Below are 49,124 nucleotides of genomic sequence, written 5' to 3'. Positions count from 1 at the left end.
GTGGCGGGGGCTGGGGCGGTTGCCTGGGTGTCGGTGGTCTCGTCGTCCTTGCTCGCTGCGCTCGCGTCCGGCTCGACCGCCTCCGTCTTCGGCTCGGCCTCGTCCTCGGCCTCGTCGGTCTCGGTGGAGGTGTCGGCGTCGTCCTCGGTGCGGTCGACGTTCTCGTCGGTGGTGGAGTCGCCGGCGGTGTCCTCCGGCTTGTCCGCGGCCGGCTCGGGCTCGGTCGAGTCGTCGCCGCCGAGGTCGAACAGCGAGCCGCTGCCGAAAGAGTCGCCGGCGTCGGCAGGTGCGCTGTCGGTGGTCTCGTCGTCCTCGCTCGCTGCGCTCGCGTCGGGCTCGACCACCTCCTCGGCCTTCTCCTCGGGCGCGGGCTCCGCCTTCTGCGGCTCGGCCTCGGCGCTGGAGTCGCCGCCGAGGTCGAACAGCGAGCCGCCGCCGGACTTCTCCTCCGCCGGCTTCTGCTCGGTCTTCTCCTCCGTCTTCGCCTCGGGCTCCTCGTCGCCCTCGTCGAACAGGGAGCCGCCGGACTTCTGCCCGGCCGGCTTCTCGTCGGCGTCGGGCCCGGCCTCGTCGTCGGCAGGGGCGTCGTCGAAGAGCGACGTGCCGCCCGAGGCCTTGGCCAGGGGGCCGACGTCTTCGGTGTCGGTGACGGTGTCCTCGGTCTGGGTCGTGTCTCCGGCCTCGGGCTCGTCCTTGGTGTCCTCGGCGGTCGGAGCCGCCTTCGCCTCCGCCTTCTTGTCCGCCTTCTTCGCGGCCGGCTTCTCGGGCGCCTTCTTCGGCGCCTCGCCCTTGATCGAGGCGAGCAGCATCTGCGCGACGTCGAGGACCTCGACCTCCTCGCGGGCGTCGCCCTTGGACTGCTCCATGGTGAGTCCGTCGGAGAGCATCACGCGGCAGAAGGGGCAGCCCACGGCGATCTGGTCGGCGCCGGTGTCGACGGCCTCCTTCGTACGGTTGATGTTGATCCGCTCGCCGATGTTCTCCTCCATCCACATGCGCGCGCCGCCGGCGCCGCAGCAGAAGGACTTCTCGGAGTTGCGGGGCATCTCGACGAAGTTCGCGTCGGGGATGACGTCGAGCAGCTCGCGCGGGGGCGAGTACACCTGGTTGTGCCGCCCCAGGTAGCAGGGGTCGTGGTACGTCACCGACCGCGTCCCGCCCTGGGCGGCGACCGGGGTCAGCTTCTTCTCCCGCACCAGCCGGTTGAGCAGCTGGGTGTGGTGGACGACCTCGAGCTCGACGCCGAACTCGGAGTACTCGTTCTTCAGCGTGTTGAAGCAGTGGGCGCAGGTCGAGACGACCTTCTTGACCTTGTACTCCTTGAACGTCTCAGCGTTCTGCGTGGCCAGGCCCTGGAAGACGAACTCGTTGCCGGCACGTCGCGCCGGGTCACCGGTGCAGGTCTCGCCGTTGCCGAGCACGCCGAAGGAGACGCCGGCCATGTCGAGCAGCTCGGCGACGGCACGGGTGGTCTTCTTCGCGCGGTCCTCGTACGCCCCGGCGCAGCCGACCCAGAACAGCCAGTCGACCTCGTCGAGACTCTCGACGTCCTCGCCGACGACCTTGACGTCGAAGGGCAGATCCTTGGCCCAGTCCATCCGTGCGGAGGCGGACATGTTCCACGGGTTGCCCTTGTTCTCCAGGCCCTTGAACAGGCCGTTGAGCTCGGCGGGGAAGTTGGACTCCACCAGCACCTGGTAGCGCCGCATGTCGACGATGTGGTCGACGTGCTCGATGTCCACGGGGCACTGCTGCACGCAGGCACCGCACGACGTGCAGTTCCACAGCACATCGGAGTCGATGACCGCGGCACCCGACTCGGGCATGTAGAACCACTCGTCGCCGGTGTCGCCGACCAGCGGGCGCTCGGCCTCGGTGGCCAGGGCGGTGTTGCCGGTCAGCAGCTCCTCGCGCTCGCCCTCGGGCGTCTGGAGGTACGGCGCCTTGGCGTGGGCGTGGTCGCGCATCGCCGTGATCAGCAGCTTGGGCGAGAGCGGCTTGTCGGTGTTCCACGCGGGGCACTGGCTCTGGCAGCGACCGCACTCGGTGCAGGTCGTGAAGTCGAGGATGCCCTTCCAGGAGAAGTCCTCGACCGAGCCGACGCCGAGGACGGTGTCCTCGTCCATCTCCTCGAGGTCCTCGAAGTTGATCGCCTCGCCGTTCGAGGTCATCGGCTGCAGCGCGCCCAGCGCCGTACGCCCGTCGGCGTCGCGCTTGAGGAAGATGTTGAAGAAGGCGAGGAAGCGGTGCCACGCCGTGCCCATCGTCGGGGTCAGCGAGATGGTGATCATCCAGACGAACGACACGAGGATCTTCACCGTCGCGGTGACGAAGATGATGTTCGCGACGGTCGTCTCCGAGAGCCCGTCGAGCGCCTGGCCGATCGGGTACGACAGCGGGAAGTGGATGTACGACGCGTGGTCGGGGTGGTCGCCGAACTTCGCGATCGCGTACTCCGCGCCGCGCAGCAGCACGATGCACAGCCCGACCAGCAGGATCACGGCCTCGACGAAGTAGCCCCACCACATCGTCGAGCCGAAGAACCGCCCGCGGGGGCCACGTACCCGCTCCTTGGGTCGGGTGGCGCGGTAGCCGATGAAGGCGACGATCGCGACCAGCATGACCGCGGTGACCGCCTCGGTCAGCCACTCCCAGATGAACCAGCGGCCGATGACCGGCAGCGCGAAGTCCGGGCTGAACAGCTGGCCGAACGCCGTGACGAGGGTGAAGAACAGCAGGCCGAAGCCGACCATGATGAACCAGTGGCCGGCGCCGACCCAGGTCCACTGCAGCATCCGGGTGTGGCCCAAGGACTCCTTGAGCAGCGTGACGCCGCGCCGGACCGGCCGGTTCGTGCGGTGGGCGCTCTGGCCGATGCCGAAGACGCCGATCATCTTCCGGATCGCGAGGACGAACATCGTCGTCCCCACGACGGCGATGCCGATCGAGATGATCTGGGCGAGTAGCTGCACCATCAAACTGCTCCTGTCGGACTGCCGGCACCGTCCCCGACGCGGGGGGCATGCGAGGGGCAGCCTAGGTGGCCGGACACCGAGCCGTCGGCCGGGGAGAAGGGTCGAGCCGAATACTACCGGCGAGTAACCCGTGCTCCGGGGCACCCCCAGGGGCCGATCAGGCGCCGGTGACCATCCAGCGAGTGCCGCGCGCCCGTGCCAGCAGGACGACCAGCCGTGCTCCCATGAACACGGCCGCGAAGGCCACCCAGACCAGCACCAGGTCGCCGAGCCCGAGAGCCGCGAGCGCCAGCACCACCGGTGCGTAGACGACCAGCACCACGGTCCCCGCCACCGCGAGGTACTTCCCGTCGCCGGCGCCGATCAGGACCCCGTCGAGCACGAACACCACCCCGGCGACCGGCTGGCCGAGCGCCGCGACCAGCAGCACGGGGACGAGCAGCGAGCGCACCTCGGGGTCCGGGGTGAACAGCGCACCCAGGAACGGGCTCACGGCGGCCAGCAGCACGCCGGTGCCGATGCCGGACACCCAGCCCCAGCGCACCATCCGGTCGGTGAGCCGTCGTACGGACGCCACGTCGCCCTCGCCCAGCGCCTTGCCGGTCAGCGCCTGCGCGGCGATCGCGACCGCGTCGAGGACGAAGACGAGGAAGCCCCACACCGTCGTCGCCAGCTGGTGGGTGGCGAGATCGACCTCGGAGGCCCGACCGGTCGCGGCGGTGGCGACCGCGTACGTCGTGACGAGCAGCGCGGCACGCAGCGTCAGCGTGCGGACGACCAGCGGCACCCCGGCGCCGGCCGAGGCGCGGACGCCGAGCCACCGCGGCCGCAGGGACGCGCCCTCGCGACGGGCGACCCTGACGACGACTGCCAGCAGGGCCGCGGCCGAGAGCACCTGCGCCACGACCGACCCGATCGCGGAGCCCGCGATCCCGAGGTCCAGGCCATAGACGAGCGCCACGTTGAGCACGACGTTGAGCAGGTTGCCCGCGACCGCGACCACGAGGGGCGTACGGGTGTTCTGGACGCCGCGCAGGATCCCGGTCGTCGCCAGCATCACCAGCAGCGGGACGGCGCCGAACGCGGCGATCCGCAGGTAGGTCGTCGCCTGCTCCGCCACGTCCCCGTGAGCGCCGAGCAGTGCGACCAGCGGCTCGGCGAGCCCCGCGCCGACCGCCGTCACGACGATCCCGATCGTCACCGCGAGCCAGGTCCCGTCCAGCCCCTGCGCGAGCGCGCCGCGCAGGTCGCCGGCCCCCAGGCGTCGCGCGACCGCCGCGGTCGTGCCGTACGCGAGGAACACGCACAGGTTGACCAGCGTCTGCAGCACGGCGCCGGCGATGCCGAGGCCGGCGAGGGGTGCCGTGCCGAGGTGGCCGACCACGGCCGAGTCGGCCAGCAGGAACAGCGGCTCGGCCACGAGAGCGAGCAGGGCGGGGAATCCGAGCCGCAGGATCTCCCGGTCGGTCTCCCTGTTCGTGGAGCGGGGGACCTGTCGGGGCACCCGGGCATGATGCCTGCATGTCGCTGTCCGCCGACGCGTCGGCCTGGGTGAACCAGAAGCTCGCGCCGCTGTTCGTCCGCTACGGCCGCGGCCTGACGCTGGCCGGGGCCGACCTGCCGCGCCGCCGGGTGCGACTGGGGACCCGCCACGGCCGGATCCCCGCCTGGGTCTACGAGGCGCCCGCAGCCCGCGGCACCCACGTCCACCTGCACGGTGGCGCGTTCATGATGCGCTACCCGAGCATGGACGACTTCCTCGCCCGCTTCGTCGCCGCCGAGGCCGGGTGCCGGGTCGTCCTGCCCGACTACCGCGTGGCACCGCAGGTCCGCTACCCGGTCGCGCACGAGCAGGTGCACGACGCCGTGCTCTGGGCAGCGGGCGAGTGGGACGAACCGGTGTCGGTCGGCGGGTTCTCGTCCGGTGGCAACCTCGCCGCGTCCGCCGCCCTGCAGGCCCGTGACGCGGGCAGCGTCACCCCGGTGCTGCAGGTCCTCGGCGTCCCCTCGACCGACGTCGCCGACGACGCCAAGCGCACCGTCACCGGCGCGCGGTCGATGATCACGCCGGGTCTGATCGCGAGCGTGCGGCAGACCTACTTCACCGACGCTTCGCGCCGCGCCGAGGCGTACGCCTCCCCGCTGCTCGCCGGCCGGCTCGAGGGTCTGCCTCCCGCCCTCGTCCTGACCGCCGAGCACGACCTGCTGCGCGCCGAGGGCGACGCCTACGCCGCCCGGCTGGCCGAGGCCGGCGTCGCGACCGAGCACCACGTGGTGCCGCACGCCGACCACTACTTCCTGTCCTCGCCCGAGCAGGCCCGGCCCTGGCTGGACCTCGTGGCGGGCCGGATCCGGGAGGCGCTGCGCGGATGAGCACGTACGTCGCCCTCGGGGACTCCTACGCCGCCGGCGTCGGTGGCGGCGATCGCGTCGACACCTGCTGGCGCGCAGAGCGCGGCTACCCCGTACGCGTGGCGCGCGCGGCCGGTGCCGACCTGTCGTACGCCGCCTGCATCGGGGCGACGGTCGCCGACGTGCGCGAGACCCAGCTCGCCGCACTGAGCGCCGAGACCGGATGGGTCACCCTCACCATCGGCGGCAACGACATCGGGTTCACCCCCGTCCTGGTCGCCGCCGCGTCACCGGCCTGGCTCAACGACTCGACCGACGACATCGACCGTGCGCTGCGGGTGCTGCGCGAGGAGCTGCCCGACCGGCTGCGCCTGCTCTACGGCGAGGTCCGCGACCGGGCGCCGGAGGCGACGGTCGTCGTGACCGGGTACCCGCGCCTGTTCGCCGCCGAGGACTGCCAGCTCGTCACGTTCTTCACCCGCTCGGAGATCGAGCGGCTCAACGCCGTCGCCGACGAGATCGACGCGCTGGTGCGCAGCCTGAGCGACGCGGCCGGCTTCGGGTTCGCGCCGGTGCGGGACTCGTTCAGCGGCCACGCGGTCTGCGACGACGAGCCCTGGATCCACGGCGTCTCCCTGCCGCTGGAGGAGTCCTTCCACCCGACCGCCCCGGGTCACGACGCGTACGCCGCCTCCGTGCTGCGGGCGCTCGAGCTCGAGGCCGGCGCCGAGGGCAAGGAGCCCGTGGTCACCCGGGTGCCGTCGCGCGGCTCCGCCCCGGTCTTCCGGCTGCCCGACCTGACGGGCCGGCGCAGCCGGCAGGGCGCCGCCGAGTGGGGTCTGGACCCGGACCGCATGGCCGACCTCGCGCAGCACCTCGACCCGGTGGCGGCCCGCTCCTCGGCGCGGACCGAGGACGCCGCAGCAGAGCTGCACGCGATGCACCGGCAGGTCCTCGACCGGCGCGGGTTGCCCCACTAGACGAGGTCCGTCAGGCGAGTGGGCTGATCCCGCCGTCGACGCGGAGCTCGGTGCCGTTGACGTAGTCGGCGACGGGGCTGCACACGAACGTCACCGCCGCGGCGACGTCCTCGGGCGTGCCGAGGCGCCCCGCCGGGTTGGGGGCGTACGACGCCTCTCGCGAGGGGTCGTCGGCGAACATCTCCCGCAGGCCCGGCGTGGCGATGACGCCCGGGCTCACGACGTTGGCCGTCACGCCGGTCCCCGCCAGGTGCTGGGCGAGGCTGCTGGTGAGGTTGACGACGGCGGCCTTGGCGGCGGAGTACTCCACCATCGTCGGCAGCGGCGTCGTCGCCGCTCGGCTGCCGATGGTCACCACCCGGCCCCAGCCGCGGGCGGACAGGGAGGGCAGCAGCGGCTGCAGCAGCCGCACCAGGCTGACGACGTTGCCGTCGTAGGACGCCCTCCAGTCCGCGGCGGTCGCGTCGTCCCAGGTGTGCTCGGCGAACGGGCCGAGGTTGTGCACGAGGACGTCGACGCCGCGCTCGGCGGCCCGACGCCCCACGTCTTCGGCGGCTCCGGGCGAGGTCAGGTCGCCGGGGAGTGCCTCGCCGCCGATCTCGGCAGCCAGGCGGCCGGCCGCCTCCGCGGAGCGACCCTGGACGAGGACGCGCACTCCCTCCGCGGCCAACGAGCGGGCGATCGCGGCGCCGATGCCTCCGGTGGAGGCGGTGACGAGGGCGCGGTGTCCGGCGAGGTGCAGATCCATGGCCGTGACGCTAGGCGCGAGCGCCGACAGGGCCGTCCGGGTCGGGTCAGCTCGGCGGCGCCTCGTCGCGCACCGGCACCAGCGCGATCGCCAGCAGCGGGAAGACGGCGGCGGCGGCGAAGGCGGCCGGGTAGCCCCAGCCGGCGACGGCCAGGCCGGTGACCGGCGGGACGGCGGAGGCGACGAGGAACTGGCCCGTGTTCTGCAGCCCGAGCGCCCGGCCCGACCAGAAGGGACCGGCTCGCTCGGCGACGGCGGTGAAGGCCAGGCCGTTGTCGGCGACGGTCACCGCGGTCGCGACCACCATCAGTGCGACGGCGACGGCCCAGTCGAGCCCGGCCGTGAGGCCGAGCAGGAGCATGCTCGCGGCGGCTCCCACGGCGACCAGGCGCAGCGGCCCCATCCGCCCACCCGCCCGGTCGGACCAGGCGCCGACGGCGATCCGCCCGAGCGCACCGACGACCTGCGCCACCGCGACGACAGCGCCGGCGGCGCCGGCGGACCAGCCCCGGTCGTCGACCAGCCAGGCCAGCGAGAACGTCCACACCAGGAACTGCGGGACGACCAGGAGCATCGAGACGCCGTGCACGCGGGCGAGGTAGGCGTCCTCGCGGTACGGGTTCGCGACCCGCGTCGTACGCCGGTCCGGCCTGGGCGGGTCGATGACGGTCAGGAGCACGGCGACCACACCGAGCGCCGTGATCGCGGCCGGCAGCCAGAGCGCGGACGCGACGCCGTACGACTCGGCGATCACCGCGATCCCCACGGCGCCGATCCCGACGCCCATCGGCTGGGCCATCTGCCGGATGCCCATCGCCAGGCCGCGCCTCTCGGGCGGGAACCAGCCCACGACGACCCGCCCGCTCGCGGCGTTGCTGCTCGCCGCGAACGCGCCGGCCAGCCCGATCGCGACGACGAGCAGCCCGATCCGGTCGCGGGTGAGCACGGCGAGGACGGAGCAGGCGGCCGTGCCCGCGAGTCCGAGGCCCAGCGCGAGCCGCTCGCCGTAGCGGTCGACGAAGAGTCCCCAGGCGACCAGGGTGACCATCACACCGACCGTCGGTGCGGCGGCGACCGCGCCGGCGGCGGCCAGGCTGTACCCGAGCTCGCGGTGCAGCGTCGGGATGAGGAACGCCGGCCCGTGGATCGCGACCGCGGAGCCGGCCTGGGCGAAGGTGCCGGCGGCGAGCATCCCCCATCGCCGGGCGTCGGAGACGGACGCCGGCCCGGGGCGGTCCACGGTGCTGGTCACAGGATCACCAGACACCTCCGTCCCAGATCCCGGGACGGAGGTCTCACTCTCCGGACTGTGAAACGGGGCACCGACAGGGGATGATGGAAGCCATGTCATCGTCCGCTCCCCGCCACGCAGCCCCCGGGCCGTGGCGGCGGACGCTCTGGCTGCTGGTGGAGGTCCGTGACCGGTTCCGGGTCTCCGACCCGGGTCTCGGCCGCCTGCGGGGCGCGCTCGCCGCCGTCGTCAGCGTCGGGACGGCGATCCCGGTGCAGCTCGGCATCGGTGCGCTCCTCGGGTACGAGGGCCAAGCGGGCTTCGTCGCCGCGATGTTCGGGGCCGTGGTCGCGATGCTGGGCGCCAACGCGCTCAACGGCACCGACACCTGGGGCAAGGTCAAGACGGCCGTCTTCTTCCCGGTCGCCGTGGCCGTGGGGGTGATCCCCGCGACGTTCACCGCCGGCCGCGAGCTCTACCAGGTGATCGGCTTCGCCGTGACGCTCTTCCTGGCGGTCTACGTCCGCCGCTTCGGGCTGTCCTGGTTCTTCTACGGCTTCATGGGCTGGATGGGGTTCTTCTTCGCGACCTTTCTCCGCGCGACGCTGGACCTCGTACCCGAGCTGCTGGTCGCGGCGGTGGCCTCGACGGCGTGGGTGCTGCTGCTGAGCACCACCGTCTTCCGCACCAACCCCCGTGCGGTGCTCAAGACGACGCTCGCGGCCTTCTTCACCACCGGCCGCAGCGTCGCCCGGCGGGCCGCCGACCTGCTCGAGACCACCGAGGGCACCGATCGGCGGGGCAGGGCGATGCGTCGGCTCCAGGACGCCCAGGCGGCGATGGCGAGCACCTCGTTGCTGGCCGAGGCCTGGTCGGCCGAGCGTGGGGCCGTGCCCGAGGGCTGGTCGGCGAGCGCGCTGCGGCGGCGCCTGCTGGAGACCCAGCAGGCGGTCGACCGGTTCGCGGGGGCCGCGGTCACGCTCCGCGGCGCCGACCCGCGCCTGGTCGAGGGGGGCTGGACCGTGCTGGACCACCTCGCCGCGCGGCGGGACCTGGCGGCCGTGGCCGCCGCGTGCCGTCTGCAGGACGACGGCGAGGCGGTACGCGACCGGCTCGTCGGCCGACACGCCGACGACGACAGCGGCTGGTGGCCGGCGCTGCACCTCGCGCACGCCGTCCGCGAGTTCCTCGAGTTCGACGTCGCCTCGGCCAGCCCGCCCGAGGTCGACCCCGGCGAGGAGGAGTTCGAGGCGGCCACCGGACTCGTCTTCGGCGGCCTCGCGGGGTCGCCGGCGGTCGCCCGGGACGTACGACCCAGGGGTGGCAGGTTCAACCCGCTGCTCGGCCTGTCGATGAGCACTCGCCAGGCCGTCCAGGTCACCATCGCCGGCGTCATCGCGATCGCTGCCGGCACGCTGCTCTCGCCGCAGCGCTACTACTGGGCGGTGATCGCCGCCTTCGTGACGTTCACCGGCACCGGCACCCGCTCGGAGACGTTCCTCAAGGGCGCGGCGCGCGTCGGCGGGACGCTGGTCGGGATCGCTGCCGCGATCGGCCTGGCGCACGTGACCATCGGGCACACCCCCGCGATCTTCGCCGCCATCCTGGTCTCGATCTTCCTGGCCTTCTACCTGCAGAAGGTGTCGTACGCCGCGATGACCTTCTTCATCACGGTGCTGCTGGGGCAGCTCTACACCGTGCTCGGGACCTTCAGCGACTCGCTGCTCGCGCTGCGGCTCGGGGAGACCGCGGTCGGTGCGATCGCCGGCGTCGCGGTCGCGCTGCTGTTCACCCCGCTGTCCACCCGGGACACGGTGCGCGCGGCGCGTGACGAGCTGCTCACGGCGATGAGCGAGATGCTGCAGGGCGCGGCGGCGTACGCCGACGGCGCGCGCGTCGACCTCGACGCGCTCACCCGGACGCTCGACGACCACGCCCGGCGGCTGACGCTCGTCTACCGGCCACTGGTGCGGCCGCTGATCCCCGGCAACTCCAGCACGTCCTCGCGCCGCCGGCTGCAGCTCTACGTCGCGGCGGTCTCGCAGTGCCGGGCGCTCAGCCTCGCGCTGCAGCGCCGCCCCGTCCCCGACGTCGAGGTGGCCCCGGCGGCCCGCGCCCTGGCGCACGCCGCGGAGGAGCTCACCAGCGTCGGCGTGGGGGCGGCGGCACCGGAAGCGGGGCAGGAGGTGCGCGCGGGGGACCGTGCCCTGTTCGAGCGCTCCACCGGGCGCGACGAGGAGCCGGTCGTACGCCACCTGCACCACCTGGCCGGCACTCTCACCCAGATCGCCGGTCCGACGCCGCGGCCCACGCTCGAGCCGGCACAGCCGGCCGGGGCCGACGCGGCCTGAGCTGGCGGGCTAGACAGGGCGCCATTCGCCCTCGCTCCTCGCCGAGCGACCCTAGTCTGCGCGAGTCCTCCCCCCTCGGCGCGACCTGCGCCCGTACCAGCCGGAGATCGATGATGACCGCCGCTCCACGTACCTCCCGCCGCACCCGCCGCAGGGTCCTCGCCGCGGCCTCGACGCTGGGCGTGCTGGTCCTCGTCGGCGCTCCCTCGGCCGCCCTGGCCGACGACGCGGACGGGTCGGGCGTCGAGAGCACCACGGGTCCCGTGACCGACGAGGTGACCCCGGCCCCCGGTGCCGAGCAGACGTCGCCGGCGAGCCCGAGCCCGGGCCCGAGTCCGACCGGCGACGCCGACCCGACGGCGGACCCGTCCGCCGAGGTCACGCAGCCGGGGGACGACCAGGACCCGCGCGAGAACGACGCCGCCGACGACGCGCCGTCGGCCACGCCCACCCCCGCAGCCACCCCGTCGGACGATTCCGGGGCCGCCGACGACGAGGGCGACGTGCGCGCGCTGGCCGCCCCGGCACCCGACTTCGGCACCGGCAAGTACCGCGTCGGCGTCCAGATCGCCAGTGGTGCCTACGTGCCGGAGGGCACGACGACGGCCGGCACGGAGCTCACCGTGACGTTCACCAACGGCGGCGACCCGCAGACCTGCACCACCGGGACCGCCGGCGCCGACGGCTCGAGCTTCTGCGACGGCTACGTCACCGGCCCGCAGGGCGGCACGGTCACCGCAACGCAGCAGGGCGCCAACGCCGGCCTCGTCGCGGGCCCCGCCGTGTCGGTCGAGAGCTGCACCGGCGGGGGGACCATCCCCGGGCTCGACATCGACATCCCGTGCCAGGGCAGCGACCTGGTGGTCACCGACAACGGCACGCCACCGCGCGCGTCCGGCGACGAGGCCACGACGGAGGTGGGCGCGCCGGTCGACGTCGACGTGCTCGCCAACGACGACGACGGCAACGGTGCGCCGCTGACCGACTACAGCGTGTCCACGGCTCCCGGCCACGGCACCGCGTCGTTCGTCGCCTCCGGTGGCGGTGCGGGGACGGCCGCGATCGTGGGCGGGCCGGTCGTCCGGTACGTGCCGCAGGCGGGCTTCTCCGGGGTCGACACCTTCGCCTACACCTTCACCACCGCCAACGGCAGCGCCACCGGCCGGGTCTCGGTGCAGGTCGGCACGCCGGCGGCGCCGGCGACCCCCTCCACCCCCTCCACCCCGTCCTCCGGCGGGGGCTCGGTCGCCGCGGCTCGCACCGCCACCTCCTCCGCCGTCGACACGGCGACACCGGCGACGGGGAACCTGCCCGACACCGGTGGACCCGAGGCCGCCCTGCTGGGCGTCGCCGCGGGTCTGGTCGCCGCCGGAGGTCTCGTGACGGTGGTGTCCCGACGGCGTACGCGGGTCTGACCCGGTGACGGGGGACCGGGCGTCCGACTGGTGGCGGTGCCGGGCGCTGCGATCCGACGGGTCCGTGGCCTGGTTCGCACTCGTACGAGCCGACGGGCCGACCCCTGCGGATCAGGTCGTCGAGCTCCCGGTCGACCGGGCGGCGGAGCGGGTGGCGGACAGCCCGCGGGTCGTCGTGACGTACGACGACGGCGCCATCGTCGCGGTCGAGGTGCACGGCGGCTCGCGCACGACGTACGACGCCCCCTGGTTCGTCGAGGTGCCGGAGCCGGCGGCCTCGCCCCCGGCCAGCACCGTGATGGTCTTCTCCGGCCACGACGTACCGGCGTGGAGCCTGCGCGCGGGCGGCGGGCACGGTGACCCGCCGGTCACCGGCACGGATCAGCTCGCCGCCGTCCGGTGGTACCCGCGCTCGGGCGAGGTCGACCAGATCTACGTCGCTCCGCAGGCGCGACGCCGCGGGCTGGCCAGCACGCTCCTGGCGGTCGCCGCCGCCCTCAACGAGGCCCGTGGCCTGCCGCGGTTCTGGGGGGACGGCCAGCGCACCGACCTGGGCGAGGCGTGGCGAGACGCCTCGCCGTGGTCGCACCGCGCGGCCGCCCGGACGCACACGGCACCACCGATGACACCGCAGTAGGGTCGCCCCGTGCAGGACTCAGGAGGCGACCGGGGCACGGACTGGGGCCAGCTGTACCGCGACCACGTGGCCGCGGTGACGGAGCTGGCCCGACGCCTCACGCCCGAGGAGCTCTCGGCGTTCGTCCCCGGCACGCCCGAGTGGAGCGTGCGCGACGTGCTGGCCCACCTCGCCGGCGGTCCGGCGGACACGGTCAGCGGGCGTACCGAGGGCGCACCCGGCCCGGAGTGGACCGCGCGGCACGTCGTCGAGCGGCGCGGCCGGTCCGTGCTCGACCTGACCGCCGAGCTGGCCCGCAACCAGGAGGCGGTCGTGGCCTCGCTGCTGGAGGACGTCAAGCGCGCGCCGGTCGTGTACGACATCGCCACTCACCTGGCCGACCTGCACGAGGCTCTCGGGCTGGACCGTCCCGCCGAGCGCTACTGGCAGCCGGTCGTGGACGCGATCGCGCAGAGCCGGGCGGCCGAGCTGGTCGACCGGGTGGCGCCGTACGAGCTGTTCCGGGCGGCCTTCTCCCGGCGCTCGCGCACCCAGCTGCGGGCGTGGGGCACCGGCCTGGCCGACGAGGTGCTGGACCGGATCGGCGTCTTCGGACCCCGCGACGACGACCAGCCGACGCCGAAGGGCTGAGCCCTCACTCCGCGGTGGGCTGCTTCGGCTTGCGCCGCCGGCGGACCGCACGCACCGAGAGCGGCCCGACCAGCCGCGGCCCGGCGAGCCGGTTCTCCAGCCGGTGCGCCTCGCGCCGCAGCGGCTGGGCGAGGTACTCGCCGAGGATCGCGCCGGACGACAGTGCGATCGAGATGGTGGCGGCGCTGGCCATCGAGAAGATCCCGTTGCCGCCCGTCGTCAGGTCGATCAGCCCGCGGTAGATCGAGAGACCGGGCAGCAGCGGGATGATGCCGGTGACCACCACGACCAGGGCAGGGATCCGGACCCGGGCGGCGACAGCGAACGCGACCAGCCCGACCAGCAGCGCGGCCAGGGCCGCCGACCACGGCGCCCCGAGGGCGTTGTCCAGCGCGAGCTGGTAGACGGCGATGGCAGCGCCGCCGATCACGGCGATCGGTGCGACCGAGCGCAGCGGGGCGTACGCGGCGTACGCCGAGGCGCCGGCGGTGATCGCGCCCCCCAGGATCGAGATCGGCGCCGGTGCCAGGCCCAGCACCTCCGAGCGCACCGGACCGAGGTCGACGCCGAGCACGCCGGCCACCTGGAACCCTCCGGAGACGCCCGCGATCACGCCCGCGGTCGACATCAGGGCCTCGAGGATCCGGGCGCCCGCGGTCACGGGGTAGCCGGTCAGCGCGTCCTGGATGGCGCCGAGGAAGTTCACGCCGGCCAGCAGCACGATGATGCTCGACGTGACCAGCCGGGAGGGGCTGAGGTCGACCCCCAGAGCGACGACGCCGACGACGACCATCGTGGCGAACAGCCCGCCTGCCACCTGGCGGTAGAACGCCGGCAGCCGGCGGCGCGCCATCCGGCGCTGCAGCACGTCGATGCCGACCGCGGTCCCCAGGGCCAGGAGGATGACCAGCCAGCTGCCGCCGAGGAGCACCGCCAGACCACCGCCGACGAGGCCGGAGCCCGCCGTGGTCGCCCAGCGCGGCCGGGTGCGCCCCGTGGAGACGATCCGGTTCAGGCGCTGAGCGGCCTCCTCGCGGTCGATCCGGCCCTCGGCGAGGTCGCGCACCAGGTGGTCCACGGAGGTCAGGTCGCCGTAGTCGGTCTCGCGGTAGCGCACCTGCCGGACCTGCAGCAGCACCGGCTCGGCCTGCCGCGGCTGGTAGCTCATCGCGAGCTCGGTGAAGGTCACGTCCGCGTTGGCCCCGCGCAGTCCGCAGGAGAGCGCGACGTTGCTCATCTGCGCCGCCACGTCGCCGGCTCCGGCACCGGAGGACTGCAGGACCTCGCCGATCCGCAGGGCCAGGTCGAAGGTGGCGTAGACCTCCTCCGGCGGGACGCGGTCGGTGGGCTGAGGAGACATGGCGCGACCAGTCTCGACCCCCGTACGGGTGCCCGTCGAACCGGGTGACGTTTGACGCCGGCAACGATCGGTAGCAGTCTTGAGCGCCGCCCGGGGGCGCCTCGTGGACTCCTCGTCCACCCGTGCCCGGCACTTCCCTGCTGTCGACGAAAGGTCCGGCCCGTGGCCGTACTCGTACCCACCGAAGAGCCCCGCGCGTGGTCCGCCGAGGAGGTGACAGTCACCGAGTCCGGCATCATCAAGAAGGCGATCGCCGCCGCCGCGATCGGCAACGTCACCGAGTGGTACGACTTCGGCGTCTACGCGTACTTCGCGACCACCATCGAGACCGTCTTCTTCTCGGGCCTGCCCGAGTCGCAGCGCCAGATCGCCACCTTCGGCACCTTCGCCGTGGCCTTCCTCATCCGGCCCTTCGGCGGGATGTTCTTCGGTCCGCTGGCCGACCGGATCGGACGCACGAAGGTGCTCGCCATCACGATGATCATGATGGCGCTCGGCACCTTCGCCATCGGCCTGATCCCCAGCCAGAACTCGATCGGCTTCGCCGCCCCGCTGCTGCTGCTGGCCTGCCGGCTGGTCCAGGGCTTCTCCACCGGCGGTGAGTACGGCAATGCGATGACCTTCATCGCCGAGTACGCCCCCGACCGCCGGCGCGGCTTCCTCGGCTCCTGGCTGGAGTTCGGCACGTTCACCGGCTACCTCATGGGCGCGATCATGGTGACGGTCGTGAGCGCTTTGACCACCGAGGACCAGCTGGAGTCCTGGGCCTGGCGGATCCCGTTCTTCCTCGCGCTGCCCCTCGGTCTCGTCGGGATCTACCTGCGCAGCCGCCTCGCCGACACCCCCGCCTTCCGGGCGATGGAGGAGGAGAGCGAGGAGCGGGAGAAGGAGAACCGTGCGGCGCAGGAGGCCGGTGAGCTGGCCCGGCTGTGGCCGTTCGTCCTCGTCTGCTCCGGCCTGGTGATCGTCTGGAACGTCACCAACTACATGCTCACGGCGTACATGCCGACGTACCTCACCGAGACGCTGCCCAAGACCGACCGGCAGAGCGACACGGTCTCTCAGGTGCTGCAGATCGTCGTGCTCGTGGTCGCCATGCTCTCGATCCCCTACATCGGGCTGCTCTCGGACCGGATCGGCCGCAAGCCGATCGCCTGGACCGGTGCGATCGGGCTGATCGTGCTCGGCGTCCCGATGATCCTGCTGATCCGGCAGGGGTCCTTCATCTCGCAGCTGGTCGGGCTGCTGATCATGGGTCTGCTGCTGATCCTGTTCAGCTCCACGATGCCCTCGACGCTGCCGTCGCTGTTCCCGACCAAGGTCCGCGGCGCCGGTCTGTCGATCGCGTTCAACGTCTCGATCTCGATCTTCGCCGGCACCACCGCGACCGTGGTGGCCGCACTGGTCAAGGCCACGGGCGACCTGAACTGGCCCGGGTACTACCTCGTCGCCGCCGGCGTCATCGGCGCCGTCGCGGTGTGGTTCCTGCTTGAGCCGAACGGGATGAAGATGTGGGGCTCGCCGCCGGCCGCGGTCGACGACGAGGAGGCCGTGGAGATGGCCGAGGCCAGCACCGCGGAGTTCGCGGCGGTCCAGGCGGAGACGGCCGACGACGCCGACACCGACGAGAAGTGGCGCCTCGAGGAGCCGCCGAGCCAGCCCTAGCGGCCGCGCCGCTGCTTCCAGGCGGCCACCTCGGCGTCCACGTCGCGCAGCTTCGTGATGACCGGGGGGCCGCCCTGGAGCTGCCGGCGGGCCTCGACGACCCGGCGGTTGAAGTCCTCGAGCAGATCGCGGACCACCTTCTCCGCGGTCTCTCGGTCCAGGGTCGCGTCCAGATCGGCGTCCTCCTGGCGCAGGGCCAGCGCCGGCGGCAGCACGCTGACCTGCTCCCGCTCGACCATCTTCTTGACCCACCAGTCGGGGTCGTGCCGCCCGCCGAGACCCTCGATCGGCTTCCCGGCCCCCGGCAGGTCGTCGAAGTCGCCCCTGGCCATCGCCAGGCGCACCTGCTGGTCGACGTACGACGCTTGGTGCTCGGCGCGGTTGCGCGCCGCGGCGCGGCCGGTGCGTGGCTCGCGCTCGCTCGGGCGGTCGTCGGGACGGTCGGTCATGGGCTCACCAGCTCCCTCGGTGGACGACGTCGTCCAACCTACGTCGCGTACGCCTGGCGGCGGAGCCGCGAGCGCCCCCTGCGGCCGGGTGCCCGATCGCGATGGCGCCGACCGGTCGGTGCGTGCCGGGCACCCCGAACTCCGCGGCGAAGGCCCCGACGGTGTCGGCCGGGATGCCGAAGAAGCAGGCGCCGAGACCCTCGTCCACCGCGGTCTGCAGGATCAGCAGGCTGGCCATGCCGGTGTCGACGTCCCAGTACGGCACCGGCCACCGGGCCTCGTCCCGGTCCGACCAGCCCTTGTCGTCCTCGGCGTACCGGTCCAGGTACGCCTCCTTCGAGGACAGCGCCACGATCAGCAGCGGGGCGCTGCGCATGCCGCGCAGCCAGCGGTTGTCCTCCTCGCCGGTGATCCCGGTGGAGGTCCAGAACCGCTCCCGGTCGGCCGGGGTGTCGAGGACGAGGAAGGCCCAGCCCTGGGAGAACCCGGCGCTGGGCGCCCGGGTCGCGTGCTCGAGCATCCGGCGTACGACGGCCTCGTCCACCGCGCGCTCGGGGTCGAAGCTGCGGACCATGCGTCGGCGCCGGACGACCTCCGAGAACTCCATGCGGCCACCCTCCCAGAGGGTCTTCGGCGATGTGACCTGGGCGACGTAGGTTGTCCGAGTGACTCTCAGCCCTGAGCAGGACCGTGACCGCCGGGCGACCTGGGCGCCACTCTCCGAGGACGCCGCGGCCCCGCCGGACCGGCACGTCACCGTCCGCGTGGACGGTCGCGACCTCACCGCCGTCGAGGGCCGACCGCTGATCGAAGCGCTGGTGAGCCGCGACGGCACCCCGGGGACGTTCCCCTCGGTCTGCTACCACCCGGCCCTCGGTGCGATCCAGACCTGCGACACCTGTGCGGTCGAGATCGACGGCGAGGTGGTCCGCGCCTGCGCGACACCGGCCACCGACGGTCTGGAGGTGGGCCTGGGCGGCGCGAGTGCCGACGCGCGCGAGCAGGCCGGGCAGCGGCTGGTCCGCAAGCACACGCTGTACTGCACGGTCTGCGACCACAACGACGGTGCCTGCACGCTCAAGAAGGGCGTCGAGGCCACCGGGCTGACCCACGAGACGATCGGGTTCGAGCCGAAGCCGTACGAGGTCGACGACAGCCACCCGTTCTACCGCTACGACCCCGACCAGTGCATCCTGTGCGGCCGCTGCGTCGAGGCCTGCCAGGACGTCCAGGTCACCGAGACGCTGTCCATCGACTGGGGCTCGGACGACCCGCGGGTGCTGTGGGACGGCGGCGTCCCGGCGGGGGAGTCCTCGTGCGTCTCGTGCGGCCACTGCGTCAGCGTCTGCCCGTGCAACGCCCTGATGGAGAAGTCCATGCTCGGCAAGCACGGGCTGATGACCGACTGGCCCGGTGACGTGCGCAAGCTGGCCATCGACCTCGTCAAGGACGTCGAGCCGACGACCGGCTACCTGCCGCTGTACGCGTTGTCCGACGCCGAGGCGAAGGCCCGGATGAGCGTCAACGACGTCACCAAGACCGTCTGCACGTACTGCGGGGTCGGCTGCTCGTTCGACGTGGTCACCAGCGACCGCGACATCCTCAAGATCCAGCCGTCGTACGACGGACCGGCCAACTCCATCTCCACCTGCGTCAAGGGCAAGTTCGGCTGGGACCACATCAACGCCTCCGACCGGCTGACGAAGCCGCTGGTCCGCGACGGGCAGCGGTTCCGCGAGACCACGTGGGACGAGGCGCTCGACGTCATCGCCGAGCGGCTCGGCGCGATCAAGGGCGAGCACGGCGCCGACGCGCTCGGGGTGATCGGCTCCTCGAAGGCGACCAACGAGGAGTCGTACCTGACGATGAAGCTGGCCCGGCAGGTGATCGGCACGCACAACGTCGACAACTGCTCGCGCTACTGCCAGGCGCCGGCGACGCAGGGCCTGTGGCGCACCGTCGGGTACGGCGGCGACTCCGGCTCGATCAGCGACATGGAGCGCGCGTCGTTGGTGATCATGGTCGGCACGAACACCGCCGCCTCGCACCCGGTGATCGCCTCGCGGCTGCGACGGGCCCAGAAGCTCCACGGGCAGCAGCACGTCGTCGCCGACCTGCGCCGCCACGAGATGGCCCAGCGGGCGGAGATCTTCCTCAAGCCCGCGCCCGGCACCGACCTGGTGTGGATGTCGGCGATGACGAGGTACATCCTCGACGAGGGGCTGGCCGACGACGACTTCCTCAAGCAGCGGGTCAACGGGCTCGACGACTACCGCGAGTCGCTGGCGGCGTACACCATCGAGTACGCCGCCGAGCGCACCGGCATCGACGCCGACACGCTGCGCAGCACGGCGCGCACCATCGCCGCGGCCGAGTCGGTGTGCGCGCTGTGGGCGATGGGCGTCACCCAGCACTCGATGGGCTCGGACACCTCGACGGCGATCTCCAACCTGCTGCTCGTGACCGGCAACTACGGCCGGCCCGGCACGGGCGCGTACCCGCTGCGCGGGCACAACAACGTCCAGGGCTGCAGCGACTTCGGCACGATCAACACCTTCTACACCGGCTACCAGCCCGTCTCCGACGAGGCCGTCGCCGACAAGTTCGCCGCGGCCTGGCACATCGACCGGCTCCCGCTCGAGGGCGGGTTGGACAACCACGGCATGGTCGACGCGATCCAGGAGGGCTCGCTGCGCGGCCTGGTCGTGATCGGCGAGGAGATCTCCCTGGTCGACGCCAACGTCAACTACGTCCAGGAGGCGCTGACCAAGCTGGACTTCCTCGTGGTCTCGGAGCTGTTCTTCTCCCGGACCTGTGAGTTCGCCGACGTGGTGCTGCCGGCCGCCGCCTCGCTGGAGAAGGACGGCACGTTCACCTCCACCGAGCGGCGCATCCAGCGGCTGAACAAGGCGATGGACCCGATCGGCGAGGCCCGGGCCGACTGGCGGATCCTGCAGGGCATCGCCGAGCGGATGGGCACCGAGTGGGGCTACACCCACCCGAGCGACATCATGGGAGAGATCGCCGACCTGACCCCGATGTTCGCCGGGGTGAGCTACGAGCGGCTGGAGGGCTACCGCTCGCTGCAGTGGCCGGTCGCCGAGGACGGCACCGACTCGCCGCTGCTCTACGAGGAGTCGTTCCACTTCGACGACGGCAAGGCGCGGCTCTACCCGCTGGAGTTCCGCGAGCCGGTCAACCAGACCACCGACGAGTACCCGCTCCACGTCAACAACGGCCGCACGCTGGAGCACTTCCACGAGGGCAACATGACGCTGCGCTCGGAGGGTCTCTCGCGCATCGAGCCCGACACGTACGTCGAGATGACCCAGCGCACCGCCTCCGAGCAGGGCGGGTTGAGGACGGGGGACTGGGTGAAGCTGATCAGTCCCAGCGGCGAGATGTCGGCGCGGATCCTGCTCTCCGACGAGGTCGCCGACGGCGAGGTGTACGTCCCCATGCAGGCCGGTGAGATCAACCGGCTCACCTCCAACGACACCGACCCCGACTCGCACACGCCGGCGTACAAGGAGACCTCGGCCCGCGTCGAGCGCACCGACGGCCCGATCGAGCGGCGCGGCGGCTGGCGTCGGGGCGCCGACCGGGCACGGCACGGTGCGCGGGACCGGGAGGACGTGCCGACCGGGTCGCCGCTGCCGCCGCACCACCACCGCTACGGCCACCCGACACCGCAGCTGGGCGTCCGGGTGGACCTGAAGTGGGAGCGCGAGGACTACGTGCCACCCACCGAGACCGAGCCGAAGGGGGCGAAGGCGTAGTGGCCGAGCCGATCAGCTACCTCCCGCCGGTGCCGGAGGACACGGGTGCTCGCGACGAGGTCGACGACCTGGTGCAGGCGCTGCACGAGAGCGGCCTGCTGCGGGTGATGGCGGGCGGGGCCCGGGCGTACCCCCAGCTGCTGCGCACCCTGCTGCAGTCGATGGACGCCAACGCCCTGCGCTCGGCGATCGAGCTGGGTGGGGCGCTGCGCGACCTGGACCCGGACGAGTCCGCCCGCGTCGCGGCCGGCGTACGACAGGCCCGCGCCGACGCCGTCGCCGCGGCCTCGGGCCGGCCGGAGGGACCGCTCGCGCTCCTGCGCCGGCTGCGCGACCCCGACACCCGGCGCGGGATCGCCGCCACGCTCGCGGCGCTGGCCGCGATCGGCCGGTCGCTGCCGCGCTCCTGAGGCGTGTCCGTGGCCCGTACGCTCGTGGCGTGAAGCTCGAGCGCAAGCACGCCGTGGTCCTGCTCGTCGTCGCGGTGTGGCTGGTCCTCACCTGGGCGCGGTTCATCGTCGCGCTGGCGACGACCGACGGCGAGCCCACCGGCTACTACGTCGCGCACTCGGTGCTGATCGTGGTCAACTTCGTGATCGCCGCGGTCCTGGGCGGCTGGGGCCTGAAGGCACTGCGGGCGGGCTCGCGGTCTACCTCTGACTGATTCGCTGGCACTACCCTGGTCCGGACACGACCAGCGCACTCGGAAGGGACGGCCTCGGTGGCTGAGCACGACAGTCGCGACGACGATCGCGACCCCGCACACGTGCCCGACGAGGGCGCGATGGCCAGTGCCCTGGTCAAGATCGTCGGGATCGCCGTGGTGATCGGCCTGGTCCTCGGTGGCGGGATCTTCGTCGTGGTCAGTGCGCTCGGGGTCGGCAGCGACGAGTCGCCGACCGCCGACCTGCCGGCGGGCGGGTCGTCGCGCTCGCCGCTGCCGACCGTGGCGCTGACGCCCTCGGGTGCGCCGTCCTCGACCACCTCCGGCGACCCCAGCGAGTCGCCCAGCGAGTCGCCGTCGGAGAAGCCGAAGGGCAAGCTCACGCTCGCGGCCGGGCAGTCCCAGGTCGCGCCCGGGCAGCAGATCGACCTCACCGGTCAGTACGCCGGGAAGGACGGCACCGTCCTGCAGGTGCAGCGACGGACGGGAGGCTCGTGGCAGCCGTTCGCCGACGTGACCGTGCGAGTGCGTGGCGACGACTTCTCGACCTACGTCGTCACCTCGCAGAACGGCGAGCAGAGGTTCCGCGTGCTCGACCAGGGGACCGGAACCGCGTCCAACCCGGTCACCGTCACCGTCGGGGGCTGACCCCGACGGTTGTCCACAGGCGGCGACGCCGTCGCTGGACGGTGGCCCGTCGCCCGGGTAGACCGAGGCCATGACCGGGCTCGCGGGGGTGCTGCTCATCCTGGTCGGTGCTCTCGCGCTGGCCCGTGCCACGTGGGTGGTGCGGGGCCGCCGCTCCCCAACGCCGCGGCCGCACGCGCCGGTCCGGCCGCACCGGGTCGACCTCCTCGGTCGTGCGCTCGCCTCGCTCGCGCCTGCTGCGGCCTACGCGGTCCGGCTCGCGGACCGTGAGGTCCGGGTCCTGGTCGCCGGTGACCTCCCGGCCCCGTGGGTGCGGCGCAGCGACGGGTGGTGGTCGGTGGCGGGTGACGACCTGCCCGTGGCATCCAGGCCGGGGTCGTACGCCGCGGTGGTACGGCTGGCCGTCGAGGACGGCTCGGACGTGCTCGTCGACCTCGGTCGTGCACCCGGGCTCGTCTCGCTCGGCGGCGACCCGGCCCTCGCGCGGCGGACGGCCCTGCAGGCGGTCCGCGACCTGCTCGTACGCACCACCGTGGCCGAGCTGGAGGTCTCGACGCCCACCGACCCGGACACGGCGCCGGAGCTGCTGGGCGGCGTGGACGAGCCGGTCCCGGACGACGTGCTGGTCGGCCGGGTGGCACCGGTGCGCGACCGGCGTCTGCGGGTGCTCGTGCTGCAGTCCCCGCCGAGCCCCGCGGTCGCGCGACGGCTGACCGCGCTGGTCGAGAGCCGGGAGGCGTCGGTGGCCGTGCTCGTCGTCGGCGACAGCCCCGAGGCGCGGTGGCGGCTGGCGGTGGACCGTACCGGTGCGCTCGACCTCGGCGAGCTGGCCCTGGCTCAGGGCAGCGCGTAGCGGCCGCGCTCGGTGCGGACGACGAGTCCGTCGGCCAGCAGCGAGTCCAGTGCTCGCCGTCGCTGCACCGGCTCGGCCCACGCCGTGTCCAGCCGGTCGGCGGCCACGCTGCCGGGGCTGTCCCGGAGGACCGCCAGCAGGCGGCCACGGCACTGGCGGTCGGTGCCGTCGTAGGTCTGCACCCGACGCGGCGCCTCGGCGTCGGGGAACCCGGCGGACCGCCAGCGGCACGTCCCGCTGAGCGGGCACTGCTCGCAGCGGGGCCGCCGGGCCGTGCAGACCAGGGCGCCGAGCTCCATCACGGCGACCGCCCAGGTGGCCGCCGTCGCCGGGTCGTCCGGGAGCAGCGCGGCGGCGCGGTCGCGCTCGGGCCGGGTCGGGGACGTCCCAGGGAAGGCGCGCCCGCCCAGGGCGCGCTCGAGGACGCGGCGGACGTTGGTGTCCAGCACGACGTGGCGCTGGCCGAAGGCGAACGACGCGACCGCCGCGGCGGTGTAGTCGCCCACGCCCGGCAGCGCCAGCAGCGCGGCGTGGTCGTCGGGGACCTCGCCGCCGTGCCGCTCGGTGATCGCCACCGCTGCGGCGTGCAGCCGCAGCGCCCGCCGCGGGTAGCCCAGCCGGCCCCAGGCGCGCACCGCCTCGCCGCTCGACTCGGCCGCCAGGCGCGCCGGCGTCGGCCAGCGCTCCAGCCAGGCCTCCCAGACCGGCAGCACCCGCGCGACGGGCGTCTGCTGCAGCATCAGCTCGCTGACCAGGACGCCCCACGCCGATGCCTCGGGCCGGCGCCAGGGCAGGTCACGGCGGTGGTCGTCGTACCAGTCCAGGAGCGTGTCGTGCAGGGTCGTCATGGCCAGCCCAGGCTACGGAGCAGGCGCGGTGCCCCCGCGTGGCCTCCCCGATCCCGGGCACGGCGGTGCTTACGGTGCACCAGTGAGCAACCCGAGCCCCGTCACTCGGCCCCGAGGCCCGTTGCCCCCGCGCGTGTACTGGTTCCGCCGCGGTCTGGTCGTCGGCCTCGCGGTGCTCCTGGTCGGCGGGCTGGTGGCCCTGGTCGGCTCCTTCGGTGGCGACGACCAGCCCTCCGACCGTGCGGTGACAGCCGCGGCACCGGCGTCCCCGACGGGCACCCCCTCGCCGAGCACGTCCACCTCGGCCTCGCCCTCCACCGCGCCGTCGACGACCCCGTCGACCGCGCCGAAGAGGTCGGGGAAGGCGCTGTCGGCCGCGACCGGTCTGTGCGACCCGAAGGACGTGACGGTCCGGGCGGCCCCGAAGCAGACCGTGGGTGGCAGCGCGGTCACGATCCCGCTGGTGCTGACCACCGACGGGGACGCCTGCACCCTCGCCGTGTCGGCCAAGACCGTGGTCGCCAAGATCACCAGCGGCTCGGACCGGATCTGGTCCAGCCAGGACTGCCCGGCCGCGATCCCCGCCACGTCGGTGACGGTGCGGCCGACCGACGAGAAGGCCACCGCGATCAACCTCGCGTGGTCCGGGCGGCGCTCCACGGAGGGCTGCGCGGGCGGCACCGCGTGGGCGCGGGCGGGCAGCTACCACGTCGTCGCCGCGACGTACGGCGGCCAGCAGAGCGACGTCCAGTTCGCGCTCGGGGTCCCGCCGCGACCGGTGGTCACGAAGACTGCGAAGCCCAAGCCGACCAAGCCGGTGGAGACCCCGAAGGGCTGAGCCCGGGTCCTCAGGAGTAGCGGTCGACCACGCTGGACTCGGCCAGCCGGGTGAGCGCCTCGCGCACACCTCGCGCCCGCAGCTCGCCGACACCGTCGACGAGCTGGAGGTCCTCCGCGGAGGCGGCGAGGAGCTTCTGCAGCGAGCCGAAGTGCTCGACCAGCCGGTCGGCGACGAGGATCGACAGACGGGGGACCCGGGCGAGCAGCCGGTGCCCGCGGGGGGTGAGCGCGGAGTCCAACGGCTCGGTGGAGGGCAGGCCGACGACCGCGGCGACGGCGCCCGGGTCGACCAGCTCGCCCTGTCCGAGCCTGCCCAGCGCGTCGAGGATCTCCTCGGTGGAGCGGCGCCGGCGCAGCCGAGGGCGGTAGTCGCGCACCACCATCACGCGGTCCAGCTCGACACCGGTGATCAGCTCGTCGAGCTGGAGCGAGAGCAGGCGACCGTCGGTGCCCAGCTCGAGGACGTAGCCCTCGATCTCGCGCGCGATGCGGACCACCATCTCCAGCCGCTGGAGGACGACGGCCACGTCGCGCACGGTGACGAGGTCCTCGATCTCGAGGGCGGACAGTGCGCTGGAGACCTCGTCGAGGCGGTTCTTGTAGCGCTCCAGCGTGGCCAGCGCCTGGTTGGCGCGGGACAGGATGGAGGCGGTGTCCTCGAGCACGTGCCGCGTCTGGCCGACGTACGCCGCGATGATCTGCATCGACTGCGACACCGAGATCACCGGCCAGCCGGTCTGCTTGGCCACGCGGTCGGCGGTCCGGTGCCGGGTGCCGGTCTCCTCGCTCGGGATCGAGGAGTCGGGCATCAGGTGGACGGCCGCCCGCAGGATCTGCGAGCCGTCCTCGGAGAGGACGATCGCGCCGTCCATCTTCGCCAGCTCGCGCAGCGCGGTGGAGGTGAACGGCACGTCGAGACGGAAGCCGCCGGTGGCCAGCGCGTCCACGGTGCGGTCGTGGCCCATCACGATCAGTGCGCCGGTGCGGCCCCGCAGGATGCGCTCGAGCCCGTCGCGCATGGCGGTCCCGGGCGCGATGGTGGCCAGCGTCGCCCGCAGCCGCTCCTGCTCGTCATCGTGATGCATCGTTCGACCTCCCGCGGGGGAGTCTAAGGTGATTCGCTCGAACCGGCCCAGGCCGTATTCGTGGCCGGGCTCACGCGACCTCGCTGGCACGTCCGGACAGGCCGACCAGGCGCAGGGCGTCACGCAGGTGACCCACCTCGACCACGCGCATGCCCTCCACGATCCGGCTGCGGCCGTTGCTCTCGGGCCGCTCGGCGGGCACGACCGCGAGCCGGAACCCGAGGCGGGCGGCCTCGGCCACGCGCTGGGTCAGGTCCGGGACCCGGCGCAGCTCGCCGGACAGGCCGAGCTCGCCGATGGCGACCGTCTGCTGCCCGAGCGCTCGCTGCGCCGTCGCCGAGGCGATGGACAGGGCCACGGCGGTGTCGCTGGCGCTGCCCACCAGTCGTGCGCCGCCGACGGTGGAGACGAAGACGTCGTGGCTGGTCAGGCGGATGCCGGCGTGCTGCTGGAGCACGGCGAGGATCATCGCCACGCGCGAGCCGTCGACGCCGGAGGTCGTACGACGGGGGCGCTCCGCGCCGGTCTCGGCCACCAGCGCCTGCACCTCGGCCAGCATCGGACGACGCCCCTCCATCGCCACCGACACGCACGTGCCGGGGATCGTGCCGTGGTGGGAGTCGAGGAACAGGCCGGTCGGGTCGGCGATCGCGACGATCCCGTCGGAGGAGAGGTCGAAGCAGCCGACCTCGTCGACGGGGCCGTAGCGGTTCTTGACCGCGCGCACCAGGCGCAGCCGGGAGTTGCGCTCGCCCTCGAAGTGCAGCACCACGTCGACCAGGTGCTCGAGCACGCGGGGTCCGGCGATGCTGCCGTCCTTGGTCACGTGGCCGACGAGCACGGCGGTGATGTTGCGCAGCTTCGCCGTGCGGATCAGGGCCGCCGCGACCTCCTTGACCTGCGAGACGCCGCCGGGCACGCCCTCGACGTCGGCGGCGCTGATCGTCTGCACGGAGTCGATCACCAGCAGCGTCGGACGCACCTCCTCGATGTGGCCGAGGACGGCGCCGAGGTCGGTCTCCGCGGCGAGGTAGAGCTCCTCGTGCACGCCGCCGGTGCGGTCGGCCCGCAGGCGGACCTGGGCCGCCGACTCCTCGCCGGTGATGTAGAGCGTGCGCTGCCTCGTGCGCGCGGTCTGCGAGGCGACCTCGAGCAGCAGTGTCGACTTGCCGACCCCGGGCTCCCCGGCCAGCAGGATCGCGGCCCCGGGGACCAGGCCGCCGCCGAGCACGCGGTCGAGCTCGGCCACGCCGCTGTCGCGGGCCGCGGACTCCTCGACGGGCACCTGCCCGATCGGCACCGCGGCACGGGTCACGGGGCCCGCCTCCACGCGGCTCTTCGGCGCGGCCGTCTCGGCGACGCTGCCCCAGGCCTGGCACTCCCCGCACCGACCGACCCACTTCGCGGTCTCCCAGCCGCACTCGCTGCAGCGGTAGGCGGGACGGGGTCGGGGCGTGCTCTTGGCCATGACGAGGACGGTAGGCGAGAGGTCCGACAGTTCGTCGTCGGTGCCGGTGGTGTCGGCGCCCGGCGCGGCGTGCGGCGGGACGGTCTAGCCTTGGAACGTTCCAGCACGTGACGGAAGGGGGCCAGGTGGTGAGCGAGACCGCTCCGCCCACGCTGAGCACCGTCGCGTCGCGCGCCGGGGTGTCCCGGCAGACCGTCTCCAACGCGCTGAACAACCCCGAGCTGCTGCGCCCCGAGACCCTGGACCGCGTGCTCGGGGTGATCGCCGAGGTCGGCTACACCCCGAACCGGGCGGCGCGACAGCTGCGCAGCGGAAACTCCCGGCTGATCGGCCTGCGCTTCGAGCCGGCGCAGGAGGGCACGGCCAACGCGCTGATGGACCGGTTCCTGCACACGCTGGTGGAGTCCACCCGCGAGACCGGGCACCAGATCCTGCTCTTCTCCGGTGACCCCGAGGATCCCCTCGACGGGTACGACGACCTGCTCCGCTCGACTGCGGTCGACGCCTTCGTCCTCACCGACACCTACGCAGGCACCCCGCAGGCGGCGTGGCTGCAGGACCGCGACGCCCCCTTCGTGGCCTTCGGGCGCCCGTGGGACGACCCGCGTGCCCACCACGCCTGGGTGGACGTCGACGGCGCGGCCGGGGCGAGGCTGGCCACCGCGCACCTGCTCGAGCAGGGTCACGAGCGGATCGGCTGGCTCGGCTGGGAGCGGTCCTCGCGGATCGGCGAGGACCGGCGCACGGGCTGGAAGGCGGCGATGAGCCGCGCGCAGAAGCCCACCGAGCGGCTCGGCGGCCGGCTGACCGACAACGCCGACGCGGCCCGGATGGCTGCCCACGAGCGGATCGGGATCGGCGCGACGGCGTTCGTCTGCGCCAGCGACACCATGGCCGTCGGCGTCCTCCGGGCGCTCGAGGAGCGGGGGCTGCGCGCGGGCACCGACATCGGGGTCGTCGGGTTCGACGACTCCGCCGTGGCCCAGGTGACGGGGTTGTCCTCGGTCCGGCAGCCGCTGGAGGACGTGGCCGTCGAGGTGGTCCGGCTGCTGCACGAGACCCTCGCCGGCGCGCCCGCGCCCGAGCAGGGCACGGTGCTCGCGCCGTCGCTGGTGGTCCGGGGCTCGTCGGTCAGCGGGTGAGCGACCACAGGTCGACGGCGTAGTCGACCTCCACCCCGTCACCGGGCGGCGTGAGGTGCTCGGCGAGCACGGCGTCCGCCGTGCGCCGGTCGAACTCGATGCGTACGACCGCCTCGAAGTCCTCACGCCGGGTGAAGGACCACCGGATGGTCAGCGGGTGGCGCTCCCAGCCCCGGGCGCGCCAGAAGCGGACGACCCGGTCGTGGTCGATGTCGGGGTAGCCGCGGCGGAACCAGCCGCCGAACGTGCTCCGGCTGCCGTCGTTGTCGATCACGAAGGCGGTCCCGCCCCTGCGCAGGACCCGGTCGACCTCGCGCAGACCGGGCTCGCAGCCCGGCCCGAAGAAGTACGCCCACCGCGCGTGGATCACGTCCACGCTCGCGTCGGGGAGCGGCAGGTCGGTCGCGCTGCCCTGGCGTACGTCGATCCGCGGCTCGCCCGCGGTGCGCCGGCGCGCCATCGCCACCAGCCCGCCGTGGGGCTCGACGCCGATCACCGACTGCGCGCGCCCGTACGCGGAGTCCGCCCAGCGCGGCAGGTGGAAGCCGGAGCCGCACCCGAGGTCGAGGACGGTGCGGTCGTCCCAGGGGGCCAGGCCCGCCATCGTCTGCTCGATCAGCCGGTCGGGGTCCGCGGCGCGGTTCTCCAGCTCGTAGACCGCCGGGTGCTCCCAGATGTTGGGGCTGCGGACCGCGCCCCGCGAGATCCGTGGAGGGGGAGTCAGATCCGGACCATGCCCGTGGCGGTCTGGAACTGCACGGCCAGGACGCCGGGGGTGCCGTTGGGCGCCACCCAGTCCACCTTGACGTCCTCCAGCGGCCGTTCGACGGGCTGGCCGAGCCACTCGCTGACCCGCTCCGGGTCGCCTGCGATCTCGAGCGAGGCGAAGGAGATCTCGCCGCTGGCGCCGCTGCTCGGGTGGTCGCCGCGCTCGGAGCGCCACTCGACGAAGAAGGGCAGCTGCGGGTCGGACTGCAGGCCCTTCACGCCCAGCTGCTTCCAGCGCAGCTCGCTGCCGTCGGGGCGGTGCCGGTTGCCGTTGACCGACTCGCGGCCGAGGCGCTGCTCGAGCTCGGTGATGTCGTCGACCGCGACGACCCAGCCCATCCACCCGCCACCGAGCTCGGAGCGGGCGCGGACGGCCTGGCCGAACGGCGCCTTGTCCGAGGCGGGGTGGTCGAGGACCTCGACGACCTCGAGGTAGGTCCGGTCGCGCAGCGGGAGCACGCGGTTGCGGGTGCCGAAGCGTGGGTGCACGCCACCGTCGCGGAACGGCTCGCCGAGCAGGTCCGAGAGCCGCTCCGAGGTGGCCTCGAGTCCGCCCGGCCCGGCCGCGAACGAAAGGTGGTCCAAACGCATGCCGACGATTGTGAGGGTGCGACGGATCTCACTCGACACCGGGGTGTGTCGCTCCGCGATGCAAGACGCGCGGTCTCAGCCGTCGGACGGTGCGGGGTCCGCGGGGTGCGGTGCCAGCGGGGCTCCGGCGGCGCGTGCGGCCTCGCGCTCCTCGCACAGCCGCACGAGGACGTCGTACGCCGGCCGGCCCATCAGGGCCACCAGCTCGTCGCGGTTGGTCCGGTAGACCGGCTCACGGCCGACGTGGGCCTCGGTGTTGCCCGAGCAGTACCAGTCCAGGTCGTGGCCGCCGGGGCCCCAGCCGCGGCGGTCGTACTCCCCGATCGAGACCTCGGTGTACGAGGTGTCGTCGGGCCGCTCCACGTCGCGGAAGGTGCGCCGCAGCGGCAGCTGCCAGCACACGTCCGGCTTGGTCTCCACGATCGAGACCCCCTCGCGCAGCGCCAGCGCGTGCAGCGAGCACCCGTAGCCGCCCTCGAAGCCGCGCGAGTTGTGGAAGATGCACGCCCCGTCGACGACGCGGGTCTTGAGCTCGGGCGTCTCCGGGTCCTCGGGGTTCTCCTCGGCCTCGACCCAGCCCGCGCGGGCCACGTCGCCGGCCTCGTCGAGGGCGAGGGGGCGCCGCTCCCAGGTGGAGTCGTCGAGGCGCTCGACCCAGCCGGCGACCCGCTCCTGGTCCTCGTCGTCGCTGAAGTGGGCGCCCAGCGTGCAGCAGCCCGCGTCGGGCGAGGTGTCGTACATGCCGGGGCAGCCCTGGCCGAAGATGCAGCTCCAGCGCGACGTCAGCCAGGTCAGGTCGCAGCGGAAGACCTGGTCGTCGTCGGCGGGGTCGGGGAACTCGACCCACGCACGGGGGAAGTCCAGGTCGACCTCGGGCACGGGGCACACCGTAGCCCCCGGGTAGTTTGGGGCCCATGCGCATCGGCGTGCTCGACATCGGGTCCAACACCGGGCACCTGCTCGTCGTGGACGCCCACCGCGGAGCCGCGCCGACGCCCGCCTTCTCCCACAAGCGGCGGCTGCGGCTGGCCGAGCACCTCGACGACGCGGGGGCGGTGTCCGCCGAGGGGGTCGAGGCGCTGACCGACTTCGTCTCGGAGGCGCTGGAGGTCGCGGAGGACAAGGGCTGCGCGGAGACCGTGGGCTTCGCGACCTCCGCGGTCCGCGACGCGGTGAACGCCGAGGAGGTCCTGGCCCACGTGGCCGAGCGGACCGGCGTCGTCGTGGACGTCCTCCCCGGGGAGGACGAGGCGCGGCTGACCTTCCTGGCCGTACGACGCTGGTTCGGCTGGTCCTCGGGTCGCCTCGCCGTCTTCGACATCGGAGGCGGCTCGCTCGAGGTCGCCGGCGGCGGCGACGAGGCCCCCGACGTCGCCTGGTCGATGCCGCTCGGTGCCGCCCGGCTGACCCGCGACCACCTCGCCGGCGGGACCGACGAGGCCTCGGTACGCGCGCTGCGCAAGCTGGTGCGCTCGGCGGTCGCCGAGGACGCCGGCAAGCTGCTGCGCGCCGGCACCCCCGACCGCGCCGTCGCCACCTCGAAGACGTTCCGCTCGCTCGCCCGGATCTGCGGTGCCGCGCCCTCCAGCGACGGTGAGTTCGTGCCGCGCACGCTGTCGGCGGAGGACCTGCGCGGCTGGATCCCCAAGCTGGCCGAGATGAGCGACGACGAGATCGCCGGCCTGCCCGGCGTCTCCGCCAGCCGGTCCCACCAGATGCTCGCCGGCGCCCTGGTCGCCGACGCGGTGCTCGACATCTTCGGCCTGAGCGAGCTGGAGATCTGCCCGTGGGCGCTGCGCGAGGGCGTGATCCTGCGCCGCCTGGACCAGATCACCAGCCAGGACCCCGACGACTCCGGCGACCCGCTCTCGTGAGCGGGTCGACGGGCCCGCTGATGGCTCTGTCCACGGCGTCGGTCTACCCCGAGTCGCCGGCGCAGGCCTTCGAGTACGCCGCCCGCCTCGGGTACGACGCCGTCGAGGTCATGGTCGCGCTCGACGACCTCTCCCAGAGCACCGAGCAGATCGCCCACCTCGTCGACTACCACCAGGTGCCGGTGTGCGCCGTGCACGCACCCTGCCTGCTGATCACGCAGCGGGTGTGGGGCACCGACCCGTGGGAGAAGCTGCGCCGCTCGGCGCGGATGGCGCGCGACCTGTCGGCCGACGTCGTGGTCGTGCACCCGCCGTTCCGCTGGCAGCGCGACTACGCCGCCGGCTTCGTCGAGGGGATCGCCCGGCTCGAGGACGAGACCGGCATCGCCTTCGCCGTGGAGAACATGTACCCCTGGCGCGCCACCTCCAAGCGCGAGGTGCAGGTGTACGTCCCCGGCTGGGACCCCTCGGAGGAGTCGTACGCGAACACCACCGTCGACCTCTCCCACGCCGCCACCGCCCAGTCCGACCCGGTCGACATGTGCAAGCGCCTCGGTGACCGGCTGCGCCACGTCCACCTGACCGACGGCTCCGGGTCGGCCAAGGACGAGCACCTCGTCCCCGGTCGCGGGGCGATGCCCGTCGGCCCCCTGCTCGAGCACCTGGCGAACGAGGGGTTCACCGGCCACATCGTCGCCGAGGTGAACACCCGCAAGTCCGGCAGCCGCGAGGACCGCGAGCGCGACCTCGCCGAGTCGCTCGCCTTCGCCCGGCTGCACTTCGCCACGTCGCCGCAGTAGGTCACGAGTGCGGAGGTCTCGACGTCCTCCCTCGCAGGGCTCGGTCGGGCTCGACCACCGCTTGAGGTCTCGACGTCCTCCCTCGCAGGGCTCGGTCGGGCTCGACCACCGAGGTGGTCGAGCAGCGAGCGCCAGCGAGCGCGTCGAGACCTCCCGGCTGTCTGCGAGCGGGCGTCGAGACCTCGTCCGGAGGGCGTACCGTGTCGCCGTGCTGCGCGACTCCATCCTCTGGCTGGCCAAGAGCGACCGGGTGAAGCACCTGGCCGAGACGATGCCGGTGAGCAGCGGGATCGTGCGCCGCTATGTGCCGGGCGAGTCCAACGCCGACGCGGTGACGGCGACGCAGGAGCTGGTGGGCACCGGGCGGCGGGTGACGCTGGACTACCTCGGCGAGGACACCACCGACGTCGCGCAGGCGAACGCGACCACGCAGGCGTACGTCGACCTGCTGGCCGGGCTCGCGGCGCACAACCTCGCGCACGGTGCCGAGGTCTCGGTGAAGCTGTCCGCGGTCGGCCAGGCGCTGGGCTCCGAGGGCGACGCGCTGGCGCTGACCAACGCGCGCACCATCTGCCGTGCCGCGCGGGAGCTCGGCACCACGGTCACCCTCGACATGGAGGACCACACCACCACCGACCGCACGCTGGAGACGCTGCGCACGCTGCGGGTCGACTTCCCCGAGACGGGGGCGGTGCTGCAGGCCTACCTCCACCGCACCGAGCAGGACTGCCGTGACCTCGCGTACGAGGGCTCGCGGGTGCGCCTGTGCAAGGGCGCGTACGACGAGCCCGCCCGGGTCGCCTACCAGGAGCGCCACGAGGTCTCGCTGTCGTACGTCCGCTGCCTCAAGGTGCTGATGGGCGGCGCCGGCTACCCGATGGTGGCCAGCCACGACCCCCAGCTGGTGCAGATCGCGGGCGCGCTGGCCAGCCGGCACGGCCGTACCCCGGACTCCTACGAGTACCAGATGCTCTACGGCATCCGCCCCGCCGAGCAGGAGCGGCTGGCCGACGCGGGGGAGACCATGCGTGTCTACGTCCCCTACGGCGTGCAGTGGTACGGCTACCTCATGCGTCGCCTGGCCGAGCGCCCGAGCAACCTGACCTTCTTCGCCCGATCCCTGCTCACGAAGGGCTGAGCCATGACCGTTGCCATCCTCGGAGTCGGGGTGATGGGCGAGGCGCTGCTCGCGGGCCTGCTGTCCGGTGGCCTGTCCCCGGACCAGGTGCGGGTCGGGGAGAAGCGGCCCGACCGTGCGCGGCAGCTGACCGAGAAGCACGGAGTGACCGTCCTGGCGAACACCGAGGCGGTCGCCGAGGCCGACTCGGTGCTGCTGGTGGTCAAGCCCCAGGACATGGGCGCCGTGCTCGCCGAGGTCGGTGCGTCCCTGCGCCCGGGCACGCTCGTGGTGTCGCTCGCCGCCGGCATCACCACCGGCTTCATCGAGGCCCGGGTGCCCGACGGGCTGCCCGTCGTCCGGGCCATGCCGAACACGCCCGCCCTGGTCGACGAGGGCATGCACGCGATCGCGCCGGGCAGCCACTGCGACGAGGAGCACCTGGCGCGGGTCGAGGAGATGCTCGCCACGACGGGCAAGGTGGCGCGCGTCCCCGAGGGACAGCTCGACGCGGTCACGGCGATCAGCGGGTCGGGCCCGGCGTACCTCTTCTACGTGGTCGAGTCGATGATCGACGCCGGCGTCAGCCTGGGCCTGCCGCGGGCGACCGCGACCGACCTCGTCGTCCAGACCGTGTCCGGCTCGGCGAAGCTGCTGCGCGAGACCGGTGAGCACCCGACGGTGCTGCGCGAGCGCGTCACGTCCCCGGGCGGGACCACCGCCGCGGCGGTCCGCCAGCTTGAGGACCACCGGGTCCGCGCGGCGTTCATGACGGCGATGGAGGCCGCGGCCAACCGCTCCCGGGAGCTCTCCGGCGAGTGATCGCGCGAACGGCGTCGTGGGTAGGGTCCCCGGCATGGAGCCCCGCCCGGAAGCCTGCTCAGCGTGCGTGGTCTTCGACGAGTCGCTGACCGGCTACGACTTCGGTCCGGCGCACCCGATGAACCCCGTGCGCGTCGACCTCACGATGCGGCTGGCCGGCCAGCTCGGTGTGCTCGAGGGCGGTGACTCCCCGCACGGCCTCCCGCTGGTCCCGGCGCCGCACGGCACCGACGAGGACCTGCTGACGGTGCACACCCCCGAGCTGATCGAGGCCGTACGACGCTCCAGCGACGACCCGAGCCGGGTCGAGGCCAGGCTCGGCCTGGGCACCGAGGACAACCCGACCTTCGTCGGGATGCACGAGGCGGCGCGCCACGTCGTGGGGGCCACGAAGGAGGCGGCCCGGCTGGTCTGGGAGGGCGAGTACCTCCACGCCGCCAACGTCGCCGGCGGGCTGCACCACGCGATGCCCGACCGGGCCTCCGGGTTCTGCGTCTACAACGACGTGGCGGTCGCGATCACCTGGCTGCTGTCCCAGGGGGTGGAGCGGGTGGCGTACGTCGACCTCGACGTCCACCACGGCGACGGCGTCGAGAAGGTGTTCTGGGACGACCCGCGGGTCCTCACCGTCTCACTGCACGAGACGGGCCAGATGCTCTTCCCGGGCACCGGCTTCGCGCACGACGTCGGTGGCCCCGATGCGGAGGGTGCTGCGGTCAACGTCGCGCTGCCGCCCGGGCTTGCGGACGCCGGCTGGCTGCGGGCGTTCGACGCCGTCGTCCCCCCGCTGCTGCGGGAGTTCTCCCCGCAGGTGCTGGTGACGCAGCAGGGCTGCGACGCCCACCGCGACGACCCGCTGGGCCACCTGATGCTCTCCGTCGACGGCCAGCGGCAGGCGTACGCCGCCCTGCACGAGCTCGCCCACGAGGTCGCCGACGGGCGCTGGGTCGCCACCGGTGGTGGCGGGTACGCCGTCGTCGACGTCGTGCCCCGCGCCTGGACCCACCTGCTCGGCGTCGTGGCGGGCCGTCCGCTGGACTCGGCGCTCGAGACGCCCGAGGACTGGCGCCGGCTGGTGCGCGACCGTACGGGCCAGGACGCGCCGCTGCGGATGACCGACGGCGTCGAGCCACGGTTCGACCCGTGGGGTAACGGCTACAACCCGGACACCTGGCTGGACCGCACGGTCCACGCGACCCGTCAGGCGGCGTTCCCACTCAACGGTCTGGACCCGCACCTGTGAGCTGACTGAGACGATTAATGGGGTTCGACTTCCCCAACAGTCACACGAGGCCCTATCCTCACTTGAACGACGCGCGGAGCCTTCCGCGCCAGTGCGAAAGTGGTGTGCAGATGAGCTCGAACCTCAACGGGGACATCTCCGAGGTCAAGTTCCTGACCGTGGCCGAGGTGGCCTCGGTCATGCGCGTCTCCAAGATGACGGTCTACCGCCTGCTGCACTCCGGTGAGCTGCCGGCGGTCCGTGTCGGGCGCTCCTTCCGGGTCAGCGAGAGCGACGTCAACGAGTACCTCAAGGGCTCCTTCTTCCAGACCGGCTGACCGGCGCACCACCGCGTTTCGCCCGCCCGAGTCCCGGCGGCTAGGCTGGCGGCGTTGCTCTGCCGGTCCCTCCGGCAGGAGACCCGAAGTCGTACGTCGTCGTGAAAGGTCCACTCGTGGGTTCTGTCGTCAAGAAGCGCCGCAAGCGCATGGCCAAGAAGAAGCACCGCAAGCTGCTGAAGAGGACGCGGGTCCAGCGCCGCAAGCTCGGCAAGTAGGCCGATCAGGCCGCACCAACCGGAGGGGCGCCTCGCGTGGGTCGTGTCGTGCTGGTCACCGGGGTCGCCACCGACCTCGGCCGCCGCTTCTCGCGTCGGCTGGTCACCCGCGACGACGTCGACCGGGTGATCGGGGTCGACGTGCGGCCGCCGCGCGGTGACGACGCCGGTGTGCACTTCGTGCGCGCCGACATCCGCAACCCGGTGATCGGCAAGATCATCGCGCGCGAGCAGGTCGACACGGTCGTCCACATGAACGTCGTGGCCAGCCACAGCGCCGGCCGCTCCTCGATGAAGGAGCTCAACGTCATCGGGACGATGCAGCTGCTGGCCGCCTGCCAGCAGTCGGCGACGGTGCGCCACCTCGTGGTCAAGTCCTCCAGCACGGTGTACGGCGCGTCCTCGCGCGACCCGGCGATCTTCACCGAGGACAGCGAGCCGCGCCGTTTGCCGCGCTCCGGGTTCGGCAAGGACGTCAACGAGGTCGAGACGTACGTCCGCGGCTTCGCCCGTCGGCGGCCCGACGTCACGGTCACCATGCTGCGGGCCGCGAACGTGATCGGGCCGCAGGTCGTCTCGCCGATCACGCAGTACCTCCGGCTGCCGGCGATCCCGACCGTGGTCGGCTTCGACGGACGGCTGCAGTTCCTCCACGAGCAGGACGTCCTCGGTGTGCTCGAGCACGCGACGACCAAGCCGGTGCACGGCACCTTCAACGTCGCCGGTGACGGCGTGCTGCTGCTCAGCCAGGTGATCCGCCGGCTGGGCCGCCCCCCGCTGCCGATGCCGTCGTTCGCGGTCGCCCGGGTCGGCCAGGCGGCCCGATCGGCACGACTCGGCGACTTCCCGCCCGAGCTGGTCGCCTTCGTGAAGTACGGACGGGTCCTCGACACCACCCGGTGCCGCGACGCGCTCGGGTTCTCCGCGTCGTACTCCACGGCGGAGGCCGTCGCCGACTTCGGGGCCTCGCTGCGGCCCGGACTGCTCGCGGCGCCCCGCGTGGCGCGCGCGGAGGGCTCGGTGCGGCAGCTGCTGACCAAGGGCGAGTCCGGTGCCTGACGCCGAGATCATCGCGATGGGCGACCCGGACCGGCCGCTCGGGACCCGCGGGAAGCCGGGCCGCGGGACAGGCCGTGCGCGTCCGTCCGCCTCCTCCCGCGACCTCGCTCCCGGCCGGTCCCAGCGCTCGGCGGCCCCGCCGGCGCGACCCGACGACGGGGCCGAGGACGCTGCGGCGCCGGAGCCCGAGCGCCCGTCGGTCCGCGTGGTCGAGCCCACCGGCCCCGCCCCGGCGGGGGAGCAGGGGATCCCCGTCCGCGAGTGGGCGCAGGCGCTGACCACCGCCTCCCAGGAGATGTTCGGCGAGGCGTGGGAGCGCCGGCTGGCCGAGGTGCTGGCCTTCCTCCGGCGTCGGATCACCGGCGACTACGAGGTCGACGACTTCGGCTTCGACCCCGAGCTCGCGCACCGGTTCTTCCTCACCGCGCTGCGGCCGATCGCCCGCAAGTGGTTCCGGATCGAGGTCCGCGGCCTGGAGAACATCCCCGCCGAGGGTGGTGCCCTGATGGTCTCCAACCACTCGGGGACCGTCCCGATGGATGGGTTGATGACCGCGGTGACGATCAACGACCACACGGGACGGGACCTGCGGCCGCTGGCCGCCGACCTGGTGTTCGCGCTGCCGTTCGTCTCCGAGCTGGTCCGCAAGGGCGGCGGGACGCTGGCCTGCCAGGAGGACGCCGAGCGGCTGCTGCGCGCCGGCGAGCTGGTGGGCGTCTGGCCCGAGGGCTTCAAGGGGATCGGCAAGCCTTTCTCCCAGCGCTACAAGCTGCAGCGCTTCGGCCGGGGCGGCTTCGTCTCCGCAGCGGTCCGCACCGGCGTCCCGATCATCCCGACCGCCGTCGTCGGCGCGGAGGAGATCTACCCGCTGATCGGCAACGTGCCGTCGCTGGCGCGGCTGGCGGGGCTGCCGTACCTCCCGATCACGCCGACCTTCCCGTGGCTCGGGCCCCTGGGCCTGATCCCGCTGCCCTCGAAGTGGCTGATCGAGTTCGGCGAGCCGATCCGTAACCGACTCCTACGGCAGCGGCGGCGCCGAGGACCCGATGCTGGCCTTCAACGTCACCGACCAGGTCCGCGAGTCGATCCAGCGGTCGTTGTACTCCCTGCTCATGCAGAGGTCGTCGGTCTTCGGCGCCTAGGGAGCAACGCCCCTAGGACGTGCTCGACCCTAGGGGGTCGTGCGAGAGCCGTTCAGGCCCTTGGCCAGCCCGTCGGTCAGGCCCTTCGTGGTCGTCGTCAGCCCGTCGGTCAGGTCCTTGGTCAGCTTGTCCAGGTCGATCACCGACGGAGCACCGGACTGGCTGCCGGGAAGCTTGACCAGACCGTCCAGTGCCGGGGCCGAGGACGTCGTACCTCTCGCTCGTCCCGCGGCCTTCCCGGCCTGCTTCTGGGCGGCCGTGCCGGGTGCCGTCGTCGACGCCGGGGCGGGCGACCTCGACGACCCCGGAGCCGTCGTGCTGCCCGACGGCGACGTCGCGGGCTGCGACCGCTTCGCACCGGGAGCGGGCGAGGCGGGGCGCGCACCCGCCGTCCCCGACTCGATCAGCCGGTCCAGCGCACCCTTGGCCGACGCCGGCTCCAGGGTCGTGGTGAGCGCGAGCGGCTCACGGGCGCCGCACGCGGCGCAGAGCACGCGCGCCTGCTGGTCCAGGTCGGTGAGCATCGTCGCCGCCTCGGACAGGGCGTCCTGCATGCTCGGCGGTGCCTCGGCGGCGACGGCGTCCAGGTCGCGCATCGACGTCCCGGCGAACGACCGGACGCTGGCGACGTGGTCGGCCGACGCGTCGCGCTGGTAGCTCGTGAACAGCAGGTCCGACCCCTCGGCAGCGCTCGAGGCGAATCGGGCCAGGGTGGAGCGGACGGCGTCAGCGGTGCGCGACGAGACGTCGGGGTCGTCGGCCATCAGCGTCGAGACCTCGGCGAGGCGGGTGCGGGACTGGTCGAGGTAGTCCTGGCCGCGGGAGGCCTCGGAGAGGCTCATCGAGGTGGTCATCGCCTCGATGCCGCGCTTGACGCCGTACAACGGGTCGCCCTCGACGGTGCCCTGGGCCGCGACGGCGAGGCCGCCGGTGCTGCCGACCAGCACGGCCGCGGCCGCGGCCACCGTGGCGCGTCGGCGGGCGCGCCCGCTGCGCGAGACCTCGGGCAGGAGGAGCTGCGGCTCGGCGGGGACGAGGGCGGTGTCGGCCTCGGCCATCAACCGCTCACGCAGGTCCGCGGTGTACGACGCCGACGGCGCCGGAGCCTCGGGCAGCGCGCGCAGTGCGCCGACGAGGTCGATCAGCGCCGCGTCGGCGGGCCCGGTCGCACCCGCGCCCTCGTCGATCAGCCGAGCGAACCGCTCGGCCGGTCGTGCGCGCAGGGCCGCAGGCCCCGAGAAGTCGATCATGGTCTGGTCCTACTCAGCTCGTGGTGCGAGCCTCCCCACCGCGACAACGACTCACGGGGTGCGGAGGTTACGAGTCCGACCCCACGGGTCGGACCGGGGCGTGCGCCGAGTGCCCGGGGGGTCATCGCCACTCCTCGGGGAGGTGCTTGGCGAGGTTGCGCACCGCACGCAGCTGCAGCTGCTTGATGGCGCCGGAGCTGCGCTCCATGGCCTCGGCGGTCTCGGCCAGGGAGAGTCCCTGCAGGAAACGCATGGTCAGGCACTCCTGCTGGTCGACGGGCAGCGCGCGGACGGCGTCGAGCAGCGCCTCGTTCGTGAGCGAGGCGAGCACGTCGGCCTCCGGCCCGTCGGTGGCTGCGTCCAGGGTCCCGATGTCCTCGGTGGTCTGCTCCAGGCGCGTCCGGCTCGACTTGTAGTGGTCCACGGTCAGGTTCCGCGCGATCGTCATCAGCCAGGCACCGAAGTCACGGCCCTGCCAGCGGAAGCCGTTCATGCTGCGCAGTGCGCGGAAGAAGGTCTCGGCCGTCAGGTCCTCGGCCAGCTGCACGACGCCGAGCCGGTAGTAGAGGAACCGGTAGACCGAGGGCTGGTAGTGGTCGTACAGGAGGCCGAAGGCGTCCTTGTCCCCGCCGCGGGCCAGCTCCACCAGCGCGATCAGCCGGCTCCGCTCGGCCTCGTCCTCCGCCGAGGAGACGGCCAGGTCGTGGTCGGCGGGCTCACCCGGCGGCCGGTCGAGGGTCCCCGTGCTCGGGTCGGCCGCCGTCTCGTGGGCGAGGAGACCCGGCAGGCCCGCCCTCCGGTGGACCGGGGGGCCGCCCGCGAGCGCCGGGGTGGGGAGCGCGAGGGACGGGTCGGCGAGCACCCGGGCGAGGGCGCGACGCAGCGCGTCGAGGCCGTCGTGCGGACGCTCGAGCACCTCCGCCTCCCTCCCCGGTCAGGCATGCGTTGAGACGTTCGCCTCACTGTAGATCGCGACACGGCGTGGCGACCACCGAATCGGACACCGCTGTGCGAGGGCCCGTTCGGTCAGCGGCGGGTCTGCCGCCGGATCGCGAGGCCCCCGGCGACGGCGCCGGTCGCAGCTCCGGCGAGGGCGGCCCCGGCCAGACCCGTCCGCGCCGCGCGACGACCCGAGCGGTAGTCGCGCACCGGCCACCCCTCCCGGCGTGCGTGCTCGCGCAGCGCGCGGTCCGGGTTGACGGCCGTCGGGTGGCCGACGAGCTCGAGCATCGGCAGGTCGTTGGAGGAGTCGGAGTACGCCGAGCACCGGCTGAGGTCGAGCCGCTCCCGCGTGGCGAGGGCGCCGACCGCCTCGGCCTTGGCGGGGCCGTGCAGCATGTCGCCGACCAGCGAGCCGGTGTACACGCCGTCGACGTGCTCGGCGACGGTGCCCATGGCGCCGGTCAGCCCGAGCCGCCGGGCGATGATCCGCGCGATCTCGACCGGTGCGGCCGTCACGAGCCAGACCCGCTCACCGCGGTCGAGGTGGCGCTGGGCCAGGGCCCGGGTGCCCGGCCAGATCCGGTGGGCCATCGCCTCGTCGAAGATCTCCTCGCCCAGCTCCTCGAGCTTGCTCACCGGGTGGCCCGCGATGAAGCCGAGCGCGGCCGCACGCGTCTGGGCGATGTGCTCGGGGTCCTCGGAGCCGGCGACCCGGAACCACGCCTGCTTCCAGGCCGCCCCGGCCAGCTCGCGGGTGGTGAAGAACTCCCGCTGGTGGAGCCCCTTGAACAGGTGGAAGATCGACGCGCCCTGCATGATCGTGTTGTCCACGTCGAAGAACGCCGCGGCACTCGGGTCCGGTGGCACCCGCAGCGCGGCCTCGACCTCGACGTCCGCGGCGGCCGCCTCTCCGGCCAGCACCGACCGGCGGGTGAGATCGAGGGGACGCGGGCGTGCGGACTTGGCCACGACGTGATCGTAGGACGCCGCTCACGCCTCCGGGTCCGCCCGGCGCGGCGTGGCAGGATCGAGCGGTGCCCGATCCCGCCGACGCCTCCCGCCCCGAGCCTCGCGTCGTGGTCTACAGCCGGCCCGGCTGCCACCTGTGCGAGGCGGCGCTCGAGATCGTGGCCCGCGTCTGCGCCGACCTCGAGGAGACGTTCGTCGAGGTCGACATCACCGGCGACGACGACCTGCTGGCGTCGTACGCCGAGGAGATCCCGGTGACGCTCGTCGACGGCGAGCGGCACGACTTCTGGCGGGTCGACGAGGCGCGGCTGCGGCACAGCCTGTCCGCCCGGCGGTGAGGGGGTGGGGTGTGGTGACCATCACCACATGTGGTAGCCCGGCCCGCTCTCGGTTTGTTCGCGCGTTCACGATCCTCCTATGGTGAGCAGCACGCCGCCTTCGTGAGGGCCGGACCCGGCCCGGGGCGACGGTGGAGTTCTTCAGCTGTGACCACTTCCCGGATCCCCGAGGCGACGATCGCCCGACTTCCGGTGTATCTCCGGGCGTTGACCTCGATGGCGGACTCCGGAGCGTCCACCTGCTCCAGCGAGCACCTCGCGGCCGTCACCGGTGTGAGCTCGGCGAAGCTGCGCAAGGACCTCTCGCACCTGGGGTCGTACGGCACCCGCGGGGTGGGCTACGACGTCGCGTACCTGCGCTACCAGATCACCCGCGAGCTGGGGCTGAGTCAGGACTGGCCCGTGGTCATCGTCGGGATCGGCAACCTCGGCCACGCCCTGGCCAGCTCGTCGGGCTTCCGCTCCCGCGGCTTCTCCACGGTGGCGCTGCTGGACGCGGACCCGGCCCGTACGGGCCAGGAGGTCGCCGGACTGGCGATCCGCCCGTTCGCCGACCTGACCGACGTCGTCGTCGAGAACGGTGCCGGCATCGGGGTCATCACGACCCCGGCCCTGGCCGCCCAGGAGGTCGCCGACGCGATGGTGGCCGCCGGGATCCGCAGCATCCTCAACTTCGCTCCGGCCGTCCTCTCGGTGCCGGAGACGGTGCTGGTCCGCAAGGTGGACCTGGCCACCGAGCTGCAGATCCTCGCCTACCACGAGCAGCGGCAGGGCCCTGGCGAGGAACCGGTCGACGACCTGCTCGCCGGTGTGGCCGCAGAGGTGGAGACCGCATGAACACCCCACGACGTCCGTCTCCTCCGCTCCGCTCCTCCGAACGACGCCGAGGGGGCCCCGAATGAGCGTCCTCGTCGTGGGGATCTCCCACCGCAGCGCACCCGTCGCGGTGCTCGAGCAGCTCGCTCTCGACCAGCCCGGTGCGAGCAAGCTGGCCGTGGACGCGGTCCACGAGGAGCACGTCTCCGAGGCCGCGGTGCTGGCCACCTGCAACCGCGTCGAGGTCTACGCCGACGTCAGCCGCTTCCACGGCAGCGTCGAGGCGCTCTCCCGGCTGCTGTGCGAGCGTGCCGGCGGCGAGCCGGAGGCGTTCGTCCCCCACCTCTACGTGCACTACGACGACGGCGCCGTCTCGCACCTGCTCCAGGTCGCGTCCGGCCTGGACTCGATGGCGGTCGGGGAGAGCCAGATCCTCGGCCAGGTGCGCGACGTGCTGAGGCAGGGCCAGGAGGGCGGCACCGTCGGTGCGTCGCTGAACCTGCTCTTCCAGCAGGCGCTGCGGGTCGGCAAGCGCTCGCACGCCGAGACCGACATCGACCGCTACGCGCCCTCGCTGGTCACCGCGTCGATGGAGCAGGCCGCCACCCACTTCGGTGACCTCGCCGGCAAGCGGGTCCTGGTCATCGGCGCGGGGTCCCTGGCGGCCCTGGCCGTCGGCACCGCCAGCCGGGCGGGCGCGGAGCTCACCGTCGCGAACCGGACGCCGACCAACGCCGACCGTCTCGCCGGGCAGTACGACGCCCGCTCGGTCGACCTCTCCGCGATCCCCGCCGAGCTGGCCACGACCGACGTCCTCATCTCCTGCACGGCGTCGTCCGGGCAGGTGCTCGACGCCGGCCAGGTCGCCGCGGCACGCCTGGGCAACCCCGAGCCGCTGATCGTCGCCGACCTCGCCCTGCCGCACGACGTGGACCCGGCCGTCGCGGACCTGCCCGGGGTGACCCTGGTCAACCTCAGGAGCCTGGCCGAGGAGCTGCAGCACACCGACGGCGGCGCGGCGGTCGACGGCGTGCGCCGGATCGTCGCCGAGGAGCTGAAGGCGTTCCTGGCCGCGCGTCGCTCGGCCAGCGTGACCCCGACCGTCGTCGCCCTGCGCAGCATGGCCACGGGCGTCGTCGAGGCCGAGATGGAGCGCCTGGACCACAAGCTGCCCGGCCTCGACCCGACGACCCGGGCCGAGGTGCTGCACACGGTCCGGCGGGTCGCCGACAAGCTGCTGCACCAGCCGACCGTCCGGGTCAAGGAGCTGGCCAACGAGGACGGGGCGGTCTCGTACGCCGCCGCCCTGGCCGAGCTGTTCGCGCTCGACCCCGAGGCCGTCGACGCCGTCACCCGGCCCGGGGAGGTGTGAGCATGAGTGGGACACAGACGCAGCGCGCTGCTGTTCGCTTCGGCACGCGCGGCTCGCTGCTCGCCCGGACCCAGAGCGGCCAGGTGGCCGACGCCTTCGCCGCGGCGACCGGCCGCGAGGTCGAGCTCGTCGAGATCCGCACCGAGGGGGACGCGTCCTCGGCGCCGCTGGCCTCGATGGGCGGTGCCGGCGTGTTCGTCGGTGCGCTGCGCGAGGCGCTGCTCGAGGGCCGCGTCGACGTCGCGGTGCACTCGCTCAAGGACCTCCCGACCGCGCCCGCCGAGGGCCTGCAGGTCGCCGCCGTACCCCCTCGTGAGGACCCGCGGGACGTGCTCGTGGCGCGCGACGGCATGACCCTCGGCGAGCTCCCGGTCGGCAGTGTCGTCGGTACGGGCTCCCCGCGGCGGGTCTCCCAGATCCACGCCCTCGGGCTCGGTCTGGAGCTGGTCGGGGTCCGCGGCAACGTGGACACCCGGATCAACAAGGTGGCCAGCGGCGAGTTGGACGGTGTCGTCCTCGCCCACGCCGGGCTCTCCCGGCTCGGCCGGGCCCCCGAGGCGACCGAGCTGCTCGACCCGATTCAGGTGCTGCCGGCACCGGGGCAGGGCGCGCTCGCGGTCGAGTGCCGGGCCGACGACCCGCTGGCCGAGGAGCTCCGCACCCACCTGGACGACCCGCGCACCCGGGCCGCCGTCACCGCCGAGCGTGCGGTGCTGGCCGGGCTCGAGGCGGGCTGCTCCGCACCCGTCGGCGCGCTCGCCGAGGTGGTCGAGGGCGAGGACGGCGAGGAGCTGTGGGTGCGCGCGGTGGCGCTGTCCCACGACGGCGCGGTCGCCGTACGCCGCTCGGGCTCGGGCCCGACCCAGGACGCCGGCCGGGTCGGGCACGACCTGGCCACCGAGATGCTCGGCGAGGGCGCCGCCGAGCTCATGCAGGACGACGAGACAGGCCCGCACGGGCACCCGACTCCCAGCGAGGCAGTGACGTGACCAAGAACCAGCAGACCCCCCCGACGACCCGCGGCTGGGTCTCCTTCGTGGGCAGCGGCCCGGGCGACCCCGACCTGCTGACCGTGCGCGCCGTCGAGCTCGTGCGGGGCGCCGAGGTCGTCGTCACCGACAACCCCCAGCACGTCGCACTGGTGCAGTCGCTCGTCGGGTCGGCCGAGGGCGGCCCCGAGCTGGTCGACGCCAGCTTCGGCGAGGACGGCCAGCCGCTCACCCGCGCGCAGCGGGCCAAGGTCGTCGTCAAGGCGGCCAAGGCCGGTCGCAAGGTCGTCCGGCTGGTCAACGGCGACCCGTTCGTGCACGGCTCCTCCCCGGAGGAGGCCCAGCAGGTCGTCAAGGCCGGGATCGGCTTCGAGGTCGTGCCGGGCGTCTCGCTGGCGACGGCCGTGCCGGCCTACGCCGGGATCCCGGTGACCTCGAAGGACCACCGCGAGTTCGTCGTCGTCTCCGCCGGCGACCGAGGCGTCGACTGGGCCGCCCACGCCCACCACGACACCCTCGTCGTCCTGGCGGCGGGCGAGCAGCTGGCCACCATCGCCGACAAGCTCGTCGCCGCCGGTCGCGACGCCGACACCCCGGTCGCCGTGACCGCCGAGGGCACCACCACCGGCCAGGAGACGATCGTGTCCACCCTCGGCCACCTGGTCGCCGACACCGCCGGCAGCCAGCTGCCGACCCGCGCGGTGACGGTCGTGGGCCACGTCGTCGACCTGCGCCCGACGCTGTCCTGGTTCGAGACCAAGCCGCTGTTCGGCTGGCGGGTCCTCGTGCCTCGGACCAAGGAGCAGGCGGGCGCGCTGTCGGCCAGCCTCCGCGGCTACGGCGCGGTGCCCGAGGAGGTGCCGACGATCTCGGTCGAGCCGCCGCGCAACCCCCAGCAGATGGACAAGGCCGTGCGCGGACTGGTCGAGGGCCGCTACGAGTGGATCGCGTTCACCTCGGTCAACGCGGTCAAGGCGGTGCGCGAGAAGTTCGAGGAGTACGGCCTGGACGCCCGCGCCTTCTCCGGGCTGAAGATCGCCGCTGTCGGCGACAAGACCGCCGACGCGATCGCCGCCTGGGGGCTCCGCGCCGACCTCGTCCCGTCGGGCGAGCAGAGCGCTGCGGGGCTGCTGGAGGACTGGCCGCCGTACGACGACGTGCTGGACCCGATCAACCGGGTGTTCCTGCCGCGTGCGGACATCGCCACGGAGAACCTCGTCGCCGGGCTGGTCGACCTCGGCTGGGAGGCCGACGACGTGACGGCGTACCGCACCGTCCGCGCCGCTCCGCCGGCCGCGCCCGTGCGCGACGCGATCAAGACCGGCAAGTTCGACGCGGTGGTCTTCACCTCGTCCTCGACCGTGCGCAACCTCGTCGGCATCGCCGGCAAGCCGCACGCCTCGACCGTGATCGCGGTGATCGGGCCGGCGACGGCCAAGACCGCCGAGGAGCACGGCCTGCGGGTGGACGTCATGGCGTCCTCGCCGTCGGTGGAGGAGCTCGTCGACGGTCTCGCCGACTTCGCCGGGGCCCGCCGCGAGGAGATGGTCGAGGCCGGGCAGCCGGTCACCAAGCCGTCCGAGCGACGCCCGGCGGCGCGGCGCAAGGCCAGCTCCTGAATGCCCGCTGACCAGGGTTCCTTCCCGGCCGTCCGGCCGCGGCGGCTGCGCCGTACGCCCGCGCTGCGGCGCTCGGTCGCCGAGACCCACGTCCGCCCCGCCCAGCTGATCCTGCCGGCGTTCGTCCGCGAGGGCGCCGACCGGCCGGTGCCGATCTCGTCGATGCCGGGCGTGGTCCAGCACTCGCGGGAGACGCTGCGCCGGACCGCTGCCGAGGCGGCCGAGGCGGGGCTCGGCGGAATCATGCTGTTCGGGGTGCCCGAGCGCAAGGACGCCACCGGCTCCGGTGCGATCGACCCCGACGGCATCCTCAACCTCGCGCTGGCCGACGTCCGCGCCGAGGTCGGCGACGAGCTGACCGTGATGGCGGACCTGTGCCTCGACGAGTTCACCGACCACGGGCACTGCGGTGTCCTCGCCGAGGACGGCACGGTCGACAACGACGCGACGCTCGAGGTGTACGCCGCGATGGCCCTCGCGCAGGTCTCCGCCGGCGCCCACGTGCTCGGCCCCTCGGGGATGATGGACGGCCAGGTCGGCCGGATCCGGGCGGCGCTCGACGCCGCGGGCCACACGGACGCGGCGATCCTGGCGTACTCCGCGAAGTACGCCTCGGCCTTCTTCGGCCCGTTCCGCGAGGCCGTCGACTCCTCGCTGACCGGCGACCGGAAGACGTACCAGCAGGACCCGGCCAACGGCCGCGAGGGCGTGCGCGAGGCGCTGCTCGACGTCGCCGAGGGTGCCGACATGGTGATGGTCAAGCCCGCGCTGGCGTATCTCGACGTGATCGCCGCCGTGCGCGAGGCCGTCGACGTGCCGGTGGCGGCGTACAACATCTCCGGGGAGTACGCCATGGTCGAGGGCGCCGCCGCCCACGGCTGGATCGACCGTGACGCCGCGATCCTGGAGACGCTGACGTCGATCCGTCGGGCCGGCGCCGACCTGGTGCTGACGTACTGGGCCCTCGAGGCGGCCCAGCGGCTCCTGCCGCGCTGACGCCCGCTCGCGGGGCGGGCACGGTGGTTTCGACGCGCTCCTTCGTCGCTGCTCAACCACCTCGACCACCGAGGTGGTCGAGCAGCGAGGAGCGCTAGCGACGAGCGCGTCGAGACCCGGTGCGGTGAACGCGCCGCGCGAGCACCGCTACACCTGCTGGGAGACGAGGACCGCGCTGGTGCCGGGCTCGAGCGCCTCGAACAGGTGGGGGACGTCGCCGGGGTAGCGCAGGTAGTCGCCCGCGCCCAGCTCGACCGGGTCCTCCGTGCGGCCCACCCGGGCGCGGCCGGTGACCACGACGACGTGCTCGACGGTGCCGCCGGCGTGCGGGTCGGAGACGCGGGCCGGGCTGGGCTCGGCGTCGATGCGGTACAGGTCGCGGCGCACGCCGGCGGGGGAGTGGGACAGCACCACCGCTGCGTACGTCGCCGCGTCCGCGCGGGTCGCCTCGCCCTCGCCGGCGCGGACCAGCGTCTCCTCCGGCTCGGTGGGGTCGATCAGCGCCGAGAACGGCACACCGAGGGCGGTCGCCAGCGCCCACACGGTCTCCACGCCGGGGTTGCCGCGGCCGGACTCGAGCTGGGACAGCCCGGACTTGGCGACGTCGGCCCGCCGGGCCAGCTCGGAGAGGCTCATCCCGGCCGCGGTGCGGTGGGCGTGGACGGCCGCGCCGATCCGGGACGCCACGGTCTGTTCGGTGAGATGATCGTTTCGTTCATCTTGACGAACGTTGTTCATCCCCTCAGCCTAGACGTGTGTCCGCCGTCGACCTCGTGCGCTCGAGCCCCGCGACCCGTACCGGCCTCGCGGTCGCGACCGCGACCGGCCTGTACGGCGTCTCCTTCGGCGCGCTCGGCGTCACCGCCGGGCTGAGCGTCGCGCAGACCTGCGCGCTGAGCCTCCTGATGTTCACCGGCGGCTCGCAGTTCGCGCTGGTCGGGGTGGTGGCAGGCGGTGGCGCACCGGTGACGGCGTACGGTGCGGCGACGCTGCTCGGCCTGCGCAACGCGGTCTACGGCGTCCAGGTCGGCGCGATGCTCCGCCCCCGTGGCTGGCGACGGCTGGTCGCCGCCCAGCTGACCATCGACGAGTCCACCGCGACGTCGGTGTCGCAGGACGACCCGGACGAGCAGCGGCGCGGCTTCTGGGCCGCCGGTCTGGGCGTCTACCTGCTGTGGAACCTCTTCACGGCGCTCGGCGCCGTCGCCGGCGACGCCCTCGGCGACCCCCGGCGCTGGGGGCTGGACGCGGCAGCGGCCGCGGCCTTCTTGGCCCTGCTCTGGCCGAAGCTGGTCGACCGGGACGGCTGGGCCGTCGCGGTGGTCTGCGCGCTGGTCACCGTGGTCGCCGTGCCCGTGCTGCCGGCCGGCCTGCCGATCCTTCTCGCCGCGGTGGTCGCCGCCGCGATCGGCTGGGTGCGCTCGTGAGCTGGGGGTGGCTGCTGGCGGCCTGCGCGACGGCGTACGTCGTGAAGCTGGCCGGCTTCCTCGTCCCGCTCCGCGTGGTGGAGAACCCGCGCGCCCTGCACGTGGCCGGTGCGGTCACGGTCGGGCTCCTCGCCGCACTGACCGCGACCAACACCGTGGCGGACGGCACCGATCTGGCGCTCGACTCGCGGCTCCTCGCGCTCGGCGTCGCCGCCGCGGCGCTGGCCCTGCGGGTGCCCTTCCTCGGCGTCGTCCTGCTCGGGGTCGGTGTGGCGGCACTCGCCCGGGCCCTCGGGCTGCCCTAATCTTCAGCGATGAGCTTCCTGTCGTCCCTG

At 73.4% G+C, this 49,124-nt stretch carries 48 protein-coding genes and 1 pseudogene (1 of these 49 only partly in view); 32 read left to right on the top strand and 17 right to left on the bottom strand.

Going from position 1 to position 49,124, the window contains the following annotated elements; genetic code table 11:
- Both IEX42_RS09690 and IEX42_RS09685 read right to left on the bottom strand, forming a co-directional pair.
- On the bottom strand, nucleotides 1-2,975 hold a 2,975-nt coding region (locus IEX42_RS09690), incomplete at its 3' end, for a heterodisulfide reductase-related iron-sulfur binding cluster (RefSeq protein WP_229660754.1).
- Between the two features lie 157 nt (nucleotides 2,976-3,132).
- Nucleotides 3,133-4,479 carry an MATE family efflux transporter gene (locus IEX42_RS09685; RefSeq protein WP_188779587.1) on the bottom strand — a complete coding sequence of 449 codons (1,347 nt, stop codon included), beginning with the start codon at nucleotides 4,477-4,479 and terminating at the stop codon, nucleotides 3,133-3,135.
- A gap of 17 nt (nucleotides 4,480-4,496) precedes the next feature.
- On the opposite strand from IEX42_RS09685, the gene IEX42_RS09680 reads away from it, so the two are divergent.
- Together IEX42_RS09680 and IEX42_RS09675 are read left to right on the top strand one after the other, a co-directional pair.
- Nucleotides 4,497-5,348 carry an alpha/beta hydrolase gene (locus IEX42_RS09680; protein WP_188779586.1) on the top strand — a complete coding sequence of 284 codons (852 nt, stop codon included), beginning with the start codon at nucleotides 4,497-4,499 and terminating at the stop codon, nucleotides 5,346-5,348.
- Nucleotides 5,345-6,307, top strand: a complete 963-nt coding sequence (locus IEX42_RS09675) for an SGNH/GDSL hydrolase family protein (protein ID WP_188779585.1) — start codon at nucleotides 5,345-5,347, stop codon at nucleotides 6,305-6,307. Before IEX42_RS09680 ends, IEX42_RS09675 begins: the two co-directional genes overlap by 4 nt.
- Nucleotides 6,308-6,317: 10 nt before the next feature.
- On the opposite strand, the gene IEX42_RS09670 is transcribed toward IEX42_RS09675, so the two are convergent.
- Together IEX42_RS09670 and IEX42_RS09665 are read right to left on the bottom strand one after the other, a co-directional pair.
- The gene (locus IEX42_RS09670) at nucleotides 6,318-7,055 is read right to left on the bottom strand and encodes an SDR family NAD(P)-dependent oxidoreductase (protein WP_188779584.1); all 738 of its coding nucleotides are present in this window, start codon (nucleotides 7,053-7,055) and stop codon (nucleotides 6,318-6,320) included.
- A 46-nt stretch (nucleotides 7,056-7,101) separates the two neighbouring features.
- Nucleotides 7,102-8,307 (bottom strand): MFS transporter, encoded by a 1,206-nt coding sequence (locus IEX42_RS09665; RefSeq protein ID WP_229660753.1) that lies wholly within the window; start codon nucleotides 8,305-8,307, stop codon nucleotides 7,102-7,104.
- Between the two features lie 92 nt (nucleotides 8,308-8,399).
- Between IEX42_RS09665 and IEX42_RS09660 the strand changes: the two genes are divergently transcribed.
- From IEX42_RS09660 to IEX42_RS09645, 4 genes are all read left to right on the top strand, one after another.
- Nucleotides 8,400-10,637 carry an FUSC family protein gene (locus IEX42_RS09660; protein WP_188779583.1) on the top strand — a complete coding sequence of 746 codons (2,238 nt, stop codon included), beginning with the start codon at nucleotides 8,400-8,402 and terminating at the stop codon, nucleotides 10,635-10,637.
- Between the two features lie 113 nt (nucleotides 10,638-10,750).
- Nucleotides 10,751-12,052, top strand: coding sequence for an Ig-like domain-containing protein (locus tag IEX42_RS09655; protein ID WP_188779582.1), 1,302 nt, complete (start codon nucleotides 10,751-10,753; stop codon nucleotides 12,050-12,052).
- Nucleotides 12,053-12,116: 64 nt separating this feature from the next.
- A complete protein-coding gene (locus IEX42_RS09650; protein ID WP_188779581.1) occupies nucleotides 12,117-12,689 on the top strand; it encodes a GNAT family N-acetyltransferase in 573 nt (190 codons plus the stop codon).
- A gap of 9 nt (nucleotides 12,690-12,698) precedes the next feature.
- The gene (locus IEX42_RS09645) at nucleotides 12,699-13,319 is read left to right on the top strand and encodes a maleylpyruvate isomerase N-terminal domain-containing protein (protein ID WP_188779580.1); all 621 of its coding nucleotides are present in this window, start codon (nucleotides 12,699-12,701) and stop codon (nucleotides 13,317-13,319) included.
- Nucleotides 13,320-13,323: 4 nt separating this feature from the next.
- Here IEX42_RS09645 and IEX42_RS09640 read toward each other — a convergent pair whose 3' ends face one another.
- The gene (locus IEX42_RS09640; RefSeq protein WP_188779579.1) at nucleotides 13,324-14,679 is read right to left on the bottom strand and encodes a threonine/serine exporter family protein; all 1,356 of its coding nucleotides are present in this window, start codon (nucleotides 14,677-14,679) and stop codon (nucleotides 13,324-13,326) included.
- A 213-nt stretch (nucleotides 14,680-14,892) separates the two neighbouring features.
- Between IEX42_RS09640 and IEX42_RS09635 the strand changes: the two genes are divergently transcribed.
- Entirely contained in the window at nucleotides 14,893-16,344 is a 1,452-nt protein-coding gene (locus IEX42_RS09635; protein ID WP_229660752.1) for an MFS transporter, read from the top strand.
- Here IEX42_RS09635 and IEX42_RS09630 read toward each other — a convergent pair.
- Both IEX42_RS09630 and IEX42_RS09625 read right to left on the bottom strand, forming a co-directional pair.
- On the bottom strand, nucleotides 16,341-16,793 hold the full coding sequence (locus tag IEX42_RS09630) for a DnaJ family domain-containing protein (protein ID WP_188779577.1): 453 nt from the start codon (nucleotides 16,791-16,793) through the stop codon (nucleotides 16,341-16,343). The two genes, IEX42_RS09635 and IEX42_RS09630, sit on opposite strands and share 4 nt — an antisense overlap.
- A gap of 4 nt (nucleotides 16,794-16,797) precedes the next feature.
- Complete coding sequence (locus IEX42_RS09625) at nucleotides 16,798-17,400, bottom strand: nitroreductase family protein (protein WP_188779576.1); 603 nt, start codon at nucleotides 17,398-17,400, stop codon at nucleotides 16,798-16,800.
- Between the two features lie 58 nt (nucleotides 17,401-17,458).
- Between IEX42_RS09625 and fdhF the strand changes: the two genes are divergently transcribed.
- The 5 genes from fdhF (at nucleotide 17,459) to IEX42_RS09600 (ending at nucleotide 22,737) form a co-directional block, all read left to right on the top strand.
- Nucleotides 17,459-20,572 carry a formate dehydrogenase subunit alpha gene (gene fdhF, locus IEX42_RS09620; RefSeq protein WP_188779575.1) on the top strand — a complete coding sequence of 1,038 codons (3,114 nt, stop codon included), beginning with the start codon at nucleotides 17,459-17,461 and terminating at the stop codon, nucleotides 20,570-20,572.
- The gene (locus IEX42_RS09615) at nucleotides 20,572-20,982 is read left to right on the top strand and encodes a helical membrane plugin domain-containing protein (protein ID WP_188779574.1); all 411 of its coding nucleotides are present in this window, start codon (nucleotides 20,572-20,574) and stop codon (nucleotides 20,980-20,982) included. Before fdhF ends, IEX42_RS09615 begins: the two co-directional genes overlap by 1 nt.
- Before the next feature lie 29 nt (nucleotides 20,983-21,011).
- Nucleotides 21,012-21,236: an SCO4848 family membrane protein gene (locus IEX42_RS09610; RefSeq protein ID WP_188779573.1), complete on the top strand. Its 225-nt coding sequence runs from the start codon at nucleotides 21,012-21,014 to the stop codon at nucleotides 21,234-21,236.
- Nucleotides 21,237-21,293: 57 nt separating this feature from the next.
- Complete coding sequence (locus IEX42_RS09605; protein ID WP_188779572.1) at nucleotides 21,294-21,884, top strand: hypothetical protein; 591 nt, start codon at nucleotides 21,294-21,296, stop codon at nucleotides 21,882-21,884.
- Nucleotides 21,885-21,954: 70 nt separating this feature from the next.
- Nucleotides 21,955-22,737 carry a hypothetical protein gene (locus IEX42_RS09600; protein ID WP_188779571.1) on the top strand — a complete coding sequence of 261 codons (783 nt, stop codon included), beginning with the start codon at nucleotides 21,955-21,957 and terminating at the stop codon, nucleotides 22,735-22,737.
- On the opposite strand, the gene IEX42_RS09595 is transcribed toward IEX42_RS09600, so the two are convergent.
- Nucleotides 22,722-23,585: an iron-sulfur binding domain-containing protein gene (locus tag IEX42_RS09595; protein WP_188779570.1), complete on the bottom strand. Its 864-nt coding sequence runs from the start codon at nucleotides 23,583-23,585 to the stop codon at nucleotides 22,722-22,724. The two genes, IEX42_RS09600 and IEX42_RS09595, sit on opposite strands and share 16 nt — an antisense overlap.
- An 82-nt stretch (nucleotides 23,586-23,667) precedes the next feature.
- Between IEX42_RS09595 and IEX42_RS09590 the strand changes: the two genes are divergently transcribed.
- The gene (locus IEX42_RS09590; RefSeq protein ID WP_188779569.1) at nucleotides 23,668-24,423 is read left to right on the top strand and encodes a hypothetical protein; all 756 of its coding nucleotides are present in this window, start codon (nucleotides 23,668-23,670) and stop codon (nucleotides 24,421-24,423) included.
- A gap of 10 nt (nucleotides 24,424-24,433) precedes the next feature.
- Here the strand turns inward: IEX42_RS09590 and disA are convergent, their stop codons facing one another.
- Nucleotides 24,434-25,510, bottom strand: a complete 1,077-nt coding sequence (gene disA / locus IEX42_RS09585; RefSeq protein ID WP_188779568.1) for a DNA integrity scanning diadenylate cyclase DisA — start codon at nucleotides 25,508-25,510, stop codon at nucleotides 24,434-24,436.
- 70 nt (nucleotides 25,511-25,580) lie between these two features.
- The gene (gene radA, locus IEX42_RS09580; RefSeq protein ID WP_188779567.1) at nucleotides 25,581-26,978 is read right to left on the bottom strand and encodes a DNA repair protein RadA; all 1,398 of its coding nucleotides are present in this window, start codon (nucleotides 26,976-26,978) and stop codon (nucleotides 25,581-25,583) included.
- A 128-nt stretch (nucleotides 26,979-27,106) separates the two neighbouring features.
- Here radA and IEX42_RS09575 point away from each other — a divergent pair, with 128 nt between their 5' ends.
- Nucleotides 27,107-28,120, top strand: coding sequence for a LacI family DNA-binding transcriptional regulator (locus IEX42_RS09575; protein ID WP_229660751.1), 1,014 nt, complete (start codon nucleotides 27,107-27,109; stop codon nucleotides 28,118-28,120).
- Here the strand turns inward: IEX42_RS09575 and IEX42_RS09570 are convergent.
- From IEX42_RS09570 to IEX42_RS09560, 3 genes are all read right to left on the bottom strand, one after another.
- On the bottom strand, nucleotides 28,110-28,724 hold the full coding sequence (locus IEX42_RS09570; protein ID WP_229660750.1) for a class I SAM-dependent methyltransferase: 615 nt from the start codon (nucleotides 28,722-28,724) through the stop codon (nucleotides 28,110-28,112). The two genes, IEX42_RS09575 and IEX42_RS09570, sit on opposite strands and share 11 nt — an antisense overlap.
- 116 nt (nucleotides 28,725-28,840) lie before the next feature.
- Nucleotides 28,841-29,479, bottom strand: a complete 639-nt coding sequence (locus tag IEX42_RS09565; RefSeq protein ID WP_188779565.1) for a VOC family protein — start codon at nucleotides 29,477-29,479, stop codon at nucleotides 28,841-28,843.
- Between the two features lie 75 nt (nucleotides 29,480-29,554).
- The gene (locus IEX42_RS09560) at nucleotides 29,555-30,358 is read right to left on the bottom strand and encodes a DUF3109 family protein (RefSeq protein WP_188779564.1); all 804 of its coding nucleotides are present in this window, start codon (nucleotides 30,356-30,358) and stop codon (nucleotides 29,555-29,557) included.
- Nucleotides 30,359-30,393: 35 nt separating this feature from the next.
- Here IEX42_RS09560 and IEX42_RS09555 point away from each other — a divergent pair, with 35 nt between their 5' ends.
- From IEX42_RS09555 to IEX42_RS18290, 9 genes and pseudogenes are all read left to right on the top strand, one after another.
- Complete coding sequence (locus IEX42_RS09555) at nucleotides 30,394-31,353, top strand: Ppx/GppA family phosphatase (protein ID WP_188779563.1); 960 nt, start codon at nucleotides 30,394-30,396, stop codon at nucleotides 31,351-31,353.
- A gap of 20 nt (nucleotides 31,354-31,373) precedes the next feature.
- Nucleotides 31,374-32,153: a sugar phosphate isomerase/epimerase family protein gene (locus tag IEX42_RS09550; RefSeq protein ID WP_188779562.1), complete on the top strand. Its 780-nt coding sequence runs from the start codon at nucleotides 31,374-31,376 to the stop codon at nucleotides 32,151-32,153.
- A 208-nt stretch (nucleotides 32,154-32,361) separates the two neighbouring features.
- Nucleotides 32,362-33,291 carry a proline dehydrogenase family protein gene (locus tag IEX42_RS09545; protein ID WP_188779561.1) on the top strand — a complete coding sequence of 310 codons (930 nt, stop codon included), beginning with the start codon at nucleotides 32,362-32,364 and terminating at the stop codon, nucleotides 33,289-33,291.
- Nucleotides 33,292-33,294: 3 nt separating this feature from the next.
- Nucleotides 33,295-34,092 carry a pyrroline-5-carboxylate reductase gene (gene proC, locus IEX42_RS09540; protein WP_188779560.1) on the top strand — a complete coding sequence of 266 codons (798 nt, stop codon included), beginning with the start codon at nucleotides 33,295-33,297 and terminating at the stop codon, nucleotides 34,090-34,092.
- Between the two features lie 34 nt (nucleotides 34,093-34,126).
- On the top strand, nucleotides 34,127-35,335 hold the full coding sequence (locus IEX42_RS09535) for an acetoin utilization protein AcuC (protein ID WP_188779559.1): 1,209 nt from the start codon (nucleotides 34,127-34,129) through the stop codon (nucleotides 35,333-35,335).
- 110 nt (nucleotides 35,336-35,445) lie between these two features.
- A complete protein-coding gene (locus IEX42_RS09530) occupies nucleotides 35,446-35,652 on the top strand; it encodes a helix-turn-helix domain-containing protein (RefSeq protein ID WP_188779558.1) in 207 nt (68 codons plus the stop codon).
- 116 nt (nucleotides 35,653-35,768) lie between these two features.
- A complete protein-coding gene (locus IEX42_RS09525; RefSeq protein ID WP_188779557.1) occupies nucleotides 35,769-35,870 on the top strand; it encodes a 30S ribosomal protein bS22 in 102 nt (33 codons plus the stop codon).
- A 36-nt stretch (nucleotides 35,871-35,906) separates the two neighbouring features.
- On the top strand, nucleotides 35,907-36,929 hold the full coding sequence (locus IEX42_RS09520) for an NAD-dependent epimerase/dehydratase family protein (protein ID WP_188779556.1): 1,023 nt from the start codon (nucleotides 35,907-35,909) through the stop codon (nucleotides 36,927-36,929).
- A 16-nt stretch (nucleotides 36,930-36,945) separates the two neighbouring features.
- Nucleotides 36,946-37,713 (top strand): annotated as a pseudogene (locus IEX42_RS18290) (1-acyl-sn-glycerol-3-phosphate acyltransferase); the annotation flags it as partial.
- Between the two features lie 387 nt (nucleotides 37,714-38,100).
- Here the strand turns inward: IEX42_RS18290 and IEX42_RS09510 are convergent.
- From IEX42_RS09510 to IEX42_RS09500, 3 genes are all read right to left on the bottom strand, one after another.
- Nucleotides 38,101-39,321 carry a DUF5667 domain-containing protein gene (locus IEX42_RS09510; protein WP_188779555.1) on the bottom strand — a complete coding sequence of 407 codons (1,221 nt, stop codon included), beginning with the start codon at nucleotides 39,319-39,321 and terminating at the stop codon, nucleotides 38,101-38,103.
- A 121-nt stretch (nucleotides 39,322-39,442) separates the two neighbouring features.
- Nucleotides 39,443-40,237, bottom strand: coding sequence for a sigma-70 family RNA polymerase sigma factor (locus IEX42_RS09505; RefSeq protein WP_229660749.1), 795 nt, complete (start codon nucleotides 40,235-40,237; stop codon nucleotides 39,443-39,445).
- Between the two features lie 110 nt (nucleotides 40,238-40,347).
- On the bottom strand, nucleotides 40,348-41,232 hold the full coding sequence (locus tag IEX42_RS09500) for an HAD family hydrolase (RefSeq protein WP_188779554.1): 885 nt from the start codon (nucleotides 41,230-41,232) through the stop codon (nucleotides 40,348-40,350).
- Nucleotides 41,233-41,297: 65 nt separating this feature from the next.
- Here IEX42_RS09500 and IEX42_RS09495 point away from each other — a divergent pair, with 65 nt between their 5' ends.
- From IEX42_RS09495 to hemB, 6 genes are all read left to right on the top strand, one after another.
- Nucleotides 41,298-41,570: a glutaredoxin family protein gene (locus tag IEX42_RS09495; RefSeq protein WP_188779553.1), complete on the top strand. Its 273-nt coding sequence runs from the start codon at nucleotides 41,298-41,300 to the stop codon at nucleotides 41,568-41,570.
- 147 nt (nucleotides 41,571-41,717) lie between these two features.
- The gene (locus tag IEX42_RS09490; protein WP_188779552.1) at nucleotides 41,718-42,407 is read left to right on the top strand and encodes a redox-sensing transcriptional repressor Rex; all 690 of its coding nucleotides are present in this window, start codon (nucleotides 41,718-41,720) and stop codon (nucleotides 42,405-42,407) included.
- Between the two features lie 61 nt (nucleotides 42,408-42,468).
- Nucleotides 42,469-43,758, top strand: a complete 1,290-nt coding sequence (locus IEX42_RS09485) for a glutamyl-tRNA reductase (RefSeq protein ID WP_188779551.1) — start codon at nucleotides 42,469-42,471, stop codon at nucleotides 43,756-43,758.
- Between the two features lie 2 nt (nucleotides 43,759-43,760).
- Nucleotides 43,761-44,747, top strand: coding sequence for a hydroxymethylbilane synthase (hemC, locus tag IEX42_RS09480; RefSeq protein ID WP_188779550.1), 987 nt, complete (start codon nucleotides 43,761-43,763; stop codon nucleotides 44,745-44,747).
- The gene (locus tag IEX42_RS09475; protein ID WP_188779549.1) at nucleotides 44,744-46,366 is read left to right on the top strand and encodes a bifunctional uroporphyrinogen-III C-methyltransferase/uroporphyrinogen-III synthase; all 1,623 of its coding nucleotides are present in this window, start codon (nucleotides 44,744-44,746) and stop codon (nucleotides 46,364-46,366) included. The genes hemC and IEX42_RS09475 overlap by 4 nt, the downstream gene beginning before the upstream one ends.
- Entirely contained in the window at nucleotides 46,367-47,362 is a 996-nt protein-coding gene (gene hemB / locus IEX42_RS09470; RefSeq protein ID WP_188779548.1) for a porphobilinogen synthase, read from the top strand.
- Nucleotides 47,363-47,509: 147 nt separating this feature from the next.
- Here the strand turns inward: hemB and IEX42_RS09465 are convergent, their stop codons facing one another.
- Complete coding sequence (locus IEX42_RS09465) at nucleotides 47,510-48,049, bottom strand: helix-turn-helix domain-containing protein (RefSeq protein WP_229660748.1); 540 nt, start codon at nucleotides 48,047-48,049, stop codon at nucleotides 47,510-47,512.
- Between the two features lie 68 nt (nucleotides 48,050-48,117).
- On the opposite strand from IEX42_RS09465, the gene IEX42_RS09460 reads away from it, so the two are divergent.
- The 3 genes in view from IEX42_RS09460 to IEX42_RS09450 are tightly spaced (at most 9 nt apart) and all read left to right on the top strand, a layout consistent with a single transcriptional unit that may run on beyond the window.
- Nucleotides 48,118-48,789 carry an AzlC family ABC transporter permease gene (locus IEX42_RS09460; RefSeq protein WP_188779546.1) on the top strand — a complete coding sequence of 224 codons (672 nt, stop codon included), beginning with the start codon at nucleotides 48,118-48,120 and terminating at the stop codon, nucleotides 48,787-48,789.
- On the top strand, nucleotides 48,786-49,094 hold the full coding sequence (locus IEX42_RS09455) for an AzlD domain-containing protein (protein WP_188779545.1): 309 nt from the start codon (nucleotides 48,786-48,788) through the stop codon (nucleotides 49,092-49,094). Before IEX42_RS09460 ends, IEX42_RS09455 begins: the two co-directional genes overlap by 4 nt.
- A 9-nt stretch (nucleotides 49,095-49,103) precedes the next feature.
- On the top strand, nucleotides 49,104-49,124 hold the 5' end (the start) of the coding sequence (locus tag IEX42_RS09450; RefSeq protein WP_188779544.1) for an APC family permease. It continues 1,473 nt past the right edge of the window; only the first 21 of its 1,494 coding nucleotides appear in the window; it begins with the start codon at nucleotides 49,104-49,106; its stop codon lies off the right edge, out of view.

The organism is Marmoricola endophyticus (assembly GCF_014644415.1).
In the GTDB taxonomy this organism is placed as follows: domain Bacteria; phylum Actinomycetota; class Actinomycetes; order Propionibacteriales; family Nocardioidaceae; genus Marmoricola; species Marmoricola endophyticus.
The sequence above is the reverse complement of the archived record's forward strand: the minus strand, read 5'-3'. Positions and strand labels throughout refer to the sequence as shown.

Coding starts and splice junctions, on each gene's coding strand:
- IEX42_RS09680 (WP_188779586.1), top strand. CDS start 4,497: ATGTCGCTGTCCGCCGACGCGTCGGCCTGGGTGAACCAGAAGCTCGCG.
- IEX42_RS09675 (WP_188779585.1), top strand. CDS start 5,345: ATGAGCACGTACGTCGCCCTCGGGGACTCCTACGCCGCCGGCGTCGGT.
- IEX42_RS09670 (WP_188779584.1), bottom strand. CDS start 7,055: ATGGATCTGCACCTCGCCGGACACCGCGCCCTCGTCACCGCCTCCACC.
- IEX42_RS09660 (WP_188779583.1), top strand. CDS start 8,400: ATGTCATCGTCCGCTCCCCGCCACGCAGCCCCCGGGCCGTGGCGGCGG.
- IEX42_RS09655 (WP_188779582.1), top strand. CDS start 10,751: ATGACCGCCGCTCCACGTACCTCCCGCCGCACCCGCCGCAGGGTCCTC.
- IEX42_RS09640 (WP_188779579.1), bottom strand. CDS start 14,679: ATGTCTCCTCAGCCCACCGACCGCGTCCCGCCGGAGGAGGTCTACGCC.
- IEX42_RS09630 (WP_188779577.1), bottom strand. CDS start 16,793: ATGACCGACCGTCCCGACGACCGCCCGAGCGAGCGCGAGCCACGCACC.
- IEX42_RS09625 (WP_188779576.1), bottom strand. CDS start 17,400: ATGGAGTTCTCGGAGGTCGTCCGGCGCCGACGCATGGTCCGCAGCTTC.
- IEX42_RS09600 (WP_188779571.1), top strand. CDS start 21,955: ATGACCGGGCTCGCGGGGGTGCTGCTCATCCTGGTCGGTGCTCTCGCG.
- IEX42_RS09595 (WP_188779570.1), bottom strand. CDS start 23,585: ATGACGACCCTGCACGACACGCTCCTGGACTGGTACGACGACCACCGC.
- disA (WP_188779568.1), bottom strand. CDS start 25,510: ATGCATCACGATGACGAGCAGGAGCGGCTGCGGGCGACGCTGGCCACC.
- radA (WP_188779567.1), bottom strand. CDS start 26,978: ATGGCCAAGAGCACGCCCCGACCCCGTCCCGCCTACCGCTGCAGCGAG.
- IEX42_RS09570 (WP_229660750.1), bottom strand. CDS start 28,724: ATGGCGGGCCTGGCCCCCTGGGACGACCGCACCGTCCTCGACCTCGGG.
- IEX42_RS09565 (WP_188779565.1), bottom strand. CDS start 29,479: ATGCGTTTGGACCACCTTTCGTTCGCGGCCGGGCCGGGCGGACTCGAG.
- IEX42_RS09555 (WP_188779563.1), top strand. CDS start 30,394: ATGCGCATCGGCGTGCTCGACATCGGGTCCAACACCGGGCACCTGCTC.
- IEX42_RS09550 (WP_188779562.1), top strand. CDS start 31,374: ATGGCTCTGTCCACGGCGTCGGTCTACCCCGAGTCGCCGGCGCAGGCC.
- proC (WP_188779560.1), top strand. CDS start 33,295: ATGACCGTTGCCATCCTCGGAGTCGGGGTGATGGGCGAGGCGCTGCTC.
- IEX42_RS09535 (WP_188779559.1), top strand. CDS start 34,127: ATGGAGCCCCGCCCGGAAGCCTGCTCAGCGTGCGTGGTCTTCGACGAG.
- IEX42_RS09530 (WP_188779558.1), top strand. CDS start 35,446: ATGAGCTCGAACCTCAACGGGGACATCTCCGAGGTCAAGTTCCTGACC.
- IEX42_RS09510 (WP_188779555.1), bottom strand. CDS start 39,321: ATGATCGACTTCTCGGGGCCTGCGGCCCTGCGCGCACGACCGGCCGAG.
- IEX42_RS09485 (WP_188779551.1), top strand. CDS start 42,469: ATGAGCGTCCTCGTCGTGGGGATCTCCCACCGCAGCGCACCCGTCGCG.
- hemC (WP_188779550.1), top strand. CDS start 43,761: ATGAGTGGGACACAGACGCAGCGCGCTGCTGTTCGCTTCGGCACGCGC.
- hemB (WP_188779548.1), top strand. CDS start 46,367: ATGCCCGCTGACCAGGGTTCCTTCCCGGCCGTCCGGCCGCGGCGGCTG.